Genomic DNA, 41,484 nt, shown 5'->3' with positions numbered 1-41,484 from the left:
ATATTTTGCAGTTCTACATTGCAAAATATCACATCACAGCCTGTAATTGGAATCAGACATAGCCCCATCAAAATTAAAAGCCATTTCTTCATCGCAAACTCCTTTCTGTGATGTGATATTTTGCAATGTAGAACTGCAAAATATCCATTTAATGAATGGTTGTCAAACCCTTCTTTTTTGTTTACGTTGGAGATAGAGATTCGGCGGACTGACATCCAACAACTAAAAAAAGGAATTTTATGCCTGCTCCTCTTTATCCCAAATCCATTCGCTGGTGGCCCGCTATTGCTATCGCCGCATTGATGCTCATTGTGTTATCGGCAATCTGGATTCCCGAAAGGCCAAGCCGTCAGATGCAGGTTATGCCAACGATACTGGTCTGCTCAGTCGGATTTCTTTTACTCTGTCTCTGGTTCTTTACTTTTTCCCGAGCGAGTCGCAAAATCCGCCTGCGGGGTCTAAGTATTCTTATACTCCTGATCATCCTGATAGTTTCACTATTCCAAATCCGCGGTTTCACGGGCGACCTGGCTCCCAAGATAGAGTGGCGCTGGTCTTCTGTCACATCGATATCCGTAGCGGGACAATCTTCAAATGGCCCCGACATAGACTATCCGCAATTTTTGGGTCCTCACCGCAACGCCATCCTCAACGGAATAAAACTGGAATCCGATTGGGATCAAAATCCCCCCAAATTGCTCTGGCGTGTACCCGTTGGTGAAGCCTATTCCGCCTTTGCCGTTGTTGGACGCTCTGCCGTAACTCAAGAGCAAAAAGGCGAAGACGAAACCGTGGTCTGTTACGACCTCTTGACCGGAAAAGAGAAATGGCGTCACAGCGCGCCTGCGCGATATGAAACCGCGATTGCCGGAATTGGTCCGCGAGCCACACCCACCATATCGGGCAATCGCGTTTATTCTTTTGGCGCAACCGGCATCCTCACCTGTCTCAATTTAGAAACTGGTCGAGAAATCTGGTCACGCGATACTGTGAAAGAAACCGATGCGCGCGTTAAAGAATGGGGCATGAGCGGTTCGCCTCTCATTTTAGACGACAAAGTGATCGTGAGTCCGGGCGGGTCAAACGAGCAATCGCTGATGGCTTATGACAAAGAAACCGGTGCTATTATCTGGGGAGGTGGCCGTACAAGAGCGGGGCATAGCTCGCCCAGTTTGGCCTCCATAGCAGGAATGGATCAAATACTCATTTTTAACAGGGGGCAGGTTGCGGGTCACGATCCAATTTCCGGCAAGTTGCTATGGGAATATCCCTGGACTGGTGGGATGACGCAACACGTTGCCCAACCCATTCCACTGCCCGGAGACAGCATCTTTGTATCAACAGGTTATGGTATCGGCAGTGAATTGATTCAAATTGCGAAAAACAGTCGGGATGAATTTACTGCCGAGCGGATATGGAAAAGCCCTCGTCTCAAAGCCAAATTTGCCAATATGATCTATAAAGACGGATATATTTACGGGCTGGATGATGGCGTCCTCGTGTGTCTGGACCTGGCGGACGGACAGCGCAAATGGAAGCAAGGGCGCTACGGACACGGCCAACTCATTCTCGTAGATGACCTCTTGCTCATCCAGACCGAATCGGGCGATGTCGTCCTCGTTGATGCATCACCAGATGAACACAATGAACGCGCGCGCTTTCCCGCTCTGGACAACCACACCTGGAACGCACCCACATTTGCCGCGCCCTATCTGCTCGTGCGAAATGATCGAGAAGCAGTGTGTTATGAACTCGCACTCAAAAAGATAAATTAACGCGCCTCACACCTCCTGTTTCAACGCGGGCAATAAAGGTGCTCGCAGGGCAAAGAAAACAGCTATCGCGCTTGCGATGAGACCCGCGCCGTATATAATGACAAGCGTGAGAGCCAGCGATTCCCAGGGGATTAACGCACCATAGCTCATAACATGGGGCGCTACTGCAATAAGCGCGGAGATGCTACCGATAGCCAGCCCCACGAGCATTAAAAACCCATTCTCCGCAAGCAACATCCGCGACAGCACAGCGCGTCGAAATCCAAAGGCGCGAAGAACCGCCAATTCACCGCGCCTTTCAATCACATTTCTCAATAGAACGATTCCCAATCCAAGCGTCCCCAACAGCAGTCCCAATCCCCCCAGTGTTTGAAAGGTGGAGAGATACGTGTTTTCGACCTCCTGAAAATGCGCGAGTTTTTGCGTTGTAGATACGGCGTCTAACCCGATATCTTTTAATCTGCTCTCCACAAGCGCTGTAAGTTGAACGGGTTGTTGCGTTTCAATGAGAAAAGCGCCATACCCGCTCTGGTCGGGAAAGTGCCGCAAAAAATTGTCTTCGGAAATCAGCAATTCACTTTGAAAAATACTCGTCTTTAGCAAGCCCACCAATCTCAGCTTGACGGTCCCCCCCATCTCATTCTGCAACACAATATCATCGCCTAATTGCTTGTGCAAGATCCACATAGCCGAATTGTAATCCCCAATTGCCGGGATCACATCTGCGCCCAGATCCCCGGATAATAGAGTCCAGGGATTTTTCACCTGGGTACTCGTTTGCTGAAATGTAAACCCTCCTCGCTGACGCAGAGCTTCGGGAACGCCCAAAACGCGCGGGCTTTCGGGCTTGTAAAGATTGAGACAACTCGCATCTTCACCGGGCAAAACGCGCATCGGAATGAACCGCGCCTGATCCAGAAAATCTGCATCTGCTTGCGAGAACCCGAGTTCAAATTGCCCGTCTTTTGAATTGAAATCCCAATAAATCGGCACATCGACTTCGGCGATGAGGGCAAAGCCCCCCGTACCAGAAGCTTTGTCCTGCGCGATATTTTGAGTCAAATCCGTTCGTCTATTTGCGCCTACTGCAACAATGACAAAACACGCACACCCGATGAGTGAGGCACACAGCAAACTTCGCCCGGGTTGCCGCTTGCTATTTTGCACCCCCATCCCAATAATACCCTCTCTTATGGCGCGATGCCCGCGCCTGAACCAGAGCGAGAGAATGCACAATCCCGAAACCATCCACAGCGCGCCACTGATAAAAAACAAACCCGTACCCGCTGATGGATTCACCGCCACTGCTCCCCCCAGACTGAACGCGGCGAGGATGAGGCTGCCCAGAACATACCATTTTGCGCGCGACTTTGCGCGCACTACTTCCGTAATACCCGATAATAATGCGCGAACAGAAATATTGCCCAAACGGCGCAGTGTGAGCCAGATTGCCAGCAGGATCACAATTAGTGAAATGGCATAGCCTAACAACAGACTCGATGCGTGGATGTGGAGCGCGAGATCAGACGTACCAACCGCGCCCACCCAATAAGTACGCAATCCCGCCATAATCAGATAGGCATAGAAAACACCGCCTACCAGCCCCAAAATACCGCCTACACACGCCAGTATGAGGCCCTCGGAGCTAAAGAGGCGGCGGATTTTTTTTCCCGTATATCCCGACACCATCCGCATGCCGACTTCTCTGCCTCGCTGCTCCACACTCAGGCGAAATAACAAACCTACCAGAAGAGCCGCGGAGATAATCAGAAATTGGCTGAATGCAATAAACAGCCCGCTAAAGTCCGTTGCCCCTGCAGAAGCAGCCAGGCCCTGTTGTTTGACGGGCTGAAATGCCAGACCAGCAGATTCGGGCGCGATATTTTTTAGCAAGCGATCCTCAAATCGCTTCGCTGTTGTTTCGATATCTTCTCCTGCAACAGCCCCAATGCGTATGGTGGTTAATACGCCAAATCGACTTTTCCACAATCGCTGCCCAGTCGCGGCGGACACAAAGGCTTTTGGCGCGTCGCGATAGGCGTCCCAATAATCTTCATCTTTCGGACGAACGCGACTCAGGTCTATGGGAAAAGGCGCTTCCCAATCGGCCATATTATTTGCATCACCCAGGCCCGGATAATCGGGAGACAATTTTTCATCTGCGCCCAATCCCGCCATTGCCACAATACCCTTGAGTTGAAATATCGCCCAACGGGTCAGGAATTCTTCCCCAGGCGCGACTTCGTAATAGGCAACTTTGACCTCATCTCCAACCCGTGCGTTCAAATCCTCAGCTGCCCAGGTATTCAGCAAAATATCGTCTTCTCCGAGTTGCAGTGATCCATCTACAAGCTGAAAAGCCCCCAGATTCTCAACATCTAACGCAGAAATTGTAGAATAGGGCAATTCTCTCTCCCCCACCTGTGTGGTATTCGCCAGATAGGTGAGAATGGACATGTGGGGCGCGTTTAATTCGGCAGATACTTGTTGAACAGTTTCCGCAATATGGGATTTGAGAATAAACTGCGTGCTCTCAATAGAGAAATAATCGATCTCTCGGCGGATGACAATGCCGAGATCATCGGGTGTTACAACGCGGGAAAGTGCTTCCTGAACGTCTGCATCTGGATCACCAGATACCAGCAATGTATTCACGCGGCCTCTTTGACCCAATGCTTTTTGCAAAACCGGCAACGACAGGTATGCATTGAGTGGAACAGTCTGACGGGCGAAAAGGCCGAAGCGTCCCATACCCCTATCGGGGAGCACACCTGCGAGCGTCAGTCGAATTGTTTGAACCGCACCATCGGCACGTCCAAATAGCGATTCGCGGTGAATATCATCTGATTGTTCAAAAGACAACAGAATGGCATCGCCAATCTGTGCATTGAGTTCTTTTCGGAGGGATTCGTTGACAACAACGGATGGAAATATGCCTTCGCTCGTCAACTCGGGCAATATTCGATCAAACAGATTTGCAAAGCGATTGTCAATACCCTGAATTTGAACGCGAGAAGCCCGCGTATTCGATCTCGCGTGAACAGCCGTTCCGCTCAGACTGATGGCCGATACAACATCCTGGGTGTTGAGTTCACGCTCGAGATCGCGCGCCAGACTCGCACGGAAAAAACGCTCGGATACCAGGGCGTGGTCAATTTTGCCCAGGCGACTCAGCGACAAATCTCTCAAGCTGCCGCGCACGGAATCGCCTACGATCAAGGCACCCGTCAGAACAGCAGTCGCCACTGCCACGCCGAGCATAACAGCCAGATTAATTCGCCAGAAATAGATCAAACTTCGACGCACGTTCCCTCCTGCAGATCAAACCGCCGCTCAAAGCGATGGGCCAGTGCCGTGCTGTGCGTCGCGCAGATCAGGATATTATTTTCTCGCTCGTGCAATTCAAACAGCAGATTGGCTATCTCTTCTGCTCGTGCTCCATCCAGGCTACCCGTTGGTTCGTCGCACAAGAGCAATGCCGGGGAATTGATAAGCGCACGCGCAACCGCTGTGCGCTGTCGCTCGCCGCCAGATAATTCAGCGGGCCGGTGATCAATGCGATGCGACAAGCCCACGCGATCAATAATTTCCTGGGCGCGGTCTCGCGCATCGCCATTTCGAAATGCCAGCGTCGGGATCAAAACATTTTCCAAAACCGAGTATTGCGGCAAAAGATGGTGCTCTTGAAATACAAATCCAATCCCCTGATTTCTAAACCGCGCGAGTTCGATTTCCGACAGTGCAAAGGGATCCTCTCCCTCAATTTCGAGACTCCCTTCAGATGGCCGGTCAAGCGTACCAAGCACATGCAACAAGGTACTCTTCCCCGACCCCGAAGGCCCCATAACACTCAGCGACTGCCCCGCCGCCATATCAAAAGATATATCCTGCAGCACATTTACATCGCCGAAGCGTTTGGAAAGATTCTCAACTTTTAGTGCCATCTTGAACCTCTTAGATATACTATTTCAAGATCTGTATTTGATCCGCAATAAAATCTGGAATCGGTATGGACCTGATTTTTTCGCCGGGATTGCATATACAACATACCGTGCTCAATTCTCCGTGGGCAATAGCCGTATCCCCGCGAAAAAAATCAAACCGATAGGTCAGCGATTTTGTGCCCTTGCGTATCACCCTCAGATGAATATCCAGCACATCTTCAAATACGGCTGGACTGAGATATGTACATGTCGCTTCCAATCGCGGCCACCCGATTTTATTTCCATCCCATTCTGTTGAAACACTCGTACCCAACGCGCGCAAAAAAGCATGCTCGGCAGCTTCCATAAACACAAAAAACCGGGAAAAGTGTACAATCCCGGCCATATCCGTATCGGAAAATGCAACCCTGCGGGTAGTATGAAAATCACTGTGCATAGTGCTATCCGTCATCAAGACGAAGGTTTAAATAATGTCACCAGACAACCTCCCATCGCAGCCAGTATAATACCCAGCACAAATTGCCAGTTCAAACCACCCCACCCACCTGCTGGCGGATGCAAGATGAGGGAGACGACGGCATTGACCATAGGCGCGCCGGCAAAAACAATGGACATAACCACGGGTGGCGTCCCTTTTGCACCAAAGGCGAGGAGCACGCCAAATGCACCGATAGCCCCCACAATGCCAGCCAGCAGCGACCATGTCAGCCCCTTTGTCGGGAATGACCAGTCCGACCCGTTAATCGCCAGCACAATGAGGGAGCCAATAACAGCTGTCAAAAGATAGGCAATGCCCACAAAGAGAAAAGCTTTGTAGCGTCCATTTTCGGGATCGCCCATAGCGATCTGTCCGGTGTGCAGAAAAATCCCGTATAAACCCCACGCCCCCACAGTCATCAACGCAAAAATCAACCACGTAAGTCCAGAAGATGAAGTCGGCATTTGCCCTCCCGTGTTAAGTTTTTAATCCCACATACTGTCGATATACCGCCAGTGTTGCTTCCGCCATATCGTCGTCGCTAAAATTTTGATGTACTGCTTCTTTGCCTTTTTGCCCCATCGTCTCCCGCCCCTCTTTGTCGTTCATCATCCGCAGCAGCCCTGCCGCCAGAGCCTCTGAAGAATCTGGCTCTACCAGAATTCCCCCACCCGTTTTTTCAATCCATTCTGGAAAAATACCGTGCCGGGGCTGAACAACGGGAACGCCATTGGCCATAGCTTCGAGCAGCGATAGCCCCTTGGGTTCTCTATAAGGCGTTGGCACGGACAAGATATGAATGCTATTCAGGAATGCAATTTTTTCTTGTCGATTGACTTCCCCGCGATAATCAAAAATATCGGAAAGCCCCCGGGATGCGACTTGTTCGCACACTTGCTGAAAATACGGCGCATCTCTTTGTCCGAGATAACCGGCAACATTGAGTTTTACCTTTTCCACACCAACTTGCTCAGCCAGTTGATGAAACGCATCTACCAGCACATGCAACCCCTTCTCGGGACATATTCGGGCGAGATAACCAATAGTAAAAGGCAGCGGATCTGGCTTTACACTGCTTTCTCCATGTCCGTCTAATTTGATACCCAAAGGCGCAACGTGAATCCTATTGCGCGGCACATCGAGATAACCAGCCATAAAATCGGCATAATAATCACACGTAGCGACAAATCCATCGACATCCCTTGCCCGATCTCGCAAGCACTGCCGCGCCTCTGATTTGTACGGTTCTATCAATCCCTCGAGAAAGATATCCTCGCCTTGTAGAGAACACAAAACGGGAATACCGAGTTCCCGTTTCATTTCTCTGGCCATGCCCAAAAACATCGAATTGGTCAATTGCACGAGGTCTGGTCGAAAATCCTCTTTTAACCAACGCACCAGCTTTGCGAGTTCTTTTTTTTGCGCGCCATTTTCCCCCTCTAAAACCGATACAGTGAGCGCGCCGAGGTCTTCCGCGCGTGTTGATCCACTAAAACGGGCGATACCATTGAGCAGCGTTCGGCTATTCAATAATCTATCGACAAAAGAGGGCGTGTGCCGAAAAATACCCATTTTCTGCTGGAGATAAACATTTATGCCGCCGTAAAATACCCGATCGATACTCGCGCCCGGTTCATCGGTACGCAGGGGCGTGTACGTCGGAACAAGCGCAAAATCTATTCCCTTGCGCTGAAGCGCAGAGGCCAGCGCATTGTCGTGAATACAACTGCCACAATACATGCCCGCCGCACCCGCGGCAATATAAGCAATTCGCATATACAGCAATCCCGTTTAAGCGGATACCTCAGCATAGTGATCCACAGTCTCGGGCAGATCACACATTTGCCCCATAGGCTCAAAAATAGGAGTGACATCCTCGCGATAGACATTGCCTTTTAAGATATTGATAATGCCATCTATACATTCTGGATGCGCTTTTAAAAATTTGGCAAAACTGAAATCTTTGGTATAAAAAGCATAGACCAATTTGCGAATCGCCTCCATACCTGGTAGAAATTCTGGTCCCCATTTGCCGAGTTGATCCGCAGAGAAATCGCGTTTTTCAATGGCCTCGTGGATCGCATCAGCGGCCATCTCGCCCGATTTGAGTGCGAGAAACACACCTGAAGAATAAACGGGATCTATAAAACCAAAAGCATCGCCTACCAGCACCCATCCCTCACCCGCGACAGTATTGGATCGGTATGAAAAGTCCTGCGTGACTTTCATCGGAAATAGCTGCTCGGCCCCTGCGAGCCGTTCTCGCATGCGGATACACTTTGCTAACTCTTCTTCAAAAATTTCCTGGGGAGTTCTCTTGCGGTTCTGTAACAAATAATCCAATCCCCCAACAACACCCACGCTGACCACATCATCTGCCAGCGGGATGTACCAGAACCAGGAATCCTTGTCTTGCGTATGTAAAATCAGCGTTGCGCCTTCGTCAATACCCTCATCGCGGAACGCGCCTTTGTAGTGCGTGAAAATAGACGCCTTTTTTAGCTCTGGCTCAATCGTCTTGGTCTTTAGCCTTCGCGAAATAAGCGCGCTTCGCCCCGTCGCATCTACAATAACACTGGCAGATACATCTTGAATCCGTCCATCGCGGCATCTTACCTGAACACCCGTTGCGTGCTCTCCACTAAAATGCACCTGATGCACACTCGCCCCTTGTACGATCTCAGCGCCTTTCTCGCGGGCATTGTCCATCATCATAAGATCAAATTCGCTGCGCAACACCTGATATGTAATCGAACTTTCGTGGGGATCGTGTAAGTGAAAATAAAATGGCGCAGAGCCTTTTCCCGATCCGCTGAAAAACTGAACACTGTATTTTTTGACAAACGCACTTTTTTTTAGCTTGTCGAGCAGCCCCAACCGCTTGAATGACCAGTAAGTACCCGGCATCAGGGACTCGCCAATCTGAAACCTGGGAAACTCCTCCCGCTCCAGCAACAACACGCGGTGACCGTATTCAGCGACCAGTGCGGCTGTCGTGCTTCCCGCAGGTCCCCCGCCTATGACAATGACATCGTATTGATCTGAGATCATGAAATAGTTCCTAAAAGTTCCTCACTAATGTGTCGTATTCACTATGTGGTCCAATCCAGAACCACAGGATAACATTATCTACCACAATGCCCAGCGCGCGCCAACCCATTCCTATTCTTACAGAGTAGATTGCTTGCGTTGGATGCACTCGCTTAAACTCAAGGCTGGGATGCGCTATATTTTCCTTCCAAAGTTTATAATTTTTTCGCGCAATTACCTTGACTCTGTCGGGTAATTTTTGGAAGCACCTGATGAAGTCTCGTGTTAGTTGGGAAGTCACAGTTCATCAAAACCCATTTCTTTTGTACGCCCCGCTCTATATTCCTCTCTAGCTTTATCTGCAAGTGCGGCAAGCACATCGGGAGATTTTGCCAGAGATTCATCCCATCGAATCTCATCTTCAATATCTTTTAATAATTGCTCCGCAAGTGCATCCTGTGATTTTTCGGGAAGTTTTTGCGCTTCTTTAAATGCTTTGGTAAGAAGATCGGTCATATCTTTATCTCCTTTTATCTATGTTTATCCGTGTGAAACGCTCAAATTACTCGCGTTTCTTCTGTGGTTGCTTTTTAACGATGATCTGTAAACCGTCTCGCTTTAAGTTCAAATCTCGGCAACGTATTGTGCGGCACGGTTTGAACGCTGGCGCGTATGCCCAGAATATGTCGCACCTCTCTACCTATCGCCTCGGAAATTGCACCCGCCTCTCCGCCATTTAATTCGATGCGAATTTTCATATCATCCATTTCGCGTTGTCGATAAATATCCACTGCAAACTCGGTCACTTCGGGAAATCCCCGCACGATATTTTCAATCGCGCTGGGATAAAAATTGACGCCGCGGACAATCAACGCATCGTCGATACGTCCAATCACGCCCCCTTCCAGACGCGAGAAACTCGAACCGCAATCACATATTCCCGCATGCAGCTTTACGCGATCTCCCGTGCGATAGCGAATAACCGGCATGCCAGCGCGTCCCAAATTGGTGAGCACCAACTCACCCTCTCTCGCTTGTTCGCCCGTATTGGGATCGATCACTTCGCAAATAAATTCAGATTCGTTTATATGCATGCCATCTCGAAACGCACATTCAAATCCCCACGCACCCACCTCAGTCGCTCCGGCGTGGTCGTAACAACGCGCGCCCCAGACCTGCTCAATGCGTCGTCTGGTCGCAGGCAACCCCGCGCCGGGTTCGCCTGCGTGAATTGTAGTCTGAACACTCCCACCTGCAATATCAAAACCTTCGGCCTCAGCCACCTCTGCCAGATGCAGGGCATACGTCGGCGTACAGATCAGAACAGTAACCCGATGATCCTGGATCGCCTGCAAACGCTGGATCGACGACATAGATCCCCCAGAGATAGACATTGCACCCATTAAACGCGCACTCTCATGCCCGGTCCAGAATCCGATAAAAGGGCCAAAGGAAAAGGCAAAAAACATCCTGTCATTTGCCGTCACGCCCGCCCCGCGATACACATAAGTCCAGCAGCGCGCAAACCAATCCCAACTCTCTACCGTATCCAACCAGTTCAAAGGCTCTCCCGTAGTCCCCGATGTTTGATGGACACGGACATAGTGATCTGGCGGAAACGTCAGATTGCTGCCATAAGGAGGATACGCCATCTGATCTGCTGAAAATTCCTCTTTGGTCGTGAAGGGCAATCGCCTGTAATCATCGCGCGTCTGAATATCCTCGGGTCGATAAATACCCGCTCGATTCAACTTATTGCGATAAAAATCATTGCCATTCAGCACTGAAGACAGCATACCTCGCAACCGCTTCAACTGCCGCTGCCAAAGCGCATTTCGGTCTGGGGTCAAGTCGGGCATAGTTCAAATATTGACTTCAAAAGCACAGTACAGGCCAAATGGATTGGCCGGAATAATTGAAGCGGAGCCAAAGCCGCGCGTTTCGTATTCCTGATTGGTCAAATTTTTGGCGTTAATGCGAAATTTTAGCAGCCTGTACGCATAAGACACCGAGGCATCCAGCGTCAGCACATTCCCAATCTGAAATTGATTGTCTTCGGCAATAAACTGGCTGGCAACATAGCGCGCGCCAATCCCAAATTCCAATCCGTTGTCAAATCCTCTCGCCGTCCACACATTAAAAATATGACGCGGCGAAAAAGCCGCCCTATTTCCCGAACGATCCATAAGCTGGTATGTAACTCCCGTTTGCGTGAACACGGGAACAAACTCGGCAAAGCGAGTGAGTTTGGCATTGGAAAATGAGTAGGATAAAAATGTGTGCCAATTTCTCACGGGGCGCATCATCACTTCCAGCTCAAGACCGCGAGACCTCTGGTCCCCATCTTGTTTTGTAACACCCGTTGCATCGGGAATGCCAATATTGTTTTTTGTCAAATGATAAACTGCGAGGCTCGCGTGCAGGCGGTTATCCAACAGGTATTTTTTCGCGCCCACTTCCATCTGGAAACTCTCTTCTGTCTCTCTCGGGCCAGCTACCTGACTGGAAGGAGGTGCAAAGGCTCTGCCGACATTGGCGTAAAACGAGAGATCCTTCGTAAAAGAAACCACCATGCCAGCCATAGGACTCAGTTTGTTGTAATTGCGAGACGTGGAAGTCAGGGGATCATCGTAATCAATGCGGTCGTATCGCACGCCCACAAATGCCTGATAGCATGGACAAAAAACAATGCGATTCACGACATAAGGCGCGACAACGCGGCTTTTTGAATCCGCCCCCTGCGATTGTCCTGGAATAATAAAATGAGGTTGGCTCGTGTTCGCGGTCTCCACGGGGTTGAACACGTCGATATTGGGCAAAGCAGCCACATCTAAGGTAAATTTGTCTTTCCACTGCATCAATTCCAGTCCGGTAAGCAGGGTGTGTTCTACGTGGCCCGTGCGGAATGTAGAAAGCAGTTCAAACTGATTGCCCAACACTTGCTGACGGTCGTCCAGAAGAACAAGTGAGCGCACGATGTCCAGACTCCCCTGGGCATTGGGAAAGACGCCGCTGAACAATGTGCCCTGAGACACCCATGAAAAATCGGTGTAATAGAGCTTGTTGCGAAGCGTGGCCCGCTGCGATAAGCGCGACTGAAGATCGACGCGCGCCCGATAAATATCTTGATCTGACGCATCAAAAGGCGATTGATACGATTGTGTACGCGGCACATCTGCGACCGCCCCATTAATAATGGGCAGCCCCGAATCCGATTTGTACCTGCTGGTGACATATTCAAAATTGGCGGTCACTGTGGTTTTGTCACTGGGCCGCCATGTCACTGCGGGATTCACAGCCCACAAACCGCTGTCTTTATCGTCTCGATAGCTGTCAGATACCTGCCGTAGTGCATTGACGCGCAGGGCAATACCCTGATCGATATCCGCCCAATTTGCATCCACTGTTCCGCGCCCTGTCCTGTACGGGCCGTAAGAACCTCCGACCTGAAACACATTTGTAAAAATCGGTTGTTTGCGACTCAGATTCACCGATCCAGAAAGCGGGTTACCGCCATATAAAAATGCCCCCGGACCCTTGAGCACCTCCACGCGCTCCAGATTGTAAAGATTGTAAAACGTGGCTTCCGGCTCCGATGCACCATCGGTGAGCACCAGCCCGCTGGAAAGCGAATCGAATCCGCGAATGACAAAGAAATCCGTAACGCCAAATACGGTCTGGATATTGACCCCGCTCACATTTCGCAGTGCATCTCCCAAAACCACGCCGCTTTGATGTTGAAACAACCCGTGATTGACTACACCGATACTCGCCGGTGTCAAGCGGATTGGAATGGGAACCTTCGTCGCAATAGTGCTCACGGTAGGCACTTTTTCCTTGCTCTCCGTCACCACAATCTCTTCCCCCGCATAAACCGGCAGTTCTTCCTCTTCCTTCCCCTCCTCTTCTGCATTCTCAGCAAAAATGGGACTGCTAATCATGCTCAAAACACAGACAAAAATCAAAAGCTGTTGCAAATAATTCATAGCGGCTTCTCCGGTTATCGGTTGTCCCCCGGCCTTTTCCGACTATTATTCGCTCTCCGTGTCCACAGGTTTCGCCTGCATGCCCGATACATTCATGCATACAATCCTGTGCATATCCCTCACAAAAATTTTCCCATTGGCAAGTGTTGGTGGTGTCCAGCACTTGCCCGATAGCACTTGTGCTCTGGCCTTTTCCCGAAACTCTGTGGGCGATGCGTCTGCCAATGCGAGTTTGCCTTTATCGCTCAAAATAATCAACTGTCCATCGGCATAAATAAGCGTCCCTTTGCCATACCCCCGGTGTTTCCACTGTTCTTTGCCAGTCTCTGCTTCAATACATTTCAAAATTGCATTGTCAAAACCGTAGATATAGTCGCCGATCAGAAGCGATGTACCAAAATGATTTTTCATACCGCGGCTTTCCCACACCTTTTTTACACTCAGACCATCTCCCTCCCGGGATATTTGCAACAGAGCTGCCCCATGGTCATAGCCCGAAGAAATAAATATGCGATCTGGAGGCACTAAAATTGGCGTAGCAACATTCAGATCATAAGATGTGTACCAGGGAAATCGCCAGAAGAGCGAGCCATCCGTGGGAGAAAGCCCAACCGCGGCTTCGCCCGAAATAAAAACCACCTGACGAATACCCGCAATATCTACAGCAATAGGCGATGAATAAGACACGATGTCGTTTTGAGACGCCCACTTGACAGCGCCATTTGTCTTATTCAAAGCGATAAACGTCCCTTGCCGTGTGCCAACCTCTAAAAGCAACAAATCGCCTTCGACCAGCGGCGACGTCGAAAAACCAAATTTTGGCACGCGACTGCCCAATCCATCGTAGAGATCGACCAGCCACAGTTTTTTCCCATCTTTTGCATTGAGCGCGTACAACCAGCCTTCTGCACTGAGCACAAAAACCCGATCGCCATCTACAGTGGGCTGAGAACGGGGGCCATTTCCACCTTGCCGCTCATAGTATTTGGCACCGGTCCTGAAACGCCAGATTTCCTCACCCGTTTCTTCATCGAGGCAAACGGCAAATTCATCTTCACCAGCCGAGAACATAGTATAGACCCGTCCCTCTGCGACCGAGATACCGGAAAACCCCTCACCGAGTTCTTTTTCCCACACAACCCTTGGCCCTTCTTTTGCCCAGGTTGTCAACAACCCCGTTTCAGAAGAAATACCCGTTCGGTTGGGTCCCAACCATTGAGGCCAATCCGCGTGTGCGGAAGAAAAGCACAGCACAACGGCGATTGACAAATAATACCTGTATTTCATATATCCTCCATTGTTATTAATTGTTTATGTATAGCGCGAATTGCGATATTTTTCGTGATAAAATTCGGGCAGCAACTGATCGACGCGCAAAAGTCCCTCCCGGCTCAGAGTGATACTCTGCGAATCAAAATCCAGCATCTCGTATTCCCTGAGTTTCTGATAGGCATCACCAAATTGGTGCAAAATATTGACGCCAAATTTATCCTGAAAATACGCTGTTTCAATCCGCCCGAGCTTGAGTTGCAAAATCATCTCTCTGATCAGCCGCTCGTCTTTTGTGGGCACAAAAGATCGATTGATCGGAAGTTGTCCTTTGTCAATGGTTTCGATATAGGGATCCCAGTGCGTCTGGTTTTGAAAATGCATACCACCCACATGTGAAAAAGAAGCCACACCCGCACCGATGAGATCCGCGCTGCGCCACAGGGCATCTCGATAGATGAATTTGTTCAGACGACCTTTTTTCACCAGTGTATAAGCACTCGATGTTTCATAGCCCGCGCTGGCAAACTCTTCAATCGCATAATTGTGCCAGGCGCGCTTGGTAGCCCAATCTGCGACCTGCAAACCACCCCCATCGCGTATCGCTTTTGAATACGTCGTATTAAACGGCAATTCCATCTGATAAATAGTGACGCTATCCGCGTCGAGATCAATGGTACCCTGCACCGTATCTCGCCACGTCTCCCACGTCTCTCCGACCATACCGGAGATTAAATCTACATTGACCTGTACAAATTCCTGCGCCTTGACCCACGGCATAGCCCTGTAAATTTCTTTGCTGACGTGTGCGCGACCATTCTCCCGCAAAATATCGTCGTTTAAGTTCTCCAATCCCAGGCTCAAACGCGTGACGCCAATCTCTCGAATAGCCTCGACTTTGGATTCTGACAGCGTACCCGGTTCGCATTCAAATGCCACTTCTTCCGCATCATCCCATGGCATCACAGCCTTGACCCGGTCAACCAATGTCTTTAAATGTTTGACACTGATATAAGACGGCGTGCCACCGCCAAAATAAACAAAGTGCAATTTTCGCCCTGCAATACGCGGCAACGTGCTATAAGCTTCCACTTCTTTTGTCAGGGCATCCAAATACGTCTGAATTTCCGCGCTATTGCGATCTGTATAAACCCGAAAATAACAGAACTTGCACCGTTTTCGGCAAAATGGAATATGCAGGTAAAGGCCGAGAGGTGTTTCTCTATCCTCCGAATCAGATGAGTGCAACATCTCTTCAATGCGCGCCGTATTTTCATCGCGCCAGAAAGAGTAAGGCGGATAATTGGAAACAAACACGCTACCAACATCTGTCTCCTTCCACACTTTGCGGGTTGTCGCTGGCTCTGGAATCTGGATTTGCTCGCTCATTCTTCCGCCTTTCCAAAACAATATAACGTGCCATCTGTTGTGCCAATAATCAGCCGCTCGCGCGCAACACTGGGCGAAGCAATAAATCCCGATCCGGTTACAAACTCCCAATCGGATTCGCCAGTCTCGAGATTTAATGCCACGATTTTTCCATCCATTGTACCTGTAAAAACGCGATCCCCCACCACAACGGGAGACGCTTCAAATCGGGATCGGGATGTATAAGTCCACAAAACATCACCCGTATCGGGATCAAGCGCGTGAACCATCTTGTCGCGCCCTGCAACAATAACCCGCTCTCGGGTCACGGATGGCGATGCAACATAGGGAAATTGCCGTTGTGGATGTTCGTATCTCCAGACAATCTCTTTTGCATTTAAATCAATGCACAAAACCTGGCTCTCATAAGTCCCCACATAAACACGCGTCTGGTGAACAGCGGCACTTGCCCCCACATAAGCGCCGAGTTCAATTTGCGATTGCTCTTTTCCACTGGCAATATCGATAACGCGCAAGAGACCATCACAACCCGCGATCAGTGTATGCGCTTGTGCGATAGCTGGCATCCCGTGAACATAACCATCCGTTTCTATCTTCCACAACAAAGACCCGTCGTCCGGCGCGAGGCAGTACAAGAACTGATCATAAGACCCAAACAGGATGCGGCCCCCGGTTGCATTTGCCGACGAGATAATCTCCCCATCCGTTTGAAACGTCCACAATGCCTTACCTGTCTGTGCATCAACAGCGTGAAAAACGCCATTGCCATCGCCGAAAAACACGGTTTTTTCGAAAACCAATGGCGACGATTTGATCTCACCCGTAGCCGAATACGTCCACTTGAGCACACCGCTATCAAAATCAAAAGCGTACAGCTTTTCATCCAATCCGCCCACATACACCGCGTCTTGCCAAATTGCGGCGGTGGATTCAATCCCTATTTCGATCTGTGCCGTCCACAACACATCCAGTTCAGCGGGCAGGTTACTATTTGCAACACCCGAAGATTGTGCATCCCCGCGAAACCGGCTCCATTCTTCTGCCTGGACGGGAATTAAAAATAAAGAAAAAACAAGAAAAAAAAGAATCATTCTCATTGCGGATCAATACACAAATTCGTAAAGCGCGAGAAAATCATCTTCATTCACGGGTCTCGGATTAAAAGCACCCGTCCACTGTTTAGTTGCATCTCTTGCCAGCATGGAAAGGCTGTCACGCGATACACCGAGGTCGCGCAATCGAGAAGGCAAATTCGCACATTCTTTCAAAAAAGCGATCTTCTCGACGAGTTCATCAACATCGGATCCGAGTCCACGATAGCACGCACTTTCGGTTTCTCCATTAAATTGGACGACAGCGGGCAGCATAAGTGCCACAGCGACGCCATGTACAATACCAAAATGCGCGGTCAATGGATTGGCACACGCATGGGCTGCACCCAACATGGCATTCTCAATAGCCGCGCCAGCAAAATGCGCGCCCAAAAGCATTTTACTTCTCGCTTCGCTATCGGAAGCATCCTTCAGCACGCTTTCAAAACTCGATGAAAGCAAGTGCCACGCCTTTTGCGCAAACATCATAGAAATAGCATTGCGGCGCGTGCAAGCATAACTTTCAATGGCGTGTGCGATGGCGTCTATACCCGCTGCTGCTGCGACATCTCTCGGCACACTTTCAATCAGTGACGGATCGAGAATAACACTCCGAAATCGCGCCTTTAGATCGCCACAGGCCATCTTGACATGCGTTTTTGCATCGGAAATAAGCGCGTAGGACTGCGCTTCGCTCCCCGTGCCCGCAGTCGTTGGAACTCCAACAGAGGGCAACATCGGTTTTGTCGCATGTCCCATACCCCAATAATCTTTTATCTCTCCGCCGTTTGTCAGGATAAAATTGATCCCCTTGGCGCAATCCATCGCACTGCCCCCACCCATCCCGACAATCAGATCAATATTCCCCTGTGCTTTTGCAAACGCGACTCCGGCATCTATATGCGCGGTCGTGGGATTTTCACCTGCACCATCAAACACAAAAAAATCCACGGAAGCGCGTTGAAGTAGCGCAATCGCACGGTCTGCAAGCCCGGCACTTACAATCCCTGGATCGGTCACAAAAAGAATGCGGCTTCCGCCCAATTCTTTTGATAATTTTCCCAATTGCGCGAGTGTGCCTTCCCCAAATACCACGCGCGTAGTGGGACAAAAATCAAATGCTTTCATCTCCTAAGCCTGTTTTGCCCATTGCAGCGCACGCTGCCGGTACAGGTGTTCGAACAAATTGCCCTCGTGTGGTTGATCCCAAGAAATCTGAGGCGTGGGAATCGCGCCCACATTGAGTCTTTCAACATGGGGCGAATTGAGCAATTTGTCGATAAATACACGGTCTTCTGTTATTGCTGTCACCACGAGACTCGGTCCAATCTTGTCCAGAATTTCCGACTGTGGCACCTCGACTACGCTCGCGTATGGGAACAAATATTCGGTATTTGCAAGGGGATGTTCAAAATCATCGCACCAGACAACCGTGGGATTTAAGAATTTCAAGCCATCGATCTCGACCAGCCGATCCCCGCGCAATTCTTCTGTCAGATCTTCAGCCCCCGGGGTTTTCAGATGAATGTCTATCGCTGTCGAAATTTGATCGGCGAATGTGGGGTTGGTAAATGCCGCGATCTGCGCATCTGGATCATCCAGAGGTCTCCCGACAATTTTTGCCAATCGCTCTGCGAGTGCTTCGGCAATTTCTCGACCATGCGCGGGAACCCACACACCCGACGCATTGATACAGGAGCGACCGCCATTTGCAGCAATCGAGGCAACCGCGATGTCGAGATAGTCTTCCCAGCGGTCTATCACATCGTCGCCAATAATAACCTTACTCTGCCCAGGCCCGTGGATTTCCACGCGGGGATCGCCCAGCCAGGGCGCGACCGTCGCCCCGCCTCCAAAGAGCATGGAGCGACCGCAGCGAAGCAAAATTTCAGTGGCACCACCGTGGTCCGTCGGATAAAACCCAAACGCTTCTGGCGGGCACCCGGCTTCGATAAACGCCTGTGCAATTCGGAAAGGCGTCCATGGCTCTTCGCGCCCGGGTTTGAGAACGAGGGGTACTTTGAGCGGTATGGAGGGAACCCACAGCGCGTGTACCCCCGGTGAATTGCTCGGCAATATCGCCCCGAGGGCATCGGCCTGGCAAATATAGCTGAGAGAGCGACCATCCTGATCGTGCCAGCCCTCATCGAGCACAGCGAGGTCTAACCCGCGCGTGAGACCCCCTAAAATAGCTTCGATCTCCGTACACACGAGTTGAATTTTTTCCATATTCGCGCGGCAGAGAGCTTCGGGCATACCCGTTGTACCAGACACCTGTTTGACATAGTCATCGGGCGTCTGGATATGGTCACCAATTGGCAAATCGGCTTCTGCAAATAAGCGCGCAGCTTCGCGGGTTATACCTACGAGTTCAGGTACACCCAGCCTGTCGAGCACCTGTTTGTTCGCCGCCGCCCCATTTAAGTCTTTTGCGACCAGCCCACGGTTTGCCTGACTGACCCGAACGAGCGGCTCGCCAGTTTGAATATGCGACACTTCCTGAACGCTCAAACTCGTGTACGGTTTTCCCGCGCGTAAAATGGGTAAGTGAATCATATATTTTGCCTCTTTGAAAGACTAATTATCGCTTCCCTGCAACATTCAGAGATGTGGCTTTGACTCGCGTTTAGCATAAAAAAGTAGCTTTTCTCCTCAGTAAAAGCAAGCACAATGAGATACATGAGTATTTTCATATTGACTCTAAAATACTCACGAGTATATTAAGGTTCAGTCTAAAATACTCACGACATGCGAGAAAGGTGATAAGTATGGAACCCCGTTACATCATGGATCATATTGAAGCAGATATCGCAGACAGAATGATATTCATCGGCGGCCCACGCCAGGTTGGAAAAACAACACTCGCAATCTCACTGTTGGGGCAAGGACGAAATGAATCCTCACCGGCCTATCTGAACTGGGATGTACTGGCCGACCGCGAGAACATTCTGGCGGGAAGACTCCCTTCGGGACAGACCCGCGTCATTTTCGATGAAATTCACAAGTACGCGCAATGGCGAAATCTAATGAAGGGATTATTCGATAAAAACAAGACATCCGTTTCTTTTATCGTCACCGGCTCGGCCCGGCTGGACTACTATCGCAAAGGCGGCGACTCCTTGCAAGGACGATATCACTACTACCGTCTTCATCCCTTCACGCTGATGGAATGCGGGCAGAAGCCCGATAACGCGCTCGTGGCGCAATTGCTCAGATTTGGCGGTTTCCCCGAGCCATTTCTCAGAGGAGAGGCGCGATTTCACCGCAGATGGCTACGCGAGCATTCCGCAAGAGTCATCTATGAAGACCTCCGCGATCTGGAAAATGTGCGAGAGGTATCCATGCTGGACCTGTTGCTGTCTCACCTGCCCGCCTGTGTGGGATCCCCGCTTTCGGTCAACAGCCTCAGCAAACTCTTACAAGTGGCTTACGAAACCGTCGAACGCTGGCTTGCGATCTTTGAAAGGCTATACATGTGCTACCGCATTCCACCATTTGGAGCAAAGAGGATCAGGGCCGTACGCAAAGAAAAAAAACTGTATTTCTGGGACTGGTCGCGCGTAGCAGACCGCGGTGCCCGGTTTGAGAACATGGTAGCCGGACACTTGTTGAAGTACTGCCACTATATAGAAGACACAGAGGGATATAACATGGAATTGCGCTTCATCCGAGATATCGACAAACGCGAGGTAGATTTTGTCGTTCTCCGCGATGGATATGCTGAATTTGCCGTCGAGTGCAAAACCGGCGAGCGCGGCACTTCTCCCGCATGCAGGTACTTCAGAGAGAGAACAGATATTCCGCGATTCTACCAGGTACATCTGGGCACAAAGGATTTTGGCAATGCAACAACCAACACCCGCGTTCTACCGTTTTCTACCTTCTGTCGTGAATTAGGACTACCCTGAAAAAATAAAAAAATCCACCGTTTTAATACACCCCAACCACGACGGATTCCTGCAACTCAGAGAACAGACCCAGATTTCTCACGCCATCCCAGGGATAGGCTTCAATCGGTTTGGCGCGTTCGGCTTCATCGCGTTCGAGAAAGCGGGGCATGAAAAATTCTTTCGTAAGCGTCGTCAGCATCACGCGCCCGACTTCGTCGTAACCGACCTCTTCATCGGGATTATCTGAATTCACCAATTCTATAAACGCGCGGGGCACGGGCGGATAATACGTAATCGCGTAATTGTCTTCGGGTTCCAGCGGCTTGGAATAAGCCAGCCCCATCAGGGTATTGCCGTAGGTAGGAACAAAATCAATGCCCGGGATAAGCTCTTCTCTCGCAAATCTATTAAATTGTGCGTTCATCTCTGTGCCCCCGCAGAAAATACCGCTGATCCCGGCTTTTTGCAGAGAAATTTTTTCGCACAATTCTTCGAGGAGCTTGGGCGTCGTGAACATGCATTTCACATTGTCATTGGCGCGCAGAATCGTGAGTGCCTGATCAATCACATGGGCTTTGTAGAGTTCCAATTCCTGGAGCGCGCCGCGCTTGATCAGCTTGTTGACCCATCGGGGATCGAGATCCACGAGAAAGCAAATCCCACCGCGAATCTGACAAAGATATTCGACAGCCAGGCGCAATCGCCGGGGACCTGTTGGCCCCAGCATCAGCCAGTCCGCTCCCTTCGGAAATGTTTCTTCTGAGAGGTGCTCGCTAAACATTTCGTAGTCGATCTGAAAATCATTTTGGCTGATCCGATATTTGGGAACCCCAGTTGAGCCACCCGTCTCAAATACATAAGTCCGCTGTCCCTCACTACCCCTCGGTATCCATCGTCGCACGGGACCGCCGCGCAGCCATTCGTCCTGGAAATGTCCGAGGTATTTCAAATCGCTGTACCCGCCGATCTCCCGCCGCGGATCAAAATCCAGTTCTCCTGCAAATTCCAGCCAGAATGGACATCCCGTACTGGGATTAAAATGCCACGCGACCATATCTCGCACCTGGGTATCGAGATTGTCTCGCGCTTCTTTGACCTTATCGGCCACTGGTGTTGCCAGAACTTCCATATTGTGACCTCTCCTACTCGCCTTTAATCGCATACAGCGTATTGCGCGTGCCAATGTAGAGCATGCCATCTTTTGCAATAGGCGTGGTATATACGGCGCTACCCATATTGATTTCGTTGATCAGTTCAAATTCTGTTCCGGCTTTCAAAATCGCCACATCGCCGTCTTCATCGCCGATATACACCTTCCCATCCGCGACAAAAGGCGATCCCCATATCGCAGCAAATGTATCGTATTTCCAGTGCTGTGTGCCGGTTTTCAGATCGAGACAATAGACAAAACCGCTGAGGTCTGCCGCATAGAGCAGGCCATCGCTGATGCCCACCGTAGAAATAGTCCGGTTGTAATCTTCATTGCCAAAGTGCCACACCGCATGGCTTCCCGTCACATCCCCTGTACCCGTCGCGTCAATAGCCCACAAATGACCAATGCCCTCGCCGTGCTCCGGGTCTTGTCCAACGCCGATAAAAACCTTGTTATCGTAAATAACGGGAGTGGAAATAATTGCATTGCGCGTGCCGCGTCCGCCCAACTCCCACACAGATTCTTTTGGATTGCAGTCAAATTTCCAGATCAGGTCGCCAGTCTCGGGTTCCACTGAATAAACCCAACCATCGCCTCCGGGGCAAATCACCTGCGGCTTGCCATTGATAACGCCATAAGCGGGATTGGACCACTGCCCGTGCAAGATACTTTCACCGGGATAGGCTTTTTCCCAAACCAGCTCGCCCGTATTGAGATCAACCGCAATAAAGCTGGGCGACAGAGGCGACGGGATGGCGATGTGGCCCTCGTCAACACCATTAGCCGTGATGACAAACAGGAGATTGCCCGCTCCCACGGGCGAACAGGTCGCCAGATTGTGAGGGAACACATCCAGTTCTTCCATCATGTCGTATTCCCAGATAATATCCACGCCGATGTCGCTCGTATCCTCTTCTCCGGTATATGGACCGTCATTTTCCCCATCCAAAAACCCCTCTGTATCCGCACACACCACGCGACATTGATTCGAGATATAATACATCCGATCTCCGCGAATATAAGGCGTAGAGCAAATGCCCTGTTGTGGCCAGTCATTGACGCGCCCCGCGGGCAGCTTGGGATGCGCTGCTTGCCAGAGAAATTTCCCATCGGATTCCCGAAAAGCCATGATCACGCCCTTGTCACCCGTAATTTTGGGATTGCGCTCAATCTGGTTATTTGTACCCATGAATATTTTTCCACCGATCCTGATGGGACCGGCGTAGGACTGCGAACCGAGATCTGCTTTCCAGGCAATATTTTCACCCGTTTCTACATTCCAGTTCAACGGCAAATTTTTTGCGTCTGACACGAGGTTGCGATCTGGAGTAAATCCCCACATAACCTCTTCAGCAATACCAGTCGATACGATCAAACCAGCGATGACACATCCGCTAAAAAGTCGTTTCAATTTCATTTTATTCCTTTATCTGTAAGGGTTTATGAAGATTACCACACTTTCACATTATCGTAGTAAATCGTAGCGGGTGAATAGCCGTAAAGCGCGGGGCTGCCCTCTTCTATCGGCAAGGGATCTTCTACTTCAATACTCCACGCATCGGGTTCGGGATCGCCTTTTTCCCAAACTTTGCCCCGAACAATAGCTTTACCGCCTTCGATATCAACTCTCATTTTCATGGTGTACCACACCCCCATATCCCAGTGGAAATTGATGCGTTTTGCCATGCGCAAATCCGACGACCACGACCGCACTTCGAGGCGCTGGTGAATGCCCTGAAGGTCGAGAATATAGCGATGCGAGACAAGCCCCATATCGGGACGGCGTCGCTTGTTTTGCGTACCCATAAGATCGGCCTGAATAGTATAACCGCTGAGTTTGTACGGCGCCACATAGAGATTTGAGCGATCCAAGCCACGTGCAGCCGGCGGTTTTGCCAGCACCTTGTTGCCATCTTTTTCCTCCACCACAAACCCCCTGCCCCCCCACACCCAGTGCAATGGATTTTTGCCGGCTTCGACATTTTCAAAATCCTCTGTCCAGGGCACATCGGGCACCACGCGCACCCAGGTTTGTCGGGTTAATTCCCCCAGTTTGGCCGTGATCCATCCGCCCTGTCCCGCTCTGGACGGAACAAACTGATTATTCTTTATTTCTCCAGCCAGACCATTCAACGACCACTCGGCGTCGGCATTGCCGATCAAGCGCCCCTTCTCGTCATAAGCCTCTGCCCGCAGGGGCAGTACCTCGCCCTGTTGTATGGTCGCCTCAGCCGGAATCGAAAGAATAGATGCTGGTTCGGCACCCGAAGGCGCGCTTTCGTGCTTTGCATGAGCAGAAGGCGTGACTTCAAATCGCGCGTTTTTATCGCCCAGACAAAACAACCCGGCTTCGGTCGCAAAATAGATACGGCGATACGCAACAGCGGCCGATCCGTAGATCTCGGCATGCCCGCCCTCGGGCATCGCTATTTTCTTTTTGTCGAGCACTTCCGCACCCATATTGTCCGTTTTGAGAATCTGGAAGCCGCCATTGACTTCAGTAACATAGAGTTTTCCATCGGCCCAGGTCGGCGATCCCTTGCCCACAGTGCCGATATTTTGCTCCCAATATTGCTTTCCCGTTTTGGCGTCTAAACAATGCACATTGGCCGAATTGTCGATCACATAGACGCGTCCCGCGTGAACCGCTGGCGAAGCATAGCCCGCGGTCATACCGTCTTGTCGCCAGATTTCTTTGCCCGTACGCGCATCCAGACATGTAACGCGCCCCAGGGCGGTATTATCGACATTTTCTTCACTATGTGCGACATAAACGCGATTATCAGCCACAACAGGCGAGGTATTGATGCCGCGCTTACTGAATGGAAAACCCCATACTTTTTCGCCCGTTGCGACTTTGAAGGCAAAAATACCGCCATTGCCATTGCCGGCAACCAACACGCGCTGCCCGTCAATTGTCGTGACAACAGGCGTAGAGTAAACGGTTAAATCAACCTGCCCACCGCCGCCTGGACGAGCCATCCACGCGGTTTCACCCGTATGTTTATTAAAGGCAACATACCGATGAGAAGGAGGTACACCAGCCCATCCGCGATTGCCCATGCTGATGATAACCAGATCGCCATCGACAACGGGCGTGTGCAATCGTCCGCCATAACCGGAGAATCGGTTAAATTCTTCAGTTAGAGACCGCTGCCACTGGACATAGCCATCGGTATCAAAACAGATCAATAACCCACTGACGAGATGGGCGTAAATATTACCGGTCTCACCATCGGCCCCCAGACTTGCCCATCCCAGACGATTGAAGGTTATGGTTGAGTGCCAGACATTGAATTTCTTTTCCCAAATGAGATCGCCCGTTTCCGCATCAAAACACGCGATGTGCTCCTGCTCGGTTATGTCTTTGCCGGTTCGCCCGATAACATAAACCCGCCCATTTACAATAATCGGTGTAGATCTGCCGATAAAATCACGGCGCCAGATCAGATTTTCCCCCTCCAGAGACCATGTAGAAATAAGCCCCGTCTCCGGCGAAGCGCCATTTTGCATGGGACCGCGCCAGTGCGTCCAATCAGACGCCTCGGAAATACTTCCCAAAAGAGAGATACAGAACAACAAAGCAAAAATAGTACGTATCTTCATCGGCTTTCCTTATTTTAGTGCCCAATTGGGCGGTGAAAAAAGTGGAGCATAAAAAACGCGCTCAATCTCAATTATACGTCAACCACTCTATTTCTGTTCCCTATTTCTAATTTACACGCTATACAATATAAATGATTTTGCAAGAGCGCGTCATAATTTGTAAATTAGATGGTTGGTTGAAACTACACAGGAGTATCCAATGGGACTAACAGATGCAGAAAAGGCATTTTACGAAAAAAATGGATATGTGTTAAAAAAGGGACTGATTTCATCCTGTGAAATTTCCCATATCGAACGCGAGATTGCGGGCTTGCACGAGCGAATGGCAGAAAACACGCCTGACGGGATCGGGATCTCGTGGGAAGAATTTGAGGATGAACACCTGCCCAGGCGCATCCGGCAGTTGATGCACAGCGAAGTAATCAGCGAGGGATTAAATCGCGCATTGCGCTGCGATGATATGTTGGATATCATAGAAGGGCTGATCGGGCCGAATGTCTCACTGTATCACAGCAAGCTATTGATGAAAGCCTCGCGCGATGGCACGGCAATACCCTGGCATCAGGATTACGCGTATTGGAAACGCGAAGACAATCGGCCTTTAATGGTAAATTGTCAACTCGCCATTGACGGCGCAGATGATGAAAACGGATGTATTCAATTCATCCCCGGCAGCCACAAATGGGGCTTGCAAGAACACGAACGCGCACAAACGAGTTTTGGCGTATTTTTGCCGGGGCACTATCGCCATCGGGAAGACGCGGTACCCGTGGCGATGGAACCGGGTGATGGGGTCTTTTTTAGCGCATTGACCATCCATGGATCAGCACCAAATACATCGCATCGAGATCGCCGTATGAATACCTTTGCCTATAATGTGACGGGCAATAGCGAAGGACAATGCCGCGAGGTTTTGCGCGGACGCGCACTGTAGGTGCATATTTCTTTAAGGAACATCGAGGATGGCAACACAAGTACCAAATATTAGGCGCGAATCCGAACAATCCCCTCGCGGGGGTATTACGCCGCGAGCCATCGGTTTGGGCCTGCTCCTGGTGGTCCTGCTGGACGTGATTGCGGTCTATGTTCGGTTTTATTATCACGGCTCGCGCATGGTGCTATCGCACATTCCAATGGCCATGCTCATCGTGTTTATCACCATGCTCATCGCAATAGCAGTGCTGGGCAGACTTGCGCGATTCTCACTTCAATCCGGGGAATGGCACACCATTTTGTCGATGGGCCTCGTGGGCGCAACCATGCCGATCTGGGGCAGCACAGGCTATTTAATCGGGTATATTTCTGCGCCGTATTTCTATGCGACCGAAGACAACAACTGGGCTGAATTGCTACACCCACATCTGCCCGATTTTTTAATCCCCACCAATGAGGGCAATGGAATAGCGTGGTTTTTCGAAGGCCGCCCCGAAGGCGCGCCCATCCCCTGGGATATCTGGGTGCTACCACTGTTCTGGTGGTTCATGGCTTTTACGGCGGCGTTTGTGGTACTGGTCTGTATAGGCGTCATTTTTAGAAAACAGTGGGTGCAAAACGAACGTCTGGCATATCCAGCCATGGCTCCCCTGATCAATATGATGTCCGAACCGGGAGGCGACAAACGCACATTGCCCGGCTTTATGTACAATCGCCTGTTCTGGGTTGGATTCGCACTGGCATTTGGCATGATCGCCTGGAATTGTATCAATTACTTTTTGCCAAATTTCCCGCGCTTTCCCATTCACGGAGGCAGATGGCATATGATTGATCCACAATTCCCGCGCATTCGGGCATCGGTGGGCTTGTTTTCCATCTTTTTCTCCTATTTTGCCAGCCTCGACGTGCTACTCAGTTTATGGGTATTCGATCTCCTCTTCATTGTCGAAGGCGGCTGGCTCAATAAGTTGGGATATAAATCCATGGTCCCCGCTGCCTATCGCGGCGTGTACCAATGGCAGACGCGCGGCGCGTTTGTCGTGCTGGTGATTTCGATGTTCTGGGTGGCGCGGCTACATTTGCGGGATGTGATCATGAAAGCCCTCGGCAAAGACGACAGCATAGATGACCGCGATGAGCTATTGTCCTACCGCGCCGCCGTGGTCGGTGTGGTAGCTGGCCTCGCGTTTTTGTTTATCTGGATGATGCAGATGAACATGGACCCCATCATCAGTGCCCTGCTGCTAATGGCGTGTGTGTGTGGATATATTGGAATGGCGAAAATTCTGTCAGACACCGGCATGCCCTACACGCAGATACCGGGGATTGCTTGGAATTACGTGGCGCCTTTTTTCGGCAATGTCGGAATTCCACCCACCACGCATGTGGCGTTTCGCTTTGCCAATTTGATTACGGGGAATGCCAAGGGCTTGTTTTTGCCGGCGACTGCACAGGTTGGCAAGTTATCCGAGGGCATCACCGACAACCGCCGCAAGTTGATAGCAGCGCTTTACATGGCTTTTGCGGTAAGTTTTGTAACGAGCATTTTTCTCACTTTGAACCTGGGCTATAACGAAGGCGCATTTAATTTTAATGTCCACGAGATTCCCAGAAGTGCGCGCAATTATTTTAGGCCTGCCGCCAACGCGATCAAGAATGCCGACAATCCGCCCTTTTACGTGGATTACCCCGAAAATCTGGCCTTTTTCGGCATAGGCGGCCTGGCGATGATCGGTCTCATTTTTATGCGCCATAGGTTTGTGTGGTGGCCCCTGCATCCAGTGGGCCTCGCGCTTTCGGGAACCCCGTTGATTCGCGCCAGCAGTTTCACATTATTTATTGCCTGGCTGATCAAGCTGGTGATGCTCAAAGTGGGCGGTCCCTCTGTCTATCACAAATCGAGACCCTTTTTCATCGGCTTGCTCGTCGGCTATGTCCTGGGCGTTGCCCTGTCCATGATTCTGGATATAATCTGGTTCCCAGAAAGGGGCCACGCAGTGCATTTCCGCGCGGCTTAAAGAGCATCCGCAGATGGACGCAGATGGACACAGATAGAAGGCAAAAACATCCGCTAATCTCTGCGCTTAAAGTGCTTGCTTCCACAAAGCCTGTCCAGATGGATATCTTGTGAAGCGTACTTAAAACCCTGAACAGGAGCCACAATGGCAACGATTCACATACAATGTATCGGTGAGAAAGTGCTAGTTCCGCAAAGCGAACTCGAACTGCTGGTAAAACTGGCACAGCGCTATGAAGATATTACTGTGCAGAGACAGGAAGATGATGTAACAGCAGAGGATATTATGCGCCTCGCAGAAGAAAGTGGCGCATTTGACTTCTGGAATGAAGAAGGAGAAGACATTTACTCCTCTAAGGATGGGGAACCAGTGTGACGCACCCAACGCTCTCTCGTGGCAATGTGGTCCTGGCGCGGTTTCCATTTACCGATTTGACCGGTACTACCCTTCGCCCCGCAGTGATCGTGTCCCAGGGACAACTCGGAGATGACATAGTGCTCGTGGCAATTTCCAGCGTTGTGCGCGGGACGCTTGCTCCCACCGACTACACTGTTGAGTCTAATCACCCGGAGTTTACCTCGACAGGCTTGCGCGTTACGTCCGTCATCCGGATGCACAAATTAGCTACAGTAGAACGGTCAATCATTATCCGTCGTCTCGGAAGTCTTGGTCCGCAATTGCAAGTCGAAGTAGATAGACTACTCCGTGCGGTGCTGGCACTCTAATGAATGGCTGGAAGATGAAACCAATCCCCTCCCCCACTAACTATTCATTCGTATTATCCGTGTCCATCTGTGTTAATCGGTGGTTGCATTTATTTTTTTAAAGGAGTGTATATCCATGATTTCTCAAGCACAAATCCGTTCACAACTGAATAACTGTTTGTTGGAGGCCAAATTTGACCGCTGGACGAATCAATACCAGAAAGGGAAAGTGCGGGACATCTATCTGCTCGAAGACAAGCGCATTCTCATCACCACAGATCGGCAAAGTGCGTTTGACCATGTGCTCGGCGCAATTCCCTTGAAGGGACAAGTATTGAACAAAACGGCAAAATACTGGTTTGATCAGACCGCCGATATCGTGCCCAATCAGGTACTTGACGTACCCGACCCCAATGTGACGGTTGCACGCGAACTCGATATGCTACTCGTCGAAATCGTCGTGCGGCGCTACCTGACCGGTAGCACGGACACCTCAGTATGGACAAATTACAATAACGGTGTGAGAAAATTTTGCGGCGTAGATTTGCCCGATGGCATGATAAAAAATCAGAAATTTGACGAACCGATTATTACGCCGACGACAAAAGCGGAAGATCACGACGAATCGATCTCGCCAGAGGAAATTGTCGAGCGCGGCCTGGTTGATGCAGAAAGATGGGCAGAAGTCGAGAAAGTAGCCCTGGAATTATTCGCACGCGGAACAGAATTAGCTGCACAGCGCGGTTTGATTCTGGTAGATACAAAATACGAGATGGGCCTGGATCCAGACGGCAATCTGACCGTTGCCGATGAGATCCACACGCCCGATTCCTCGCGCTACTGGATCCTGGATTCTTATGAAGACCTCCATGCACGCGGTGAAGAACCCGAAAGCCTGGACAAAGAATTTTTGCGCCTCTGGCTCGTGGATAAGGGAATTTCCGACGATAATATTCCCGAATTAGATGACGAAATTCGCACACAAGTCTCCGCGCGATACATCGACCTGTTCGAGCGCGTAACCGGCGAACAATTTGAGACTGAAGTAGATGATACGCCCATACTCGAGCGCATTGAAAAAAATATCGAGCCGTATTTTTAAAGAAGCGATCAAAAGTGGAAGATCTAATTAACAGTTTGCTTAAGACCCTTGAAAGTGCCAGTGGTCGCAGCATTGGGATGGTGCTGGCTGTGATCGGGGCACTAATCTGGTGGGGTGTTCATCTGATCCGCAAGATTGGTCGCAAGATGCGCAATGACGTTAGTGTGTCTGAAAAATCCACAGGCTTCCAACGCCCGCGAAAGCGTTTGTCTTTGCGGGCATATCACCGTTGAGTTTGCGAACATGAATGACCGGGTTATACAACAGTGTGCTGTGATGACCGATCGGGAACTCGTGCGCACACTGACGATTGATAGAGAAAATTTCCAGGAGACCTTTCTCGTTATCGCAGAAAAAGAACGAGAAAAACGCGCATTGTCCATAGAAAACTTTATCGACGATGTTCACCTAACTCAGAATGATGGGGACGGTGAGCCGTGTACCATTGAACAGGCACTTGCAAAAGTAGATTCGGATATTCCGATCTGGTCAATTCTCACGTTCACCAATTGTCTGGAGAACGCCTGGGTGATTCAGCGCGAATTCAGTCAATGGCTCGTTCACCACTATGTAGAAGCGGGGGACGCAACGTCGTTCTTTTTTGATACCACAGAACAGTTGAAGTCAACGCTCAGGCGTTTTTTATCTCTCGAATTGTGGACAGTTGACGTATCGCATGATCTCAATACCTGGAAACCCGTTTTTCAATCGCGATCACCTGCGTTTTTGAACAAAATTATTTCGGAATTGGGCGACATTCTGCACACAGTCAAAACGCCCCTGTTTTCACAAGACCAAAAGGGACAACTCGTCTTGCTGGTACATCCAGAATTGGAGAAGCAAGCGCAAGAGATCGTTGCTACAAATCGCACTAAAATTGAGCAACTCTACGATCGGGCTGAACATTTGGCCGAGACAGAAAATTCCGAACAAGAACTGAAAATTTACGACATCTTAGCCGAACTGGTGCCCGATAATCTCGCTGTGCATTATAATCGAGGCAATGTTTTAATTGAACTGGATCGGTTAGATGAAGCGGCTGAATCCCTGATTGAAGCCATTGTTCTCGGTCTGCCCGAAATTGGGGATAAAATTGATCTCAAACCGCGTCGAGGTAGCGGCGTTGCAGGCAGTGTGAATCCTTTGTTAAATCTCCTGGCATTGTCTCAAGAAAATAAGGAAGCGCTGCATTATCCCGACTATATTGATGATGTTGAAATACTGCTGTTACACATCCGAGAACAGCGCCCGGAAAATACCCGCATTCTACACGGATTGGCCATCATTGCGGAACAAAAAAACGATATCGCAGTAGCTGGTCAGCACTACCGCGATATGCTCGCCATCAATCCTGAAAACAAAGCCGCCCAAACCCATCTTGCCTATTTGAAACAAATACAATGAGCAGTCTATAGGTTACGCCAACAGTGTTCGCTCCACTGCTTTGTGCCAGCCAGCCAGCAATGCCTCGCGGCGATCCTGCGACATCGCAGGCTCAAAGGTGCGTTGCGGTGGGTTAATATCGGCAAGCGCTACAGCATCATCCCACACGCCCGTAGCCAATCCCGCCAGCATCCCCGCCCCCAACGCGGTCGTCTCCACCTGCTTTGGACGAATCACCGGCACATCCAGAATATCTGCCTGAAACTGCATTAAAAAATCATTCACCACAGCTCCTCCATCCACGAGCAAACTCGCCACAGACTGACCGGCATCGGCAGCCATCGCATGGACGAGATCGGTGGACTGATAGGCAATGGACTCCAGGGCTGCGCGCGCGAGGTGAGCGCGCCCTGTGCCCCGCGTAATCCCCACAATCATCCCCCGTGCATCCGCATCCCAGTGCGGCGCACCCAAACCAGTAAATGCGGGAACAAAATACACACCTCCCGTATCGTCAATCGCCTGGGACCAGGCCTCGGTCTCAGCAGCGGTATCAATAATCCCCAAACCATCGCGCAGCCATTGAACCGTTGCGCCCGCGCTGAACACCGCGCCCTCAAGTGCGTGGGATACGCGTCCAGAAGGCCCACACGCAAGCGTCGTCAACAGACCATGCGCGGATTGTACAGCCCGATCTCCCGTTTGAAAAAGTGTAAAACACCCCGTGCCATACGTATTTTTAATATCGCCTTTGAAAACGCCGCGTTGCCCAAAAAGCGCGGCTTGCTGATCGCCTGCAATCCCGCCAATGGGAATGCCCGCAGGCAAGATGCCCAAATCCACAGTGGTTCCAAAGTCGCCAGACGATGATCGCACTTTGGGAAGTATGCCCTCGGGAATATCAAAAATCTCCAACAGCTCGTCATCCCACTTCCTCTTGTGAATATTGTAAATCATCGTGCGCGATGCATTGGTATAATCAGTCGCGTGAACAGTCCCCCCCGTGAGTTTGTACAACAAAAAACTATCCACAGTGCCAAAACACACCTCACCCTGCTCTGCCCCCTCGCGCAGGCCATAGACGCGATCGAGCAACCACACGATCTTACTCGCCGAAAAATAAGCATCAATGACCAGTCCCGTCTTTTCACGGACCATGTCTTCGAGACCATCTGCGCGATATAGGGCACACAAATCCGCCGTGCGCCGACACTGCCAGACAATCGCGTCGTGAACGGGTTCACCCGTTCTCCGGTCCCATAAGACAGTCGTCTCGCGCTGATTGGCAATACCAATGCCTTTTACGTCTGAGGCATCTATCCCCGCCTCTGCGATTGCGAGGCCAATAACTTTCAGTGTCGTATCCCATATCTCCGTTGCATCGTGCGATACCCATCCGGGACGCGGAAAAATTTGTCGAAACTCCGAATATCCCCGTCCCAAAATTTCTCCCTGAGAATCCAACACCAACGCAGTTGTCCCCGTAGTGCCCTGATCAATACTCAAAATCATTTGCGATCTCCTGTATCAGTAGTCAGCAGCGGCTTTTCCGGTGCTGTATGCCAGTGCTTTAATGCAATCTCGCTATTTTCGAGCACAGCATAAGCATCGTATCTCAGCCAATCGCCCAACACAACAAGTGTCCCGCCGTCCATCGGCTCAACACTCAGCGCGTGATAATGTCCACAAATCACAAAATCAAATCCCTCGGCAAATTTCTCTGCCGCGCTTTTAATAAAATACAAAGGTAAATATGTTCTCTTTGTCTTTCGCGTCCCTTTTTTGATGCCAACGTCCGAAGACCGCGACACAATACGCGCCACATAAGCGCCGATATCTGGATGTAACCACCGAAACAGGGCGATACACAGTGGATGCTTCAAAATGCGTCGCCGCAACGCAAATTTCCAATTTTGCTGAAAAATATCGCCGTGTGTCACATACAAACGGCGATTCTGGTGTACGACATCGCAAAAAGGCCCGGGAAGCTCCATCCCTACCTGCCCTGATAAATAGTCCCCCAGCCAGCTATCGTGATTGCCCGGCAGATAAATGACGCGCGTTCCACTTTGAACGAGATGGTAGAGTTCAAAGATCACGCGCGCGCCATGTGCGGGAACGACAGATCGATATTCAAACCAGAAATCGAACAAATCGCCCACAATGTACAGACACTCGGCATCTTTGCGAATAGCGCGCAAAAAATCAATCAGCGCGTCTTCTCGAACGCGCGGTGGACGGATATATTTGCCTCCACCTATATGCGCGTCAGAAATAAAATAAACTTTGTCTTTTTTCATGATTCAGAATCGGGAATTCGTTGAATCGCCCCTTCGCGTTCTAATCCCAGTTCATCCCAGAATCGAGAAGGCGCCATATTTCTGCCCGGACGATGCCCCACACAGGAAAGCGTGAGGCGATCCATTGCGCGGGTGATTCCCACGTACAACAACCTGCGTTGTTCGGCTAAATCCGCACTGTTCAGGGCGCGTGCATTGGGCAAAATGCGATCTTCGAGACCGCAAATATAGACCTCTCGAAACTCAAGCCCCTTTGCCGCGTGCAACGTCAGCAAATGCACGGCATCGCGGTCTGGGGTATCCATTTCGACTTTGTAGAGATCGGCAAAATCGAGCAAATTGCGAATGCCCTCCTGAAGAGATGGTGCCGCAGCACCGTGGCGTTCGCAAAGATCTCGAAAACGCTGAATCTGATCGGGGGCGTGCAATGCGAGCACCTCCGGACGAGGATATTCGCCGAGCAACATCCTCGTCTGCCCCCGCAGCCGGTCGGCATCCAATCGAGGGTAGTGCTGCACGAGATTGCGAATACACAAATTGGCCGGCCCCAAAAGACGCTGTGCCCCCAGGTTGAAATGCACGTGTTCTTCGCGGGAAAATTCCGTATCTCTTACACCATCGCGCGCGCGAAAAAGCAAGCCCAGAGCAACGTGATCCAAAAGGCGTTCATGCGTCATGCGCCGGTAGCGAGAGGCGCGCTCCTTCTTCATAGCTTCAAACACGCGATACAAAGCCAATGCCCGCGCGCGTGCTGGCGGATCGTTTGGATCTGACGCAATATCATACCGCTCGCAAAGAGGACGCAGACCGCGCCCTGCGGTCGCACTATAGCTTCGCGCCATAGGCAAAATATCAACCGTCGGATTGGGCATGCGAGACCTGCCATTGCGACGGGCTTCGCGGTGCAAAACCTGAAAGTCGAACGCATAGCCATTGTGTGCGACCAGAATGTCAATACCGACAAATGCCTGAAACGCGAGATAAATTTCCTGAAATGTAGGATCCGTGCCTTTGTCCTCTCGCAGGCGCACGGGCGAATAAAATGTATCGACAACGCGCCCATCTCGCACGCGCACAGCCCCTAGAGCTGTGATCTGTGCATGCTCGGGATCGTCACCCGCTGTTTCCAGCGCAAATGCAGTGTATTCCGGCATATACGCTGGCAAATCTGCGCAGTGGATCGCCTGACATAATTTGAGAGCAGCGAGCATTGCACCACACGCCAGGCCTCCCAAATGTAAAAAGTGTTCGGGTGTTTTCGGCGGATCTTCGTCGAATGACAAAATTAGGGTATCGGATAAAACATCCAATCGGCTACCGGGCACAGCCTCTCGTATGATGAGCCCCGGCCGCGCCAGTGCATCCCGGATCAGAGTTGTGAGCATATGCCGCAGCACCTCGTCTCGACACGCCACATATAAGGTACCGCCCCTGCGCCAGAGTGGCAACACGCGATTTAGAGCGGTATTGAGATCCGAGAGTTCGAGCGGATCTACAATATCATCGAGATGATTTTTCAGGGAAGGCAATTCCGATGTATTCAATTGATCCAGAATATCATCCACCAGATGCGGCAAAGATGCGACCGCGCCTCTTTGCACGGCATTGTGTACCACACCTGCCAGCCCCAGTGCGCGTTCTACATCCACGCCCTCTGCTTCCGAAACCGTTCGCGGATACAGAAAAGCCGCCTGTTTGAAACTCCCAATATTTTTTTGTTTCTGGAATCCACGCACCGCCGGGTATAATTTGGGATCCACTGCTTCGAGTTCGCGCCGCAAAAACAACTCGAGACTCGCGTCATTTGCGCCATCGAGAGCATAGCGCAACACGGACAAGGCGCGGCGGATCACGGGCTGGTCGAACAAGCCCCTGCGATGAGCCATCAGACAGGGGACATTGGCGCGCATAAAAATGCGCTCGAGTTCGCTGCCTATTGCGTGTTGGGGATAAAGCACCGCAATATCCCGGTGAATCAGATCGGGCGTTTCCCGGATGCGATCCCAGATATCGCCCGCAATAAACTGGCCCTCTTCCTCAAACGTATCAAACGCCATCCCCCGCACGCGGCGTCCCGATCTCTGGGTGTGGATGCTGCGTTCAAACAATACGTCATTATTGGCGATAAACACGCGTGCCAGCCGCAAAATTTCTGCGGATGATCGGTAATTTTCCTCTAAAAAAATGGGCGGACGTCCTTTGAGAAAATCATCTCGAAATTGTTCGATATGTTCTGGCCTGGCATAGCGCCACCCATAAATGGATTGCTCGTCATCTGCAACCACAAAAACACTGCGATGAGCCGCGCCCAACAAACAAACGAGGGCGTATTGAACCGGATCGGTATCTTGAAACTCATCGACGAGAATGTGCTGAAACTGCGCGCGGTAATCTCCCAGAATTTGGCGATGCGAATAAAGCAAGTCATGCGCGAGAAAGATGAGATCGTCAAAATCGATTAATCGGTTTTTTTTAAGCTCGGCTTCGTACTGATCGAGCAATGCCGCATCCCCTTTTTTCATCGGAACATGTGGCTTGTATCTCCGTTGCCACTTCAGGCGATTCACATTTTGCATCACATTATTCAAATTGCTTTCATTGGGATTCAGGCGTGGAAATGCGCGATAGATCAGCGTGCGCTGAAGATCTTCATCGGCAATGCCAAAATGCGGCGGCAACCCAACCGTTTCTCGATGCTCGCGCAGTATCGAGATACAAAACCTGTGAAATGTACCTGCGGTAATAGCATCCGCAGTTTCTTTGCCCAACGTGCGCGACAAGCGGATTTGCAGTTCTGCCGCCGCCTTATTTGTAAATGTAAGCGCCAGGATATTTTCCGGATGAACGCCGCGCCGCGATACCAGATACGCAATGCGTTCGGTCAGCACCCGCGTCTTCCCCGTGCCCGGTCCGGCCAGCACGAGAACAGGACCTATCGGCGCAGTAACGGCTTCGCGCTGGCGTGCGTTTAATGTGATGGGATCGTCTGGCATAGATAAAATTCTTATTTGTCATAGATATCGGGAGACCAGTCAACGACATCGAGTTCCTGTTTGACGAGCACGGCCTTGTACGGCGGCGCGTTTTTCATCAGCACCACGCCCGCGCCCACCATCGCACATGGCCCCACAATGCGGCCGGGCATAATCATCGCGCCGATACCCGTACGCGAGTAATCCCCAAACAACACCCCGGTAAAACCGGGTGCTTTTCGACGAATACCCTGAACTTCGACCTCAATCTCCGCATCGTCAAAGCGCAGCGTGCCCACCTGTGTACCCGCACCTATTTCTGCGCGCTCGCCAAAAATGCCCGAAAGCTGAATCTGATGGGTCACGCGACCTTCTTCGAGCATAATACCGCTAAACTCGCCCAAATAGGTAATGTGGCAGTTGGTATCTACCGTACCCGATACTTTGGCAAAAGGGCCAATTTTACAGCGATCGGCGATCACAGTACGGGATGCGATGTGAGAGCCTTCTAATATCTCCGTATCTTTCCCAATCCAGACCGGTCCTTCAATATAAGCATCTCGGGCAATCGCGGTATTTTCATCGACAAAGATGGGACCGCGAATGCGGGCGTCGGGATCGACCGTAGCCGTTGGCGCAACAACCGATTCTGTAAGTCCATCAGCCATTTCAGCAAGTGCCATAAGCGCGACATTCTTCGGATGCCAGGGCAGGTCCATATCGAACCACGGCCCGGGCAAATCGACCGCAATAAGCGCACGGCCTTCGCCGTGGAGCAATGGGATAACATCGCAAATTTCCTGGCCCTCGGGCGGAAAGATACCATATTGGGTTCGCGGCACAAAATCGGAAGTATTATCCAGATCGGACAAAATTTCATTTTTAAAAACATAGAGACCAGACAGTGCCTGTCCCGATCCACCGCGGGGTTTATAGGTGTAAGAAGACAAGCTCTGGTCCTTTTCGACGTGTGCTCGTATATGAGATGAGAGATCGTCAACCTGGACAATACCAGCGACGCCAGAACAGTTTCTATCTCTAAACACATCTAACAGGTGTGGGACCGCATCCGCACCAAAGAAAACATCTCCGAAAATGACCAGAACGTCATCAGTACCAATAAAATCAGACGCCAGCCCCACCGCATGCGCCGTGCCTTTTGGCTGCGGTTGTTCGATATAAGTAATGCGGCAGTCAAATCGCTGTCCACCGCCAAAATAATTGCGCGCCCGACCGCCTCGATCCCCCACCACAATGCCGATATCGGCAATACCCGCATCGACCAGACGCGAAACCGTCCACTCTAAAAGCGGGCGATTGCATATTGGAAACATCGGCTTGGGACGAAAAACATTAAATGGAAAAAAACGTTCGCCTTTTCCTGCCGCGAGAATCAGTGCTTTCATAAAAGCTCCGGGATAAAGTGTTTGTATCTTGACATTGCGTGCATTATGGACTACAATTTTTTCAGGACCTCATCGCAAAGGCTTTCACAATGTCATTTTTTAAAAACAGATTAGTGAGCCGTATCGCGCTATTCACCTTCCCCTTTATCGCCGTATTCGTAATAGTTGGCTATTTGGGAGTAGGAGAACAACGCGATCCCATTTTTCGGGTTGCAGAACTAATTGCACGGCAAAATTTTTCCAAAGCATTATCTGCACTCGACAATATGGACACTCGCGATACATGGGATGTACACACCGCTGAGCTACAACGCGCGATTTGTCTGATGCACCTGGGCAAATACTCAGACGCACTGACAATTTTTCAGTCTTCGGGCACCACGCGCCCAGAAATTGCCGATTACGTGGCTTTTTGGATGGGACAATGCGCCGAATCTCTGGGACAAACCAAAGACGCTGAAAATCACTATGCAAAAATTCTGCACATGACGCCAGCGAGTTTGCTCGGCGATCAAGCCACACTCAATGCCGCGCGGACCGCGCTTGCACAGGGCAATGCTGAAGGTGCTATCGCATATTATCAAACGCTTATTGACAAGCGCCCGCACGAAGGCGATGCACTGGCCGGACTGGTCGAGGTATGGACGGCTCTGGGCGATACTATTGCTGCGCGCGAGACGCGCTTGAAATTGATCAAAAATTATCCCAAACATCCCTCTGCTTACAAAATGCTTCCCGCGCTCAGTGATATGCGCGATGCTGAAGAACTGTTTTGCGCGGGTGTGACCTGTATGCATGCCGGAGAATATCAACAGGCTATCGTTCTATTGCGCCGCATGATCGATGAATCCCAAGATGCCACATGGCGGGGGAAAGCGCAATACGAACTGGGCCATGTATATTATCGCAGTCGAAAATATCTCAAAGCCGAAAACGCATTTGATCGCGCCTTCAAAGTATATCACATCCCCGAAGCACTGTTTTATCTGGGCCGCTGTGCCATCAAGCGCGGGCACGATTTAACGGGAACAACGCGATTTCGAGAATTTGTGCGTCGCTATCCCAATGCAAAGACCGCGCCCGAAGCACTCTGGCAGGCCGCCATGGCCTACGAGCGGCGAGGGCGTCACAGCGATGCGCGCAAACTATTTATAGCACTGGCAAAAACCTACCCCAAAAGCACTTATGCCGATCAGGCTGCGTGGCGTGCGGGATTCGCGCTTTATCAAACGCGGCAATACACGGCGGCTTCCAAAGCCTTTTTACGTCTATCGCGCCAGACCACTGCGAGCCATCTACGCGATCAGGGGTATTACTGGGCGGGCAAAAGTTATCAAAAATTGGGACAAAAAGCAGAAGCGCGATTCTGGATTGAACGCGCCTCTGAAGGTTTCCCCACCTCTTATTACTCGGCACGCGCACGTGCGGTCCTGGGCAAAACAGAAAATGTTCATGTCGAGGTACCTCAACCGGGCGAACACCTATCGGTTGGTCAATCCTATACACCTTCGACGCATATCCCAAAAGGAGATATATTGGCGTCTATCGGGTTGTATCGAGATGCCGAGCGAGAATACGACCGCGCTCGGCAAACTCTCGGGCGCAATTTGTTTGCCCTGGATGATTTGAAACCTCGTTACGAGCGCGTCCGCGCCATGCACAAAGCACTTCAAATTTCCGCACAGATTGTAATGTTAGAACGCGTACATGGGATATCCATGACGCGGGCTTCATTCCGGCGGTTATACCCAACGTATTATTGGGGCGAGATCAACCAGATAGCGCGAAAAATGAATCTTGATCCCAATCTCATGATTGCCATCATGCGGCAGGAAAGCGCGTTTAATACAACCGCTGTATCTCGCGCAGGCGCACGCGGGTTGATGCAAGTGATGCCGCAAACAGGACGGGACATGGCCCGACTTGTCAAGCTCAAAAATTTTTCAACCGAGGACCTGCACGATCCCCAAACGTCAATTTTGTTGGGCGGAAAACATCTCTCCGACCACATGAAGGCATTTCGAAAAGATAAACACAGGCAACTTAGTTTGGCACTATCGGCTTATAACGCGGGTCTGGATGCTGCAAAACGATGGGCAAAAGCCCTGACAAGGCACGACGTCGATGAATTTATAGAGCGCATTCCCTATAGGGAAACCCGCAATTATGTGAAACTCGTATATCGCAATTATCGCGTTTATTCTTACCTCAATAATGCACAGTCAGAGGTGGAAATATCATTGGGATATGGAAATGAATGAGCGACCGCTGTGGCTAATTCTGGAAGACGCATTTATCATCCTGTGCATCGGGGCACTCTGGCCGGGCATCCTGGGCTGGCAGGGCTGGATCTGGGATATGGTGCAATATATCGCACTCATTGGACTGGTGTGGATTTTGATACGGCGGATTGGTCGCTATCGGATGAGACGGGATGAGGGTGAAGACGATTAACCGGCCTTCTCCAAAAAATTTAAATTGGGAATCCCAAACATGGACGAACACGAAAAATTCTTCTTTGATCTCAACGGCTACCTCGTCGTCGAAAACGCTTTAACACCCGAAGAAATTGCCGCGTGCAACAAAGCCATTGACAGCAACCCCGACAGGATGCGCATTCGCCCGCCAGAGCAATCCCTCTCCGGCGAATCCAGAGCACTCAGGGGTAAACACGGGCGCACCGACTTGGGCGGCATGCTCACCTGGCCCAACCCCTGGTGCCAACCCTTCCGCGATTTACTTGCCCATCCAAACATCGTGCCCTATCTCGCAGAATTGCTGCGCGAAGACTGTCGTCTCGACCACCTCTACGGCATCATCATGGAAAAAGGAGCCGAAGGCCATGTCATGCACGGCGGCGGCACCGCTGACGACCTGACGCACTTTTATCAATTTCACAACGGGCGCATGCGCTGTGGCCTCACCGTAGTCTCGTGGGTACTCACCGATTGCAACCCCGGCGATGGCGGATTTGCCTGCATTCCCGGCAGCCACAAATCCAATTACAAAACACCCCGCGATGTCGCACTTCTCGACCGTAATATGGGTGTTGTAC

At 50.7% G+C, this 41,484-nt stretch carries 34 protein-coding genes; 12 read left to right on the top strand and 22 right to left on the bottom strand.

The features are described from left to right. The first annotated feature begins 239 nt into the window (after positions 1-239). A complete protein-coding gene (locus tag OXG87_21910) occupies positions 240-1,775 on the top strand; it encodes a PQQ-like beta-propeller repeat protein (protein ID MCY3872212.1) in 1,536 nt (511 codons plus the stop codon). Between the two features lie 6 nt (positions 1,776-1,781). On the opposite strand, the gene OXG87_21905 is transcribed toward OXG87_21910, so the two are convergent. The 15 genes from OXG87_21905 to OXG87_21835 form a co-directional block, all read right to left on the bottom strand. After that, positions 1,782-5,081: an ABC transporter permease gene (locus OXG87_21905; protein MCY3872211.1), complete on the bottom strand. Its 3,300-nt coding sequence runs from the start codon at positions 5,079-5,081 to the stop codon at positions 1,782-1,784. After that, positions 5,066-5,719: an ABC transporter ATP-binding protein gene (locus OXG87_21900; GenBank protein ID MCY3872210.1), complete on the bottom strand. Its 654-nt coding sequence runs from the start codon at positions 5,717-5,719 to the stop codon at positions 5,066-5,068. The genes OXG87_21905 and OXG87_21900 overlap by 16 nt, the downstream gene beginning before the upstream one ends. A gap of 19 nt (positions 5,720-5,738) precedes the next feature. Further along, positions 5,739-6,155, bottom strand: coding sequence for a thioesterase family protein (locus OXG87_21895; GenBank protein MCY3872209.1), 417 nt, complete (start codon positions 6,153-6,155; stop codon positions 5,739-5,741). A gap of 14 nt (positions 6,156-6,169) precedes the next feature. Beyond that, positions 6,170-6,661: a hypothetical protein gene (locus OXG87_21890; protein ID MCY3872208.1), complete on the bottom strand. Its 492-nt coding sequence runs from the start codon at positions 6,659-6,661 to the stop codon at positions 6,170-6,172. A 13-nt stretch (positions 6,662-6,674) separates the two neighbouring features. Next, on the bottom strand, positions 6,675-7,973 hold the full coding sequence (locus OXG87_21885) for a glycosyltransferase family 4 protein (GenBank protein ID MCY3872207.1): 1,299 nt from the start codon (positions 7,971-7,973) through the stop codon (positions 6,675-6,677). A 15-nt stretch (positions 7,974-7,988) separates the two neighbouring features. Continuing rightward, a complete protein-coding gene (locus OXG87_21880) occupies positions 7,989-9,248 on the bottom strand; it encodes an NAD(P)/FAD-dependent oxidoreductase (protein MCY3872206.1) in 1,260 nt (419 codons plus the stop codon). Positions 9,249-9,258: 10 nt separating this feature from the next. Further along, the gene (locus OXG87_21875; protein MCY3872205.1) at positions 9,259-9,528 is read right to left on the bottom strand and encodes a hypothetical protein; all 270 of its coding nucleotides are present in this window, start codon (positions 9,526-9,528) and stop codon (positions 9,259-9,261) included. Continuing rightward, complete coding sequence (locus OXG87_21870; protein MCY3872204.1) at positions 9,525-9,743, bottom strand: hypothetical protein; 219 nt, start codon at positions 9,741-9,743, stop codon at positions 9,525-9,527. Before OXG87_21870 ends, OXG87_21875 begins: the two co-directional genes overlap by 4 nt. Before the next feature lie 74 nt (positions 9,744-9,817). Next, positions 9,818-11,086: a phenylacetate--CoA ligase family protein gene (locus tag OXG87_21865; protein ID MCY3872203.1), complete on the bottom strand. Its 1,269-nt coding sequence runs from the start codon at positions 11,084-11,086 to the stop codon at positions 9,818-9,820. A gap of 3 nt (positions 11,087-11,089) precedes the next feature. Then, on the bottom strand, positions 11,090-13,213 hold the full coding sequence (locus OXG87_21860; protein MCY3872202.1) for a TonB-dependent siderophore receptor: 2,124 nt from the start codon (positions 13,211-13,213) through the stop codon (positions 11,090-11,092). 45 nt (positions 13,214-13,258) lie between these two features. Beyond that, positions 13,259-14,500 (bottom strand): PQQ-binding-like beta-propeller repeat protein, encoded by a 1,242-nt coding sequence (locus OXG87_21855; protein ID MCY3872201.1) that lies wholly within the window; start codon positions 14,498-14,500, stop codon positions 13,259-13,261. A 24-nt stretch (positions 14,501-14,524) separates the two neighbouring features. Next, the gene (locus tag OXG87_21850; GenBank protein MCY3872200.1) at positions 14,525-15,871 is read right to left on the bottom strand and encodes a coproporphyrinogen-III oxidase family protein; all 1,347 of its coding nucleotides are present in this window, start codon (positions 15,869-15,871) and stop codon (positions 14,525-14,527) included. Continuing rightward, on the bottom strand, positions 15,868-16,962 hold the full coding sequence (locus OXG87_21845; protein MCY3872199.1) for a PQQ-binding-like beta-propeller repeat protein: 1,095 nt from the start codon (positions 16,960-16,962) through the stop codon (positions 15,868-15,870). The genes OXG87_21850 and OXG87_21845 overlap by 4 nt, the downstream gene beginning before the upstream one ends. 12 nt (positions 16,963-16,974) lie before the next feature. Next, entirely contained in the window at positions 16,975-18,090 is a 1,116-nt protein-coding gene (locus OXG87_21840) for an iron-containing alcohol dehydrogenase (GenBank protein ID MCY3872198.1), read from the bottom strand. A gap of 3 nt (positions 18,091-18,093) precedes the next feature. Further along, on the bottom strand, positions 18,094-19,518 hold the full coding sequence (locus OXG87_21835; GenBank protein MCY3872197.1) for an aldehyde dehydrogenase family protein: 1,425 nt from the start codon (positions 19,516-19,518) through the stop codon (positions 18,094-18,096). Positions 19,519-19,730: 212 nt separating this feature from the next. Between OXG87_21835 and OXG87_21830 the strand changes: the two genes are divergently transcribed. Beyond that, a complete protein-coding gene (locus tag OXG87_21830; protein MCY3872196.1) occupies positions 19,731-20,870 on the top strand; it encodes an ATP-binding protein in 1,140 nt (379 codons plus the stop codon). Between the two features lie 22 nt (positions 20,871-20,892). On the opposite strand, the gene OXG87_21825 is transcribed toward OXG87_21830, so the two are convergent. Genes OXG87_21825 through OXG87_21815 form a run of 3 tightly spaced genes read right to left on the bottom strand, consistent with a single transcriptional unit; the run spans position 20,893 to position 25,611 of the window. After that, on the bottom strand, positions 20,893-21,981 hold the full coding sequence (locus OXG87_21825; protein MCY3872195.1) for a hypothetical protein: 1,089 nt from the start codon (positions 21,979-21,981) through the stop codon (positions 20,893-20,895). Positions 21,982-21,994: 13 nt separating this feature from the next. Next, the gene (locus OXG87_21820) at positions 21,995-23,422 is read right to left on the bottom strand and encodes a PQQ-binding-like beta-propeller repeat protein (protein MCY3872194.1); all 1,428 of its coding nucleotides are present in this window, start codon (positions 23,420-23,422) and stop codon (positions 21,995-21,997) included. 32 nt (positions 23,423-23,454) lie between these two features. Then, positions 23,455-25,611: a PQQ-binding-like beta-propeller repeat protein gene (locus tag OXG87_21815; GenBank protein MCY3872193.1), complete on the bottom strand. Its 2,157-nt coding sequence runs from the start codon at positions 25,609-25,611 to the stop codon at positions 23,455-23,457. Positions 25,612-25,810: 199 nt separating this feature from the next. Here OXG87_21815 and OXG87_21810 point away from each other — a divergent pair, with 199 nt between their 5' ends. The 7 genes from OXG87_21810 to OXG87_21780 all read left to right on the top strand — a co-directional run bounded on the left by OXG87_21810 (position 25,811) and on the right by OXG87_21780 (position 31,772). Further along, positions 25,811-26,545: a phytanoyl-CoA dioxygenase family protein gene (locus OXG87_21810; GenBank protein MCY3872192.1), complete on the top strand. Its 735-nt coding sequence runs from the start codon at positions 25,811-25,813 to the stop codon at positions 26,543-26,545. Between the two features lie 28 nt (positions 26,546-26,573). After that, positions 26,574-28,562, top strand: a complete 1,989-nt coding sequence (locus tag OXG87_21805) for a hypothetical protein (protein ID MCY3872191.1) — start codon at positions 26,574-26,576, stop codon at positions 28,560-28,562. A gap of 144 nt (positions 28,563-28,706) precedes the next feature. Continuing rightward, the gene (locus OXG87_21800) at positions 28,707-28,937 is read left to right on the top strand and encodes a hypothetical protein (GenBank protein MCY3872190.1); all 231 of its coding nucleotides are present in this window, start codon (positions 28,707-28,709) and stop codon (positions 28,935-28,937) included. Further along, positions 28,934-29,287, top strand: a complete 354-nt coding sequence (locus tag OXG87_21795; protein MCY3872189.1) for a type II toxin-antitoxin system PemK/MazF family toxin — start codon at positions 28,934-28,936, stop codon at positions 29,285-29,287. Before OXG87_21800 ends, OXG87_21795 begins: the two co-directional genes overlap by 4 nt. Positions 29,288-29,402: 115 nt before the next feature. Next, positions 29,403-30,368, top strand: a complete 966-nt coding sequence (locus OXG87_21790) for a phosphoribosylaminoimidazolesuccinocarboxamide synthase (protein MCY3872188.1) — start codon at positions 29,403-29,405, stop codon at positions 30,366-30,368. A gap of 14 nt (positions 30,369-30,382) precedes the next feature. After that, positions 30,383-30,601, top strand: coding sequence for a hypothetical protein (locus OXG87_21785; protein MCY3872187.1), 219 nt, complete (start codon positions 30,383-30,385; stop codon positions 30,599-30,601). Positions 30,602-30,611: 10 nt separating this feature from the next. Then, complete coding sequence (locus OXG87_21780; GenBank protein MCY3872186.1) at positions 30,612-31,772, top strand: hypothetical protein; 1,161 nt, start codon at positions 30,612-30,614, stop codon at positions 31,770-31,772. Positions 31,773-31,784: 12 nt separating this feature from the next. Here OXG87_21780 and glpK read toward each other — a convergent pair whose 3' ends face one another. The 4 genes from glpK to OXG87_21760 are packed head-to-tail and all read right to left on the bottom strand — an operon-like array spanning position 31,785 to position 38,429. Further along, complete coding sequence (gene glpK, locus OXG87_21775) at positions 31,785-33,263, bottom strand: glycerol kinase GlpK (protein MCY3872185.1); 1,479 nt, start codon at positions 33,261-33,263, stop codon at positions 31,785-31,787. Beyond that, on the bottom strand, positions 33,260-34,051 hold the full coding sequence (locus OXG87_21770) for a UDP-2,3-diacylglucosamine diphosphatase (GenBank protein MCY3872184.1): 792 nt from the start codon (positions 34,049-34,051) through the stop codon (positions 33,260-33,262). Before OXG87_21770 ends, glpK begins: the two co-directional genes overlap by 4 nt. After that, complete coding sequence (locus tag OXG87_21765) at positions 34,048-37,044, bottom strand: UvrD-helicase domain-containing protein (GenBank protein MCY3872183.1); 2,997 nt, start codon at positions 37,042-37,044, stop codon at positions 34,048-34,050. The genes OXG87_21770 and OXG87_21765 overlap by 4 nt, the downstream gene beginning before the upstream one ends. Before the next feature lie 11 nt (positions 37,045-37,055). Then, a complete protein-coding gene (locus tag OXG87_21760) occupies positions 37,056-38,429 on the bottom strand; it encodes a sugar phosphate nucleotidyltransferase (protein MCY3872182.1) in 1,374 nt (457 codons plus the stop codon). Between the two features lie 89 nt (positions 38,430-38,518). Here OXG87_21760 and OXG87_21755 point away from each other — a divergent pair, with 89 nt between their 5' ends. The 3 genes from OXG87_21755 to OXG87_21745 all read left to right on the top strand — a co-directional run. Beyond that, positions 38,519-40,690: a transglycosylase SLT domain-containing protein gene (locus OXG87_21755; protein MCY3872181.1), complete on the top strand. Its 2,172-nt coding sequence runs from the start codon at positions 38,519-38,521 to the stop codon at positions 40,688-40,690. Next, entirely contained in the window at positions 40,683-40,883 is a 201-nt protein-coding gene (locus OXG87_21750) for a hypothetical protein (protein ID MCY3872180.1), read from the top strand. The genes OXG87_21755 and OXG87_21750 overlap by 8 nt, the downstream gene beginning before the upstream one ends. 39 nt (positions 40,884-40,922) lie before the next feature. Further along, positions 40,923-41,484 (top strand): phytanoyl-CoA dioxygenase family protein (locus tag OXG87_21745; protein ID MCY3872179.1); only part of this gene is annotated, 562 nt, incomplete at its 3' end.

Source organism: Gemmatimonadota bacterium, assembly GCA_026706845.1.
GTDB lineage: Bacteria > Latescibacterota > UBA2968 > UBA2968 > UBA2968 > VXRD01.
This window is presented reverse-complemented; position numbering and strand designations above follow the sequence as displayed.

What these genes read in the sequence shown, in the direction of transcription:
- OXG87_21910 (MCY3872212.1), top strand. Translation starts at nt 240, where the DNA reads ATGCCTGCTCCTCTTTATCCCAAATCCATTCGCTGGTGGCCCGCTATT.
- OXG87_21900 (MCY3872210.1), bottom strand. Translation starts at nt 5,719, where the DNA reads ATGGCACTAAAAGTTGAGAATCTTTCCAAACGCTTCGGCGATGTAAAT.
- OXG87_21895 (MCY3872209.1), bottom strand. Translation starts at nt 6,155, where the DNA reads ATGCACAGTGATTTTCATACTACCCGCAGGGTTGCATTTTCCGATACG.
- OXG87_21890 (MCY3872208.1), bottom strand. Translation starts at nt 6,661, where the DNA reads ATGCCGACTTCATCTTCTGGACTTACGTGGTTGATTTTTGCGTTGATG.
- OXG87_21885 (MCY3872207.1), bottom strand. Translation starts at nt 7,973, where the DNA reads ATGCGAATTGCTTATATTGCCGCGGGTGCGGCGGGCATGTATTGTGGC.
- OXG87_21880 (MCY3872206.1), bottom strand. Translation starts at nt 9,248, where the DNA reads ATGATCTCAGATCAATACGATGTCATTGTCATAGGCGGGGGACCTGCG.
- OXG87_21870 (MCY3872204.1), bottom strand. Translation starts at nt 9,743, where the DNA reads ATGACCGATCTTCTTACCAAAGCATTTAAAGAAGCGCAAAAACTTCCC.
- OXG87_21865 (MCY3872203.1), bottom strand. Translation starts at nt 11,086, where the DNA reads ATGCCCGACTTGACCCCAGACCGAAATGCGCTTTGGCAGCGGCAGTTG.
- OXG87_21860 (MCY3872202.1), bottom strand. Translation starts at nt 13,213, where the DNA reads ATGAATTATTTGCAACAGCTTTTGATTTTTGTCTGTGTTTTGAGCATG.
- OXG87_21855 (MCY3872201.1), bottom strand. Translation starts at nt 14,500, where the DNA reads ATGAAATACAGGTATTATTTGTCAATCGCCGTTGTGCTGTGCTTTTCT.
- OXG87_21850 (MCY3872200.1), bottom strand. Translation starts at nt 15,871, where the DNA reads ATGAGCGAGCAAATCCAGATTCCAGAGCCAGCGACAACCCGCAAAGTG.
- OXG87_21845 (MCY3872199.1), bottom strand. Translation starts at nt 16,962, where the DNA reads ATGATTCTTTTTTTTCTTGTTTTTTCTTTATTTTTAATTCCCGTCCAG.
- OXG87_21840 (MCY3872198.1), bottom strand. Translation starts at nt 18,090, where the DNA reads ATGAAAGCATTTGATTTTTGTCCCACTACGCGCGTGGTATTTGGGGAA.
- OXG87_21835 (MCY3872197.1), bottom strand. Translation starts at nt 19,518, where the DNA reads ATGATTCACTTACCCATTTTACGCGCGGGAAAACCGTACACGAGTTTG.
- OXG87_21830 (MCY3872196.1), top strand. Translation starts at nt 19,731, where the DNA reads ATGGAACCCCGTTACATCATGGATCATATTGAAGCAGATATCGCAGAC.
- OXG87_21825 (MCY3872195.1), bottom strand. Translation starts at nt 21,981, where the DNA reads ATGGAAGTTCTGGCAACACCAGTGGCCGATAAGGTCAAAGAAGCGCGA.
- OXG87_21820 (MCY3872194.1), bottom strand. Translation starts at nt 23,422, where the DNA reads ATGAAATTGAAACGACTTTTTAGCGGATGTGTCATCGCTGGTTTGATC.
- OXG87_21815 (MCY3872193.1), bottom strand. Translation starts at nt 25,611, where the DNA reads ATGAAGATACGTACTATTTTTGCTTTGTTGTTCTGTATCTCTCTTTTG.
- OXG87_21810 (MCY3872192.1), top strand. Translation starts at nt 25,811, where the DNA reads ATGGGACTAACAGATGCAGAAAAGGCATTTTACGAAAAAAATGGATAT.
- OXG87_21805 (MCY3872191.1), top strand. Translation starts at nt 26,574, where the DNA reads ATGGCAACACAAGTACCAAATATTAGGCGCGAATCCGAACAATCCCCT.
- OXG87_21800 (MCY3872190.1), top strand. Translation starts at nt 28,707, where the DNA reads ATGGCAACGATTCACATACAATGTATCGGTGAGAAAGTGCTAGTTCCG.
- OXG87_21790 (MCY3872188.1), top strand. Translation starts at nt 29,403, where the DNA reads ATGATTTCTCAAGCACAAATCCGTTCACAACTGAATAACTGTTTGTTG.
- OXG87_21780 (MCY3872186.1), top strand. Translation starts at nt 30,612, where the DNA reads ATGAATGACCGGGTTATACAACAGTGTGCTGTGATGACCGATCGGGAA.
- glpK (MCY3872185.1), bottom strand. Translation starts at nt 33,263, where the DNA reads ATGATTTTGAGTATTGATCAGGGCACTACGGGGACAACTGCGTTGGTG.
- OXG87_21770 (MCY3872184.1), bottom strand. Translation starts at nt 34,051, where the DNA reads ATGAAAAAAGACAAAGTTTATTTTATTTCTGACGCGCATATAGGTGGA.
- OXG87_21765 (MCY3872183.1), bottom strand. Translation starts at nt 37,044, where the DNA reads ATGCCAGACGATCCCATCACATTAAACGCACGCCAGCGCGAAGCCGTT.
- OXG87_21760 (MCY3872182.1), bottom strand. Translation starts at nt 38,429, where the DNA reads ATGAAAGCACTGATTCTCGCGGCAGGAAAAGGCGAACGTTTTTTTCCA.
- OXG87_21755 (MCY3872181.1), top strand. Translation starts at nt 38,519, where the DNA reads ATGTCATTTTTTAAAAACAGATTAGTGAGCCGTATCGCGCTATTCACC.
- OXG87_21750 (MCY3872180.1), top strand. Translation starts at nt 40,683, where the DNA reads ATGAATGAGCGACCGCTGTGGCTAATTCTGGAAGACGCATTTATCATC.